Raw genomic sequence first — 57,236 nt, 5'->3', positions numbered from 1 at the left:
ACGATGGCAGCGCCGAGCGGGCTGAAACGACAGCGGCCGCGGCAACTCACGCCCCAGCGGCCGAGCAGCCCGCGGTTGCCGCGGAAGGCTGGCGCGCAGCTGACGACAGCGCTTCCGCAAGCACGGCATCCGGCGACCAGCACCACGATGGCTGGTATTTCAGCGACGACGATCCGAAAAACCACACCCCAGCAGTTGCCGAATCGGCTGAGTCCGCGGCGACGGCCAAGCCGGCAGTCAACCGCAATGCCGCGCCGGTGCGTTTCGTGTGGCGTACCGATGAGGCCGGTCGCTTCAGCGCGATTTCACCGGAATTCGCAGCCGTTGTCGGCGACGCCGCCGCCGATGTCATCGGCCGCCGCTTCAAGGATGTCGCCACCACTTTCGGTTTCGACCCCTCCGGCGAGATCGCGGGGCTTCTGGACCGGCGCGACACCTGGTCGGGCCGTTCGGTTGCCTGGCCGATCGCCGGCAGCAGCCTGAAGGTGCCGGTCGATCTCGCCGCCCTTCCCGTCTACGACCGCAACCGCAATTTCGAGGGCTTCCGCGGCTTCGGCGTCGCGCGGGTGGCAGACGCCACCGAAGATCACGAAAAAGTCGGTGAAGCGCTGACGCCCGATTGGACGCCGTCGGAACCGGCACCATCGCCTGTCGTCGCACAGCCCGCTCCGGCTGCACCCGAAGCCGAGCAACCGGCCGCGGACACAAGCCGTCACCATCCATTCCAGGGCGAGACGCCGGCACTGGCCATCGCGCCGACACCGGAGCGCCGTTTCACCGACAAGGTCATCCGACTGGCCGAACACCGGGCGCCGGCCAATGACAAGGGCCTGTCGAGCCTGGAACGCACCGCCTTCCGCGAGATCGGCGAGCGCCTGAAAAAGGACAGCGCCGCGGAAACAGGCAAGGCCGCGCCGGCCGGTGCAGCGCCGAAGGAAACGCCGGCCGCCGCGCCGCATGCGGATATCGCCCTTCCTGTTCCGGAGACGGCGACCGCCGAACCGGCAGCGCCATCCGCCAAGGATGCTGAGTGGGCGAAACCTGCTGACACGGTTCCCGTCGCCGACCAAGAGCCGGAAGCCGCGGTTCAGCCTCTCCTCGGCGAAGAGCAGACCGACAATCTCGGCGCGGAAGAACCCGAGACGGCCGTTACGCCGGACGAAATCGATTCGCGAGACGATACGGTTGCCGCCGAAGATGACGGTGCGGCACTGATCGAAGCACAGGAAGCCGAGGACATCGAAGACCTCGCCCGGCTCGACGGCGCGGACGCTGAGGCGATTTCCGAGATCGAACCGCACTTCACGAGTTCCGAAGAGGTCGTGGTCGCATCCGGCGAACAGGCCGAAGCTCCCGAAGCGGATGGCATCGAACCGGAAAGCATTGCACAGTCGGACGTCCAGCTTCCGGCCAAGCCGCGTTCATTGCTGGCCTTTGCCACGTCAGACGAAAACGAGGCTGACGACAAGCCGGTACTGGACGATGTCGGCGACGTCAGGGCAGCGGCCGCCAAAGCGACACAGAGCCGCCGCGGCGCGCTTCACGAAGAAACGCCCGCCGAGGACGTGCAGGCCGCGGATGAAGAAGCCGATCTGGCGCGTCTGGAGGATGACGGCGACTTCACGCATCCGCGTGATGAAGATGAAGCTCCTGCTGCCGCAGAGCCAGTGCCTCCAACGCCAGCCGTGCGCATAGCGCCACCACCGCTGCAGGCCGGCGGCTTCGTGCCGGCCGCCTTTGCCACCCGCGAAGCCGCGCCGGACACCTCGCTTGTGGCGCGCCTGCCGGTGCCGCTGCTGATCCATTCGGGCGACAGGCTGCACTACGCCAATGCGGAGTTCCTGGCGCTGACCGGGTACAGCGATCTTGCCGCGCTGGAAGCCGCCGGCGGCCTGGATGCGCTGTTTGCAGATGCTTACGCCAGCGACGATGCGCCCGACCATTCGGACCACAAGCTGAGGTTGAAAAAGGCTGACGGCGAGGAAGTGCCGGTCGATGCGGTGCTGCGTTCGGTGCCCTGGGGCAAGGGCAAGGCCTTGATGCTGGTGCTGAACGGCACGACGGAGAACCGGTCGGCGCAGGTCGTGCCGTTTCCGGCGGCCGAGACGACGCAGCCCGACAATGCCGAGCTCAAGGCGCGCATCGCGGAAATGCGCACCATCATCGATACCGCCACCGACGGCGTGGTGCTGATCAACCGCGACGGCACCATCCGCTCGATCAGCCGGCCGGCGGAGGCCCTGTTCGGCTTCGACAGCGATGACGTCGCCGGCAAGCCGTTCGCGTCCCTGTTCGCCATCGAAAGCCAGAAATCAGCGCGCGACTATCTGGCCGGGCTTTCCGACAATGGCGTTGCCAGCGTGCTCAACGACGGGCGCGAGGTCATCGGCCGCGAGGCCGAGGGCCGCTTCATCCCGCTGTTCATGACCATCGGCCGCCTGCCCGGCGACAGCGGCTATTGCGCCGTGGTGCGTGACATCACCCAGTGGAAGCGGGCCGAGGAAGAGCTCACCCAGGCGCGTGCCGTGGCCGAGCGCGCTTCCTCGCAGAAGACCGATTTCCTGGCCCGCATCAGCCATGAGATCCGCACGCCGCTCAACGCCATCATCGGCTTTTCCGAGCTGATGGTGGATGAGAAGTTCGGCGCGATCGCCAATGAGCGCTATCGCGACTATCTGCGCGACATCAATCGCTCCGGAAACCATGTGCTCGACCTGGTCAACGACCTGCTCGACATCTCCAAGATCGAAGCCGGCCAGCAGGAAATGGACTACGAGGCCGTGTCGCTCAACGACACGCTGGCCGAATCCGTTGCGTTGATGCAGCCGCAGGCCAACCGCGAACGCGTCATCATCCGCTCGTCCTTCGCCTCGAGCCTGCCGGAAGTGGTGGCCGACCTGCGTTCGATCCGCCAGATCGCGCTCAACATCCTGTCCAATGCCGTGCGCTACACGCAGGCCGGCGGCCAGGTGATCGTCTCGACCGCCTACGAAACCTCGGGTGATGTGGTCATGCGGGTGCGCGACACTGGCGTCGGCATGACCCAGGCCGAGATCGAACACGCACTGAAGCCGTTCAAGCAGGTCAATGCCCTGAAGCGTGGCCGCGGCGACGGCACCGGCCTCGGCCTGCCGCTGACCAAGGCCATGGTCGAGGCCAACCGCGCCCGGTTCACCATCAACTCGACGCCCGGCGAAGGCACACTTGTGGAAATCGCCTTCCCGTCGACGCGTGTGCTGGCAGATTGAAATAGAAAAAAGGCGCCCAGCGGGCGCCTGAAGTAGAATTTGTCACAACGGGCTTGAGCGATACTGTTCCCGCCGAACGGGAAAGGGATTTCTCCCTCAAGTTACCCATGACTATCAGGGTCGGGTCGTAAACAAATTCTTACCTGACCCCGTAAAAATTTACGAAACTGTACCACTCGTGAAAACGCGGTAAATTTTAAGCGTTACGCCTTGTTTACCCTGTTCTCTCATCAACTCCGCAATTCCGGCCGGTCGCGGAACAGGTCGAGCGCTTCGGGATTGGCAAGCGCCTCCTTGTTCTTGACCGCGCGACCGTGGACGACGTCGCGCACGGCAAGCTCGGTGATCTTGCCCGACTTGGTGCGCGGGATATCGGTGACGGCCACGATCCTGGCCGGCACATGGCGCGGGCTGGCGCCGGTGCGGATCTTGGCCTTGATCTTCTTCTCAAGCGCCTCGTCGAGGGCGATGCCTGGAGCCAGCCGCACGAACAGCACCACGCGCACATCGTCGTCGAAATCCTGGCCGATGCAGATCGCCTCGAGGATTTCCGGCATCTGCTCGACCTGGTTGTAGATCTCGGCAGTGCCGATGCGTACCCCGCCCGGGTTCAGCGTCGCGTCCGAACGACCATGGATGATCATGCCGCCATGGCTGGTCCATTCGGCGAAATCGCCATGGCACCAGACATTGTCGAAGCGCTCGAAATAAGCGCCGTGATATTTCTTGCCGTCGGGATCGTTCCAGAAGCCGATCGGCGTTGCCGGGAATGCCTTGGCACAGACGAGTTCACCCTTTTCCTGTCGCACCGGCTGGCCGTCATCGTTCCAGACGTCGACGGCAAGCCCGAGCCCCGGGCCCTGGATCTCGCCTTCCCAGACCGGTTCGGTGGGCACGCCCAGCACGAAGCAGGAGACGATGTCGGTACCACCCGAGATCGAAGCAAGATGGATATCGTGCTTGATGCCTTCGTAGACGAACCGGAAGCCTTCCGGCGACAGCGGCGAGCCGGTCGAGGAAATGGTGCGCACGGTGGAGAGGTCATGCGTGGTGATGGGCTTCAGTTCGGCCTTGCGCACGGAATCGATGAATTTCGCCGAGGTGCCGAAATAGGTCATCTTTTCGGCATCGGCGTAGTCGAACAGCACATTGCCCGAGGGATGGAAGGGCGAGCCATCATAAAGCAGCAGCGTGGCGCCACAGGACAGGCCCGAAACCAGCCAGTTCCACATCATCCAGCCGCAGGTGGTGAAGTAGAAGAAGCGATCGCCTTCGATGAGGCCGGCATGCAGGCGCAGTTCCTTGACATGCTGGATCAACGTGCCGCCGGCCGAATGCACGATGCATTTCGGAATGCCGGTCGTACCGGAAGAGAACAGGATGTAGAGCGGATGCGCGAAAGGCAGCCGTTCGAAGGTGACGGCCCTGGCCGCGAAAGGCTGCAGCGCCGACTCGAGCGCCTCGGCACCCTCGATGGCGGCGGCGACATCCTGCGCGGTTCCGAGATAGTCGACCACCAGCACCTTGCGCAGGCTCTTCAGTTTGGAGACGACGGCGGCAACCTTGTCGGCGACCTCGATGGCCTTGCCCGCATACCAATAGCCGTCCGGCACAATGAAGACGACCGGCTCGATCTGGCCGAAACGGTCGAGCACGCCCTGTTCACCGAAATCGGGCGAGCAGGAAGACCACACCGCACCGATCGAGGTGGCAGCAAGCATGGCGGCAACCGTTTCGGGCATGTTCGGCATCATGGCGGCAATGCGATCGCCTTGCTTGACGCCGAGCTTCACGAACAGTTGCTGCAGCTGTGAAACCTTGGCGCGCAGCTCATCCCAGGACAGGCGCCGCTCGACCTGGTCCTCGCCGCGAAAAACGATTGCGTTGGAAGAACCGTTCTTCTTGAGAAGATTTTCGGCGAAGTTCAGCCTGGCGTCCGGGAAGAAATGCGCGCCCGGCATCTTGTCGCCGTCGACCAGCACGCTGTCGCCCTTGTCGCCTGTGATATCACAGAAGTCCCAAACCAGGTCCCAGAACGCTTCGCGCTCAGCGACCGACCAGGCATGCAGATCACGGTAACTGGCGAAGGTCTGCCCACTCACCCGCTCGGCGGCGCGCGTGAATTCCGTCAGCGGCGCCTCGGCGATCCGTGCCTCCGATGGGCTCCAAAGGGGGGTATCTGCGGCCATCAACGTTCCTCCCGTGGCGTCACCCGTTAAGCATACTGCAACGCAACAACGCAAGGTCAGCCTATTGCGACAACATGTGTGCTATCGCCATCGCATGGTCACAAAGACTTGAAATGCAGCCTCCTAAAGCGTTTCCGTTTTTCGCGGAAACGCGGAAGCGCTCTAACTTTTTGTTTTCACGCAATTCCGGACGGAAAACCGTTACACACTTTTCCTGGAGTTGCTCTCGGTCTACACCCCTTCATGCGGTGGAATTGAAACGCTAAGGACCAAATGCCATCACCCCTGATCTGGCGGGCCATTTGGGCTGTATCGATCGCGGTCATCGTCGCCGTCCTGGCGTTCGTGGCCGTGCCCTATTTTGCGTCGAATCGCATCGTGCGCGACCGCATTGCCTGGGAAATGAGCGCCTGGAGCGGTTTTCGCGTCACCATTGAAGGCACGCCCGAGATTTCGATCTGGCCGCAGTTCCGGGCCACGCTGTCGGGCGTCACGCTGTCGAAATGGAGCGACGACAAGGCTCCGCCGGTGATGCAGGCAGAACGGGTCGATATCGACCTGTCAGCGATGGCGGCTTTGCGCGGCGATGTCGTGTTCTCCGGCGTGCAGTTGACCAAACCGGTCTTCCGCATCGAGCCCGCCGAACACGGGCTGCTTTTGCCGTCGGCACCATCGGGCGGTCGTGTCGCACGTGCCATCGACGCCGCCAAGGAGACGGTCAAGGCCAATCCGGGCAAGCCGGACGCCGTCAAGCTGCCGAAGGAAGGTTTCGGCAGCATCGAATTCCGCGACGGCCGTGTCGTCGCCAGCATTGACGGTGCGGAAGAAGATGTCGTCACCGGCCTGTCGGGCATGGTGGACTGGGAAGCCCTCAATGCCTCCGGCTCGCTGACGGCCAACGGCACCTGGCGCGGCGAGACCGTGTCCGTCGAAGCCAATTCGCCCCAGCCCATGCTGTTGCTGGCGGGCGGTGCCGCACCCTTCACGGTGTCGCTGAAGGCGCCACCGGCCAATCTCTCGTTCGAAGGCAACGGCAATTTCTCCGCCAAGTCGTTTTTCGACGGCCAGGCCAAATTCTCGGCGCCGTCGCTGCGGCGCGCGCTCTACTGGCTGCGCGCCGGCATTGCGCCCGGCGCCACCACTGGGCCGGTCTCGGTCAGCAGCAAAGTCAGCGGCAATGGTGACCGCGTGAAGTTCGACAATGCCGAGATCACCGTGGACAAGAACCCCGGCACCGGCGCGCTCGACCTTTCCTTCACCGACGCACTGCCGGTGATTTCCGGCACCATGGCCTTCGACACCGTCAACCTGGCTGCATTCCTGGCCGCCTTCACCACGACGGCATCAGCACCCGGCGACCTCGACGCCATCGACACGTCCTTCGCCGATCGTTTCAACCTGGATTTGCGCCTGTCGGCGGCGCACGCCACCGCAGGCCCTATCCAGCTCGCCGACATGGCCGGCACCGCGCAGGTCAAGAACGGCCTTGCCGTGTTCGACATTTCCGATGCCGGTGCCTTCGGCGGCAATATCCAGGCCAGCCTGCGCTTCGACCTGCGTCCCGAAGGTACCCAAGTCGAGATGAAGTTGCTGGCCTCCGACATCAACGGCGCCGAATTCACCTCCGCTGCAGGCATGACCCGGCTGATGCCGACCGGTACCGGCACCGTGTCGCTGATCCTGAAAGGTCCCGGAAAATCCTGGAACTCGATCCTGCAGAACGCCGACGGCTCGGTTTCCGCCACCTTCGGCCCCGGCAACCTCACCGCGCTCAACCTGCCCTCCTTCCTGAAACACGCCGAGGACGGTGGCTTCTTCGCGCTCGATGAAGTGGCCGACGGCACACTGCCGATCGACGGCGCCGAGCTCAAGGCCAGCATCGCCAAGGGTGTCGCCCGCATCGATCGGGCCGAAGCGAAGTCGGGCCAGACAAAGATCTGGCTGTCTGGCATCGTGCCTTATGCGGGCCGCGGCCTGGCGCTCTCCGGCGGTGTGATCCAGCCTGCAACCAAGCCGGCGCCAGCGCCCCAGCCGACGCCTGCCCCGGCGCAGCCAGGCACTATCCCGGACGGCCAGGCCGCTGCCAACCAGACCACGGGCGCCACGCCACCTGCTCCCGCCACGCCAAGCAACAGCGGCAACGAGGCGACCTTTTTCGTCGGCGGCACCTGGACGACGCCGTTTGTGTCGCCGATCGCGCGGCGCAAGACAGTCGAATAAAAAAGGCGGCTTGCGCCGCCTTTTCGTTTCGTGATCCAGTCGAGCCCTATCCGCGCAGTGCCGCCTGTTCGTCGCGCAGGCGTTGAACCTCACGGCGCTTGTTGACGACCGAAGCAATGATGACGCCGGTCGCCACGATCGTGATCAGGATCGTGCAGGCGGCATTGATCTCCGGCGTCACGCCGAGACGAACCTGACTGTAGATCTTCATCGGCAGCGTCGTCGCCCCTGGGCCTGAGGTGAAGGATGACGTCACCAGGTCGTCCAGCGACAGGGTGAAGGCGAGCATCCAGCCAGACACGATGGCGGGCAGGATGACCGGCAATGTCACCTGGAAGAAGGTGGCCACCGGCGAAGCGCCGAGATCCATCGCCGCTTCTTCGAGCGAGCGGTCGAAGGTGACGAGACGCGACTGCACCACGACCGCGACGAAGCACATGGTGAAGGAGATGTGCGCCAGCGTCAGCGTGAAGAAGCCACGGTCGAGACCGATCGCGACGAACAGCAGCAGCAGCGACAAGCCGGTGATGACTTCCGGCATGACCAGCGGCGCAAACACCATGCCCGAAAACAGCACACGGCCGCGGAAGCGCGTGTAGCGGGTCAGTGCCAGGGCAGCCATCGTGCCGAGCACCGTCGCCACGGTCGCCGAGATCAGGCCGACGCGGATGGTGACCCAAGCGGCATCGATCAGCGCCTGGTTCTGGAACAGCGAGACGTACCATTTGGTCGAGAAGCCGCCCCAGACGGTGACGAGCTTGGATTCATTGAAAGAGAAGATCACCAGAAGCACGATGGGCAAATAGAGGAACGCAAAGCCCAGCGTGACCGAGGTGATGTTGAAACGGCTCCAGGTCGTGTTCATGTCAGCGCCCCTGTTCCTGAGCGCGCGCCTGGGCGTGCTGGAAGATGACAATCGGAACGATCAACACCAGAAGCAGCAGCACCGCCACCGCCGACGAGACTGGCCAGTCTCGATTGGCGTTGAACTCATTCCAAAGCGTACGGCCGATCATCAGCGTCTGCGAACCACCGAGCAGGTCGGGGATGACGAACTCGCCGACTGCCGGAATGAAGACCAGCAGGCAGCCGGCCAGCACACCAGCCAGCGACATCGGGAAGGTGATCTTCCAGAAAGCGGTGATCGGCGGGCAGCCAAGGTCCTGGGCTGCCTCGACCAGTGAATAGTCCATCTTTTCCAGCGCCGAATAGAGCGGCAGCACCATGAACGGCAGGTAGGAATAGACGATGCCGATGAAGATCGCCCAATAGGTGTTGAGGATGATCAGCGGCTCGCTGATGATGCCGGTGCTGAGCAGAAGCTGGTTGAGCAGGCCTTCCGGCTTCAGGATGCCGATCCAGGCATAGACGCGGATCAGGAACGACGTCCAGAACGGCAGGATGACCAGCATCAGCAGGGTTGGCCTCAGCGTGGCAGGCGCCCGCGACATGCCGTAGGCGATCGGATAGCCGACAAGCAGGGTCAGCAAGGTCGAGATGCCGGCGACGATGACGCTGGTGAAGTAGGCGTTGATGTAGAGCGGGTCTTCCGTGAGGAAGACGTAGTTGTCGAAGTTCAGTTCCTTCAACTGGCCGAGGATGCCGGAGATGCCGCCGCTGAAATCGAACGCCGGCGTGTAGGGCGGCATCGCGATCGCCGTCTGCGACAGCGATATCTTGAAGACGATGAAGAAGGGAATGAGGAAGAAGACCAGCAGGAAGGCGTAAGGAATGATGATGACCAGCTTGCTGACGAAACTGTTGGCAAGCTGGGGAGCCGCCTGCGCCGGCGCGGCGCCGGCCGTGGTGGCTGAAAAGGTAGCACCCGCCATGATCGCCCCCTATCGCGTCAGCACGACGCCGGCGTCGGGCCGGAAGGAGACCCAGGCGCGGTCGTTCCAGGTGAGCGGATCGTCCGAGATACGGGCCGAATTCATGCTCTGTGCGCGCACGATCTGCCCGTCGCTCAGCTTGACGTGGTAGACGGTCATGTCGCCGAGATAGGCGATGTCGTAGACCTCGCCTTCCAGCGCGTTGCTCGATCCTTCCGGCTTGGCCGAGGAGATGCGGATCTTCTCAGGCCGGATGGCGAAGGCGACATTGGCGCCAGCGGTGGCGTCGCCAGCGTTCTCAACCAGGATCTGGGCGCCGGTGGCTCCGGTGATGGTGGCGTTCTTTTCCGTGCGCTCGGCGACCTTGCCTTCGAACATGTTCACGTTGCCGACGAAATTGGCGACGAAACGCGAGCTTGGCGCCTCGTAGACTTCCGCAGGCGTCGCCACCTGCATGACCTCGCCCTTGTCCATGATGGCGATGCGGTCGGCCATGGTCATGGCCTCTTCCTGGTCGTGGGTAACGACGACGAAGGTCAGGCCGAGCTCCTGCTGCAGGTCCATGAGTTCGAACTGGGTTTCCTCGCGCAGCTTCTTGTCGAGCGCCCCGAGCGGCTCGTCGAGCAGCAGCACCTTCGGGCGCTTGGCGACGGAGCGGGCAAGCGCGACACGCTGGCGCTGGCCACCGGAAAGCTGGTGCGGCTTGCGCTTGGCGAAGGGCTCGAGCTTGACCAGCTTCAGCATCTCGGCGACGCGCTTTTCGACATCGGCCTTGGGCATGCCTTCCTGCTTGAGGCCGAAGGCGATGTTCTTTTCCACCGTCATATGCGGGAACAGCGCATAGGACTGGAACATCATGTTGACCGGGCGCCGGTACGGCGGCGTGCCGGCGAGGTTCTCGCCGTCCAGCAGGATGCGGCCTGACGTCGGCTGTTCGAAGCCGGCCAGCATGCGCAGCAGCGTGGACTTGCCGCAGCCCGACGCACCGAGCAAAGCGAAGAATTCGCGCTCGTAAATGGTCAGCGACAGATTGTTGACGGCCGTGAAATCACCGAACCGCTTGGTGACATTTTCGAACTGGATGTAAGGCTTTGCGTTCGGATCGTTCCACGGCGCGAAGTCCCTGCGGATGCTGCCAAGCGATTTCATTGTCCCACTCCCGTTGCCAGGGCAATCCCGCCGTTCTCCGAAGCGGAAATGCTCTTTCCGTTTGTTTTCGTGCAATTCCGAGCGGAAAACCGCCACGCTTTGGAACTGCTTCAGTCCCCGAAAGAACCCCGGCAGCCAGGCTGCCGGGGTTTTCCATGATGCTTATTGTCCCGTGATGACCTTGGTCCAGATGCGCGTGATGACGCGCTGGGTCTTGGGATCGTATGGCTTGACCGTGAAGAGCTTCTTCATCACGTCTTCGGTCGGGTAGATCGTGGGATCGCCGGTGATCTCCTTGTTGACCAGCGGCTGCGAAGCCTTGTTGCCATTGGCGTAGAAGACGTAGTCCGACGACTTGGCGATCACTTCCGGCTTCATCATGTAGTTGATGAATTCCAGCGCCTCGGCCGGATGCTTGGCGTCAGCCGGGATGGCCATCTGGTCAAACCACATCTCGGCGCCTTCCTTCGGGATCGTATAGGCGATCTCGACGCCGGCTTTGGCCTCCTGGGCGCGGTTGCGGGCCTGGAACAGGTCACCCGAGAAACCGACGGCCAGGCAGATGTCGCCATTGGCGAGCGCGTTGATGTATTCGGAGGAGTGGAACTTGCGCACCGACGGACGGATGCTCAGCATCAGCTCCTCCGCCTTGGCGAGGTCCTCTGCCTTGTTCGAGCTCGGATCGATCTTCAGGTAGTTGAGGGCAGTCGGCAGGATGTCGGTCGGCGAATCCAGCATCATCACGCCGCAGTCCTTCAGCTTGGCGAGATTTTCCGGCTTGAACACCGTGTCCCAGCTGTCGATGGTGTCAACGCCAAGCGCTTCCTTGATCTTCTTGGTGTTGTAGCCGATGCCGGTGGTGCCCCACATGTAGTTGACCGAGTACTCGTTGCCCGGATCGAAGGCCGCAACGCGCTCCTGCACGACGTCCCACATGTTGGCCAGGTTCGGCAGCTTCGACTTGTCGAGCTTCTGGTAGACGCCGGCTGCGATCTGGCGCACCAGGAATGGCGTCGCGGTCGGCACGACGACGTCGTAACCCGAACCGCCGGCCAGGAGCTTGGTCTCCAGGATCTCGTTGGAATCATAGACGTCGTAGACGACCTTGATGCCGGTTTCCTTGGTGAAGTCGGCGATGATCGACTGGTCGATGTAGTCGGACCAGTTGTAGACGTTGACGACACGCTCCTGTGCCTGCGCGCCCAGCGTCGGCAACGTCAACGCCACGGCCGTCGCCGCCAGCAAAATCGCTTTGCGGATCATTTTCTTCACACTCCCTTTGTCAGTATTCTCTTGCCGGAAGACGGCATCATGACCATCGCCCGGCATGCGTCGTTGAACGGTATCGCGGCAACGCACGACGATAACGCCTGGACAGCGTTCCGGAGGATGCGTGCGATGGAATGAGGCGCCGCTGTGCGGGGCTTGCCTAGAGAGATTACCGCCTGTTGCTGCCCGATTGGCAGCGCATGGCAGTGAGGCTCGGTCCTGGTTTGGCCGGCTGTATCACGTGGCAAGATGCGCCTGTTTTGTTGTTGCCGTATTCACAGCCTGCCCGTCGCGCAGCAGGCTTGTCAATGGGCAAAGATGTTCCAATCGCTCCTGACAATCAAAACGTGTCGTGTCGCAACTTCAAAGCAGCGCCCGCAGCGTTTTTCGCCGGAGCCGGCGATATGCGGAAAGACGGCTGTCGTCCAGATGACGGGATCCGGGGTCACAAGACAGCAGGAGGAATGACTTTGCCCGTGGCATCATCCTCGTCCGCCGGCCTGCGCAGCTGCAGCAGGGTCACCGCCACGATTGTAACGACCGCCCCCAGGGCCTGCAGCAAACTCAACCGTTCGTCGAGAACGAGATATGCAATGCCCAAACCAAACACCGGCGTGAGGTTCAGGAAACTTCCGGCGAGGTTCGCCGAAATTCGGGACAAGGCAAACATGTAGGCCGAAAAGGCAATGGCGTACTGAACGACCCCTGAAATGATGGCAATTGCCCATGCGCTCGCCGTCGTCGGCAACACGATCCCACCACCGGATGCGAGGGCTTCGAAAGGCAACGCACATGTCGCGAGAGCCAGCGCCGAAAGCTGCTGCAGTCCCACCGCGGCCACCGGATCATGATCCCCGATCGCCTGGGAGCTCAGAACGACGTACACCGCGGCAGTGGCGGTCGCGACGAAAACAAGACCGATCCCCATCGGCGAACTCGTTTCGCTTCGAACGTCGAAGAAACCGAGCGCCATCGAGAGACCAACCAGAGCGATACATGAAAGCAGTACGAAACCAGCGCTCGGGCGATCCTTCAGAAACGCCGCGCTGATGATCACGATCATGATGGCTTCGGTCGCCTGGATCAGCGTCGCATCGCCTGCCCGCACCGTTGCCAGACCGATGAGGCCGAGCAGATAGGCACCGCCTGGCTCCAGAAGCCCGAGCAGGAACAACCTCATGGCCGGCCTGGCTTCGGGTACCTTTCGACGGATCAGGTACACGAATGCCCAGACAACGACGACGCTAGCCGCAAGCTGGACGAAAAGCAGCGCAACAGGGCTCACTTCATCGAGGACGGCCTTCGACATGACCGTTGCGGAACCCCAGCAGAACGCCGCAAACGCGGCGGCGAAGATGCCGCTGTTTTTGTTGACCCCCATCGCAGGCTCCAGGCGGGACGTGATGAACCAGAAAAGCTAAGGCAGTCAGACTAGGCTTCTCCCATCGCGCGCTGGACCAGCATGTTGAAATGCGCCAGCGGCTCTTCCGTGATCGCATGATTGACGCTGTCGATCACGAAAAGCCCATGCGGAACCGCGCCGGAACGCATTCCCCTATGAGCCGATACGATGAGCTCGTTGTCTTCTTTCTCGAGAACGTTGCCCTCCCAATCCATCAGAGCCTGCGCTTCCGCATCGACCTTTCCATCGAGAAAGAAATAGTCGCAGTAACCGACGGAGCGCTCCGCCGAGATCGGCAACATATGGAAGACCAGGAGGTTCTGTTGTCCGGGGAAGATGTTGAACGTCAGATTGGGCCATAAGCCCCAACCCGAAAACTCGGTCTGCATGCCCTCATGCGGCGTATAGTTGAAGGCCGAATTTTCCGCATTCCGCGCCGGGGCGCTGGTCGTCACATAGTAGGCATGCTGCTTGATCTTGAATTCAGGGATGCACATCAGTTCGGCAAGCGCCTGATGGGTCGGCGAACAGTGGTAACATTCGAGATAATTCTCGACCATGATCTTCCAGTTGCCGTCGACCTCGGCGACAAAGCGCCGGGCAAAGCGCAGCCGGGAAAGAAGCGAGAGTTTTGCGTTCAATTCCTTGAAGAAACCGTCGAACTGGTCATCGAAGCGGTCTTCGCCCGGTTCGAGCCGAACGAAGACGAAACCATCGCGCACTTTCACATCAATGGATTTCAGTGACTGGTTGCAGTCGGGAAGATCCCCCACCTTCAATCCTGGGGCGCCACGAAGCTTGCCATCCGACTGGTAAGTCCAGGCATGATAAGGACAGGTGAAAGCATTGGCCTTGCCCTCCCCCTGGACAAGGATATGCCCGCGGTGGACGCAGACATTATAGAATGCCCGGATTTTTTCGTCCTGCCCGCGAACAATCAGTATCGGAACATCGCCGATTTCGAACGTGCTATAGGACCCGGCGTCTGGAATTTGCGAAGCGTGAACGACGTAAAGCCATTCACGGCGAAATATCCGTTCAAATTCTATATTGTGCCGCCCGGTATCGAAATAGGCGCTCGCCGGCAGCGTTGGAACAAATGTTTTTACTACAGGTAAATTCACTTAATTCTCCTGTATTATTCATTTGAAATAATCCTTCACATACAAGTAAGACCCGTGTGTAAAAACCGATAGACAAAATAATCTCTTATTGCGCGGCAACATGAAACTCCATGTCACGGCGCAATAAACTCCCAACAATGTTTCCCTGGCTGCCTCCGCACGGGGCAATGGCCGCACCCGACAACGGGGCCTTTTTTCAGTTCGGTGACGGGATGCCGGTGGTGCCGGGGCGTGCCGGGCGCGACTGACGCCGCAGTTCGAGGCCGATATGGACGAGCAGCGCGGCAACAACGACGACGCCGCCGACCATGGTGCGGACTGAAGGCACCTCGCCATGCACCAGCCAGACCCAGATCGGCCCCAGGATCGGTTCAAAGGTGCCGAGCAGCGCCGCCACGGCGGCCGGCACCAGTCTGGCTCCGGTGGCGAAGAAGGCCAGGCCGACGCCGAGATTGATGACGCCAAAGGCGAACAGGAAACCCATGTCGCGCGGTGAAACCGCGAACTGACTGGCCTGCGATACAGCAAAAAGCGCGGCGAAGATCGTGCCGAGGCAGGTGGCGGGTGTCATGCGCACCTGGGCAAAACGGCGGGTGATGACGGTGGCGACCGAAAACATGAAGGCAATCAGTAGCGCCAGCCCATCGCCGATCGGCGACACCGCGCCACCGAGCGATTCCGAGACCATGATGGCAACGCCGACGATCACGCCGGCGATCGCCGCCCAGGTGGCGGCCGAGACCTTTTCGCGAAACAGCAGCCAGCTCAGCAGCGCCGCCAGCAAGGGTACCCCGGCCTGCATGAGCAGGATGTTGGCAACCTTGGTATAGGAGAGCGCGACGACGAAACAGGTGGAAGCGGTGGCGAAACAGACGGCGACCGCAAGGCCGGGCAGGCCCATGTCGCGGAACAGTTTCAGGGTTCCGCGCGGGCCGTCCCGCCACACCATGAAAGCAATCAGAAAGGCGGCCGCCCAGACCGAACGCCAGAACACCACCGTCCAGCTGTCATCGATCGCGATGAAGCGCGCGATGGTGCCGCCCAGGCTCCACATCAACGCCGACAGGAACACCAGCAGGTAGCCGATGCGTTCTTCTCTCAATGCCGATGGTTGAGCGATGGCGTTCATGGCCTACTATTGCCCTTTCGGCCGCGGAGCATTGTGTGGAGCACGACAGAATCTGCCGGTTTCCAGTAACGTGCAAAGGGTGAAAGAGATGACTTCCTGCCGCAAGAACCGGGCGGCCGGGATTGCTTAAGCCAGCCTCAAGCAAGACTTGACGGATAGACGAGTGCCGTGGCGCACAGCAGCTTCCGCCGGCCATTCACCATGCCATGGGCAGGCGAGCTTCATTGAACTGACAGAGCTATCCGGTAGACTGTCCAACAGGCAACAAGACCCCAGACCAGAAGCCATGCAGTATTACACTTCCACCGTGAATCCCAAGGAGATCAAGGAGCTTTGCATCCTTCAGCCCTGGAAAGCGCTGCTGGCCATCGGCTTTGACTGGGGCGTCATCGCAGCCTCGATCGCCGTCAGCGAATATGTCGGCGGCTTCTGGATCTATCTGCTGGCGATCCTGCTGATCGCCGGCCGTATGCACGGGCTTGGCGTGATGATGCATGACGGTGCGCATTTCCGCATCTTCAAGAACAAACGCCTCAACGACTGGGTAACCGACCTGCTAGTCGCCTGGCCGGTGCTGTCGACCGCGCAGTCCTACCGCAACAACCATCTCACCCATCACCAGCACCTGAACACCGAGCGCGACCCGGACTGGATTACCAAGATCAGTGACGAAGCCTTCCAGTTTCCGCAGACGGTGCTGCGGCTGACGGTGCGATTCCTGGGCTATCTGGTTGCCGTCAACACCTTCCGCGACCTGAAGCAGGCGTTTCCCCGCCTCAACCGCAACGACCAGTCGACCAGAACTTACAAGGCGCTGCGGCTCGGCTTCTATGTGCTGGTGATCGCGGCCTGCACCTGGTTCGGCGTCCTGTGGCAGTTCTTCATCTACTGGGTGGTGCCTTATTTCACGGTGCTGTTCTTCATGTTCTATGTGCGCAACATCTCGGAGCATTTCGGCGGCATGAACTATGAAGAGGAACTCGGCAGCACCCGCACCGTGCTGCCGTACTGGTGGGAACGGCTTTTCTTCGCACCGCACAATGTGAACTATCACATCGAGCATCACCTCTATCCCGGCGTGCCCTTCTACAACCTGCCCAGGCTGCATGCGGCGCTGATGCGTGATGAGACCTATCGTTCGCAGGCACATCTGACGCGCGGCTATTCCACCGGGCTGCTGCATGAGTGCCTGACCGCAGCCGCCTAAGATAGGTCATCAACCGCGACCATGACTGCCGTCACTCCGGCAAGGGTGCCGCCTGTCCCGGCGATTTTGCATAGCCCAGCGCCTCGACGATCAGGCCGTCCCTCACGCGCATCAGGTTGACGCCGCGCACCGAGCCGCCATCGCCGAAATTGAAGCGCCAGCGGATCACAGCGCTGTCGCCCATCGCCGCGACATCCTCGAGCTCAAAATACGAAACACGGTCCGCGGCAACGGCATGCCAGAAGGCAAGGCAGGCTTCGCGGCCCTCATAACGCGTGCCGTTCGGTGCCGGCTGGATCGATTCCATGACGCAGTCCTCGGCGATCAGATCGTCGAGAAGCTCAGGCTGGTGTTCCTGGAACGCCCGGTTGAAGCGCTGCATGATGTCAAACGTGTCGGTCGGGTACATATATTCCTCCTTAATAAGACAGACAGGTCTGTCTACAATTGAAATAGACAGACCTGTCTGCTAGTGTCAATGCCATGCAAAAGACTGCTGACATGACCGATGTCTCTCCCGCCCGCCGTCGCCTGCTCGATACGGCAAGCCGGCTCTTTTACGCCGAAGGCATTCATGCCGTCGGCATCGACCGCATCATCGCCGAGGCAGGCGTTGCCAAGGCGACGTTCTACAAACACTTCCCCTCGAAGGATGATCTCGTCGTCGCTCATATCGAGGAGCAGGACCGGCTCGGACGCGCGTATATCGCCGCCCTGCCCGCGCAGCGGCCGCGCGAAACGATCGCCGCGATCCTGGGACGCATCGGCGATGCGGGGATCGACGCCGACTATCGCGGCTGTGTGTTCCTCAATGCGGCGGCGGAATATCCTGATCCCGCCAGCCCGGTACGCCGCGCCATTGACGCGCGCCGGCAATGGTATCGTGACCGCCTGCAAGAGCTCTGTGCCGCCAGCGGCGATCCGTCTCCCGCGACGACAGCGGGACTGTTCGTCGCCTTGTCGGACGGCCTGCTCGAAGGCGCCTACCTGGACGACCCCGCCAGGATTCCTTCTCTGATCGGCGAAGCAGTCGCCAAGTTGCTGCCACAGGCCTGACGAGCCAGCGATGGCTGTGTCACTCAGGCAATGGAGAGACGATGGCTACTTCGCTTGCTTCAGGGCCTCGGACAAAACCGCATCCTCGCCGGCAGCGTAACTTGCGAATGTCGGCGCGACAGGCACGGCGGGCGCCAGCGATCCGGACGGCGTGCCATAGATATAGTTGAGAAAGAAGCACGTCATGACCTGCGCCAGGCTGCAGCCATCTTCCCAATCATGATAGGCGGTGGTGTAGCGGACGTTCAGCCTGGAATTCGGCAAGGTGACCGTGCCGCCCTCGCCCCAGAATTTTGACCTGTCGCCCATCGGCTCACCCACAAGGATGCCGCGCGCGCCGGCATGATACTTCAACATCGCCGCCGTGCTCAGTGCCGCCGAAAAAGTCGTCCCGCTGGTGAGAATGAAGACCTTGCCGTCCTGCGGCACCAGCCCAGGCAATTGTTTCGAAAAATCCGCGCTTTGCGTGTAGTCGCCGCCGGGGTTGAAGCGCAGGTCCACGACCGCATCCTTGACCTGCCGCGTCTTCGCTTCAGCCAACGCATCGGCGAGATAGCCATGCAGCGACTTGCCGTCCTGGTCGCGCACCCGGTTGATCTGGACGTAGAGGACGCTGCCGTCGGCCAGGTAGTCATGCCAGAAGAACTGATCGGGCCGCGTCAGTGCCTGCGGGATCTGGGCGCCCTGCAGCACGTGAATCCATGGGCCGTTGTCGTCCGGCACCGGAACGGTGCTCAGGTAGCGCTTCGGCCAGAACGTCCTGGCCAACGGCTCCGGCGTGCCCGGTTCCGCGGCAAGCGCATGTGACGCCTGCGTTCCGTCACGCAGGCGCAGGACCAAGGCAGCCGCGTCCGCCTTGTCGGCAAGGCCGGCGGCATGAAGCAGTTCCGGCGAGGCGATCAGGTTCGGCGAGAGCTCGCGCGCCAGATTGGCAGGTCCGCCGACATAGGCACGAAGCCCTTCCAGCAGTTGCTGCGGCGAGCGGCCGTCAAAGGTGACGAGTTGGGAACCCAGCAGGTTGCGCTGGTCAGCGCGCGCTTCCACCACGAATAGTCCGTCGGCAAACCAGCCGAAGCGCACCGGCAGGGCGTTGAAACCGTGGCCGGCGACCAGCGCCATGACGTTGGTATGGCCATTGTCGGCCAGCGCCACGGCACGCGCGGTACCCATGGCAAAGCCGGCGCGGTCAAGATCGGGCGCGCGGGCGACAAGTTCGGCCATAGCGGTGTTGAACGCCGCGCGGCTCTCCTTGGTGAAGCTGCGCTCGACTTCGGGCAAACGCTGCAGCAGATCGAGGTCCTGCTTGTTCCTCTCGGCCTGAGAAGCAGCCTGCGGAAATTGGATTGCCGGATAGGACTTGAAGGTCGGATAAAGGATCAGGACGGCTGGCGCGACCACAAGGATCAGCACCGCGGCCAAAGCGATGGCGATGCGCTTCAGCCAGCGCCGCACGGGACGAACGGTACCAGCCATGGGGCGCCTCACCGGTTACGCAGCGAGGCGCGAAAATGCAGACAGAGGCCGTGAGCGTCAATGTCAGCGACGGCTAATATGCCATCTCTGCTGAAGCAATCCTGACAAACTGACAGGATACGACAACTGACATTGCCGATGCCTTGTCGAACGATCCCTCAGCGATCGCGGCAGGCTTTTACTGGAAATCGAAGGCGCTCAGCCCGGTCACCATCTCGTCGAGGCCGAGCGGACGTGTCACCGGTGGCTCGGCGCGCGACAGGCAGCCGGAGCGTTCACAAAGCCGGCAGGCGGGACCGACCGGCGTTGCCTTCACGGCCCCCGTCTTGCCGCTTACGGCCAATGCCGGAAGCGCCGCGCCATAGACGATCTCATCACGAAAGGCGATGTCGCAGCCGAGCAGGATTGCCGTGCGGCGGGGCCGCTCCGAGAAGGCGCCCTGCGGCCCTTCCAGCGTGCGCGCCACGGTGAGGAACTCGGCGCCATCCGGCATTTCGACCGCCTCAACAAAGATCTGGCCGGGCTGGGTGAAGGCAGCATGCACCGGCAGTTTTGGGCAGCCGCCGCCGAAACGGCTGTGCGGAAACCCTTGCGCGCCGGCACGTCGGAAACGATTGCCGGCGTTGTCGACCTCCAGCATGAAGAACGGCACGCCGGAGGCACCAGCGCGCTGCAGCATGGTCAGCCGGTTGGCGGCCTGCTCAAAGGAAACGCCGAAGCGCGAACGCAACACATCGACATCGTAGCGGGCACGCTGGGCGGCGGAGAGGAACGCCTGATACGGCATCATCAGCGCATGCGCGGCATAGCGGCCGAGCTCGAAGCGGGCGAGCCGCCTGGCTTCGTCGGACGACAGCTTCAGCGCCGCGATCTCCGCCGCCACCGCGACCTGCATGCGGATGAGACTTGCCTCCATCGCCACCTCGCGCAGCTGATCGAAGGGCGACAGCCGTTCCGACAGGAAAAGGCGCTGTGAATGGCGGTCATAGCGGCGGCGCCAGTTGGGCATGGTGGCGACCGGCAGGACCTTGACGACGATACCATGCTCGCGCCGCAGCCACTCCTTCAACGCGCCGAACAGGTCGTCGCCCGGACTCAGCAACGTCGTGAAGGCCTCAGCCTCTTCTTCAAGCGTCGGAAAATGATTGGGCCTGCGCTCGAAAACCTCATGCACCTCATCGATGGGTAAGCGCGCACCGGAAAGCGCGGTGGTGTGGCCTTCTCGCGCGAGCAGTTCGGTGAGGTCGGATAGGCGTTCTGCCTGCTCGCGGTAGGCGCGAAACAGCTTGATGACGGCTGCGGCCGCATTGGGTGCGGCTTCGGCGATCTCGACCAGTTCCTGATCGCCCGGCAATTCGCCGGCCAGAAGCGGATCGGTGAAAACCTCGCGCAGGGCAGAGATCGATCCGCGCGCCTCGCCCTGCAGCTCATCCGGCTCGACCTTGTAGACGGAAGCAAGCTTGAGGATGAGCTGGACCGTCAGCGGGCGCTGGTTGCGCTCGATCAGGTTGAGATAGGAAGGAGAAATGCCCAACCCCTCGGCCATGGCCGTCTGGGTTAGCCCTTTCTGGTTGCGGATGCGACGGATGCGCGGCCCGGCGAAGATCTTCTGCTCAGCCATGTCGACTTGACCATTTTACAAAAATTGACACCGATATCGGGCGATTTCGGCCTTCTCCGTCTTTTACAGTTTTTACAAATTTACAGCGCGACGCTGTCAAACACAACACAGATTTTCCCTTATCTTTCAGGCAAAATCGCGAATTCTCTGGGCCGATTTCGCAACGCAATGTAAATCAAGTCACAGGGAGATCGCCACCAAACGAAGACATCAGGCGGTTTCGCGAAACGCAATTTGTGAAGCGGAGCAGACAATGACCGATTTTTACAACCTTGTTCCTTCGGCCGCTGAAGGCCGGTTCGACGGCATCGAACGGCCCTATTCGCCGGAGGATGTGAAGCGGCTGCGTGGCTCCGTACAGATCAAGTACAGCCTTGCCGAAATGGGCGCGAACCGCCTGTGGAAGCTCATCCACGAGGAAGACTTCGTCAACGCGCTTGGCGCGCTCTCCGGCAACCAGGCCATGCAGATGGTCCGCGCCGGGCTTAAGGCAATCTACCTGTCCGGCTGGCAGGTCGCGGCGGATGCCAACACGGCTTCCGCCATGTATCCGGACCAGTCGCTCTATCCGGCCAACGCTGCGCCGGAGCTCGCCAAGCGAATCAACCGCACGCTGCAGCGCGCCGACCAGATCGAGACCTCCGAAGGCAAGGGCCTTTCGGTCGACACCTGGTTCGCGCCGATCGTCGCCGACGCGGAAGCCGGTTTCGGCGGACCGTTGAATGCCTTCGAGATCATGAAGGCCTTCATCGAAGCCGGCGCCGCGGGCGTTCACTTCGAAGACCAGCTGGCATCGGAAAAGAAGTGCGGCCATCTCGGCGGCAAGGTGCTGATCCCGACCGCGGCGCATATCCGCAATCTCAACGCAGCCCGTCTTGCGGCTGACGTGATGGGCGTGCCGACGCTGATCGTCGCCCGCACGGACGCCGAGGCTGCCAAGCTGCTCACCTCCGACGTCGACGAGCGCGACCAGCCCTTCGTCGACAAGGATGCGGGCCGCACGGTGGAAGGCTTCTACCAGGTGAAGAACGGCATCGAGCCCTGCATCGCCCGCGCGATTGCCTACGCACCGCATTGCGACCTGATCTGGATGGAGACCGGCAAGCCGGACCTCGCCCAGGCCAAGAAGTTCGCCGAAGCCGTGCACAAGGCGCATCCGGGCAAGAAGCTGGCCTACAACTGCTCGCCGTCGTTCAACTGGAAAAAGAACCTCGACGACGCAACGATCGCCAAGTTCCAGCGCGAGCTGGGCGCGATGGGCTACAAGTTCCAGTTCATCACGCTGGCTGGCTTCCACCAGCTTAATTTCGGCATGTTCGAACTGGCCCGCGGCTACAAGGATCGCCAGATGGCGGCCTATTCGGAGCTGCAGGAAGCGGAGTTCGCCGCAGAAGCCAACGGCTACACCGCAACCAAGCACCAACGCGAAGTCGGCACCGGCTACTTCGACGCCGTTTCGATGGCGATCACCGGCGGCAAGTCGTCGACCACCGCCATGCACGACTCGACCGAACACGAACAGTTCCGCCCGGCCGCCGAATAGGCCGGACCGCGCATCACCCCCGGCGCCCCGGCGCCGGGGCGGCAACAGAGGAACCGCCCCAGAAGGCGAAGGAACATTCGAGGAGAAGAACGATGGCACCGCGTACCCGTGTCAAGGAAAGAGCCGAGGAACAGGCCACCACCATGAGCGCCGACCAGCAGGCGGTGATCCGCATCGTCGCCAACGACCTGCACCGCCTCAACCAGTCGGTCATGAAGGCCGTCGAAGCCGGCGTCTCGGTCGAGCTGGTTCGCTCGGCCCGTCACCATGGCGGCGACGGCAATTGGGGTGATCTTTTGATCCCAGTTATCGTCACGCAACAAAGTCACGGCTGAAGAAAGTCACCACTTACCAAAACAAAGAAAAAACCCGCCCGATGGTCAACCATCGGGCGGGTTTTTTCTTGTTGCGTTCTTTGTTCGACGGGCCTGCGACTTTATTTGCGGAAGCGCCATTTAATTTATTGTGATTGATGAATATCAGGGCTAGGACGTCGGCACGCTTGACACAGGCGGCTGCCTCGACCAATGGTCCAACAAGAAGTACAACCCAGCATTGAATCAGCGGGGGCAGCGCGGCCCCATCACCCTCGAGGCTTGGCGAGGACGACATGACGATTGTTGACGAATCCGCCGAAGAGAGCGGCGGACCTACGCTGGATTTCAGCAAGGTACTCGTCGTAAGCCGTTCGCAGATCAACCGCATCGTGGTGACCAGGATCATCGAACAGAGCGGGCTGAAAGCCATTGCGGAATCGCCGGAAACCGCCCCGTCGGCCTTGACCGATATCGTGCCAGGCACCGTGGTGCTCGATGGGGGGCCGGAAAACAGCGACTGCGATGCCGTGCTCTCGGGCATTGCAGCAATCCGCGGCATGGCCCGCAGATCGGTGCCCTGCGTGATCTTCCTGTCCAATCGCAGCGGCACCGCCGAAAGCCTCGCCTTGCCGCGCGCGGTGGATTTCGTGGTGGCCAAGCCGATCACACCCGACCGGCTGCACCAGATCATCGACAAGCTGAAAAGCGGCTCGAAGCAGCCGCGCTAGACCAATTCCCAGAAAGTGCGCAGCCGCTTTCCGCTCGGAATTGCATAAGAACACAAAGAGTTACAGCGCTTCAGTGTTTCCGTGAAAACGGAAACGCTCTAGTCGTCGTTCCCGATCTCGGTCAGCAGTCCGGGCAATTCGCCAAGATGACCGATCTCGCGGAACCGCGGCTCGCTTTTCGGCGCCTCGACATGTTCGATCACCCAGGTCAGCTCATGCGGTACAAAGACGCCCCAGCTGCCGGCTTCGATTGCCGGAACGACATCCGACTTCAGCGAGTTGCCAACCATCATGGCATGCTCGGCGCCGTCGCCATGGCGGGCAAAGATGCGCTCATAGGTCGGCCGCGACTTGTCGGAGACGATCTCCACAGCCTGGAAGAAATCGCCGAGGCCTGACTGGGCAAGCTTGCGCTCCTGATCAAACAGATCACCCTTGGTGATCAGCACAAGGCGGTAGCGCCCGGCCAGCGCTTCCAGCGCATCATGCACGTGCGGCAGCGTTTCGATCGGGTGGCTCAGCATCTCGCGGCCGGCCGCCAGGATCTTGCCGATGACGTGGCTGGGCACCTTGCCGTCCGTGACGTCGATTGCCGTCTCGATCATCGACAGGGTGAAGCCCTTGATGCCGAATCCATAAGTGCCGAGGTTGCGCCTTTCGGCCTCGAGCAGCCGCTCCAGAAGATGCTCTTTTTCGGCGTGATCGGAGAGCAATTCGGCGAAATGACGCTCGGTCAGCCGGAAGAACTGCTCGTTCTGCCAGAGTGTGTCGTCGGCATCGAATCCGATGGTGGTAAGACTGGTCATGAGGTTGATTTAAAGCATGTCGCGCCATGTGTGCAGTGGTTTTGCGCACGAGGGATGCGCCCGATCAGAGCCGGGCGTGCAAAGCGGCGGACCGGGCCAAAAACGGCCCGAAACCAGCCATTTGAAACGCTTATGCCAGCAAAACCGGCATCAGCCCCCCTTTTCTTCCCTTCGGGGCCACGGCTATACTCGGCAATCTGCAACCACATCTGGTGATTGATGCCGTCTGCCAAGAAGGAAGTCCGTCCGTCGAGCCGGGGGACGCGAACCCGTGCGCCTGCCTTTCTGAAAAATCTCAGAGGAGTGAAGAGCTTCAAGGAGGCGAGCGTCTGGCTTGAATCGCGCGGCATCGAGGACATCGAATGCATCACGCCCGACCAGGCCGGCGTCGCCCGCGGCAAGATGATGCCGTCTTCCAAGTTCACCTCCAACACCTCGCTGGCGCTGCCCTCAGCCCCTTTCATGATGACGATTTCCGGGCAATATCCGGAGAACGGCAATGGTTTCGAATATCCGGAAGACGATGGCGACCTGAAGCTGGTGCCCGATCTTTCGACGCTGACGGTGGTGCCATGGGAAGAGGACCCGACCGCCGCCGTCATTTGCGATCTCGTCCACCAGGACGGCCGCGCCGTCGAATTCACGCCGCGCAACGTGCTGAAGCGCGTGGTCGCCGCTTATGACCGGCATGGCTTGCGGCCCGTCGTCGCGCCGGAGATCGAATTCTATCTGGTCCGCAAGAATCCGGATCCGGACTATCCGCTGACCCCGCCGGTCGGCCGCTCAGGCCGGCCGATCGCCGGCGGCTCAGGCTATTCGATCGCCGGCGTCAACGAATATGATGAACTGATCGACGACATCTATCATTTCTCGGAAGCACAGGGTCTCGAGATCGACACGCTGATCCATGAAGAAGGCGCTGGCCAACTCGAGATCAACCTGCGCCATGGCGACCCGATCGAACTGGCCGACCAGGTCTTCCTGTTCAAGCGGACCCTGCGCGAAGCAGCGCTGAAGCACGATGTCTACGCCACCTTCATGGCCAAGCCGATCCAGGGCCAGCCGGGTTCGGCAATGCACATCCACCAGTCGATCGTCGACAAGAAGACCGGCAAGAACATCTTCTCGGCGGAAGACGGTACCGAGACGGAAGCCTTCTTCCACTTCATCGGCGGCATGCAGAAACATGTGCCGAATGCGCTGGTGATGTTCGCTCCTTATGTGAACTCCTACCGCCGCCTGACCCAGGCGGCGTCGGCCCCGGTCAACAACAAATGGGGTTACGACAACCGCACCACCGCCTTCCGCGTGCCGCGCTCGGACCCCAATGCGCGCCGCGTGGAAAACCGCATCCCGTCGTCGGACGCCAACCCCTATCTGGCGCTCGCGGCATCGCTGGCCTGCGGTCTGATCGGCATCAACAACAAGCTGCAGGCGGAACCGCCAGTGCTGACCACCGCCAATGAGGACGAGATCGATCTTCCGCGTGGCCTGCTCGAAGCCGTTGACCTGTTCGAGGGCGACGAAGAACTGGCCGGCATGCTCGGCCGTACCTTCGCCGCGACCTACGCAGCGATCAAGCGCGCGGAATTCGAGACCTTCATGGAAGTGATCAGTCCGTGGGAGCGGGAGTATCTGCTGCTGAATGTGTGAGGTGACAGGCAGTCGGGAGTAGGCAGTCGGCAGTCGGGAACAGCAAGCGTGGCTAGCCCCACGAAATTGTTCAACCGACCTCCAATGTGCCAAGCCAATCCCGACTGCCGACTGCCTACTCCCGACTGCCTCACTTCCCGAAAGCCATCATGCCCTACCAATCCCCCATCTCCCCCGGCCGCTCCTGGTATGAGGACACCGCTGGACCACGTCCTGAATATCCCTCGCTGGACGGCGACCGGCAGGCCGATGTCGTCATCGTCGGTGGCGGCTTCACCGGGCTTTCCGCAGCCGTGCACCTGGCCAAGGCCGGCACCAATGTCGTGCTGCTCGAGAGCCATCGTTTCGGCGACGGCGCCTCAGGCCGCAATGGCGGCCAGCTGGGCACCGGCCAGCGCGCCTGGGCGGAGGAGATGGAGAGCGAATACGGCTTCACCCGCGCCAAGGCACTGTTCGACCTTGCCGAGGAAGCCAAGACGCATCTGATCGAATTCTCCGCGACCAACGGCATCGAGATCGACTACATGCCCGGCCAGTTGTCGGTGGCACACAAGCCGCGCTACGTCGACGACTACAAGGCGCATGCCGAGATCATGGCAACGCGTTTCGACTATCCGCACATCGCATTCATGAATGCCAGGGAGACCGCCGAACGGCTGGGCTCAAACCAGTATTACGGCGGCAGCCGCGACAGCGGTACCGGTCATATCCATCCGTTGAAACTGGTGATCGGCACGGCGCGCGTCGCCGCGGCTGCCGGCGCTCACATGTTCGAGAACACGCCGGCGACCGCCATCACCGCGCAAGGCGGCAAGGTAAAGGTGGCGACGGCACGCGGCACGATCACCGCCGACAAGTGCCTGATCGCCGCCAACGCCTATGGCGGCAATCTGGAACCGGTGAGCGCGGCGCATATCATGCCGATCGGTTCCTTCATCGGCGCCACTGTTCCGCTTGGCGACGAACTGAAGGTGTTGCCCGGCGGCGAGTCGGTCGATGATTCCCGCTTCGTGGTGCGTTATTTCCGCAAATCGAAGGACAACCGGCTGCTGTTCGGCGGACGCGAGATCTATGCGGTCAACGACCCGAAGGACATCCACATCCACATCCGCAAGCAGATCACCGAGATTTATCCGGCGCTGAAGGATGTCGAGATCACGCATGGCTGGGGCGGCTATGTCGGTATCACCGTGCCGCGCAAGCCTTTCGCCCGCGAGGTGATGCCGAACGTCATCTCGGTCGGAGGTTATTCCGGCCACGGCGTCATGCTGTCGAACTTCTTCGGCAAGCTGTACGCCGAGACGGTGTCGGGCAATCGCGACCGCCTCAAGCTGATCGAGGATTTGAAGATACCGCCTTTCCCGGGCGGCCGCCGCTTCCGAGCGCCGCTGCTGTTCCTGGCCCTCAACTGGTTCGCGCTGCGCGACCGGATTTGATTGCAGCCTTGACAGGCTCTGCCAGCGGCAGTTGCAGTCGGATGTGCGTGCCTTTCCAGGCGCCATCGAGGATTTCGATGGCGCCGCCATGCAGACGCGCGATCTCGCGGGCGAGGTTCAGGCCGAGGCCGGCGCCGGTCGAGCGCGGGCGCAGGCGGTAGAACGGGTCGAAGACACGCTCACGCTCCTGGGGTGGGATGCCCGGCCCTTCGTCGTGGATCTCCAATCCGCCCCTGTCGTCGACGAAAACGGTGATGTTGCCCGAACCGCCGCCATGCTCGATGGCGTTGCGCAAGAGATTGGCGACGGCCCGTTCGATCTGCTGCTGCCGAATTTTGACCGGCACCTTGCCTTCTGGCGGCTCGAAAGACAGTTCATAACCAGCCTCCAGCGTCAGCGGCGCAAAATCGGCAGCCAGATTCCTCGCCAGATCGACGAGGTCTACCGTCTCGCGCTGACCTGACGACTGGTCGATGACCTGGCTGTCGAGCAATTGCTGCGCCAGATGCGACAGGCGCTCGATATCCTTGAGCAGCTTGCGGCTCTCCGGATCTTCGCGCAGCAATTCTGCGCGGGTGCGCATGATGGCGATGGGTGTGCGCAGTTCATGCGCCGCATCCGTAAGAAAACGGTTACGCTTCTCATACCCTTCGCCAAGCCGGGCAAGCGCGCGGTTGAACGCCTGTACCAGTGGCGCCACCTCCTGCGGCACGCGCTCGGTCGGCAGTTGCACGGCACGATTGTCGATGTCGATGGCGCTGGCTTCCTCGGCAGTGGCGACAAGCCCCGCCAGCGAGCGGCGCACCACCGCCGGTGTCGTCACCAGCGTGGTGAAGCCCATGACGATGATGATCGGCAGCAGCATGACGATGGTGAGGATCACCAGGATCGGCCCGACCCGCAGCCAGTTGGTGGTTCCGTCCGGATGGCGGGCCAGTTCGATCTGCAGGTCGATGTTGACCTCGACGCCATCGTTCTCGGAGCGCGATGACAAGGTGGAGGCGAGCACGCCGACGCGCCCGGCCGGCGTATCCAGATTGGCATAGGTGGCGGCCGGGCGCAGATCGTTCTGCGCGAAGGTCAGCGCGGCACGGTCAACGCTCTTGAGCAAGCCGTTGCCACCGCCGGCATAGACCGCAGGCACATTGCCCTGGCGCAATTCCTGGCCGTTCTGATCGCGCACGAGGAACCAGAGATATGGAAAACTCTGGCGAAACTTCCTGAGATCTTCGGTCTCCGTGACCACCAGCTTTCCATCGGCGTCGCGGTTCAGTGCCTCACCGACAATGACCGCAGCCTCTTCATTGTCGACCAGGAGGCGCGGCTGGGCGATGAAAAGCACCAGGGTGAGCAGGCCGAGGAAGACGAGCAGCATGGCAGCCTGCAGCAGGATCAGCCTGCGCACCAGCACCCATTGCAGTGAACGTGGACGCTGCTTCTTGCTCATGTCACGGCGCGCAGGAGATAGCCGAGATTGCGGATCGCCCGGATCTCGACGCCGGCATCGACTTCGTCGAGCTTGCGCCGCAGCCGCGAGAGATGGGAATCCAGGGCGTTGGAGCCGATCTCGTCATCCATGGCATAGACCGATTCCTCCAGCGTCGAGCGCAGCACCGCCCGGCCAGGCCGGCGGACCAGCGCCTCCAGCGCCAGTTGCTCGCGACGCAGCAATTCGAGCGGCTTGTTGTTCACCATCGCTTCGCGATGATGGAAATCATAGGTCAGGCGCCCCACCACGGTAAGCTCGGAGCGCAGGGTCGCTGGCCGGCGCTGCAAGGCGCGCAGGCGCGCCATCAGCTCCTCAACGGCGAAGGGCTTGGCCAGATAGTCGTCGGCGCCGCCGTCAAGACCGGCGACCCGGTCGTCCAGCCCACCGAGCGCCGTCAGCATCAGGATCGGCGCATCGACGCGGCTCGCCCGCAGCTTCGGGATCAGGTCGAGCCCCTCACCGTCTGGCAAGCGCCGGTCGAGGACCAGCGCATCATAGGGACCGAAGGCGGCCGCGGCTTCGGCGTCGGCGATGGTCGCGACATGATCGACGATGACATGCCGGCGCTCCAGCGCCGTCTTCAGCACGGAAGCCATCTCCGGCTCGTCTTCGAGCAGCAGGATACGCATTGTCCCTTTCACCCCTTCTCAGGGTTCGCACCGCCAGTGGCCGAAGCCATCGGGCGGCGCTTCTCCGACAATTCGGAAACTCACTCACATTCCAGCTTCGGCTTGCGGAAACTGGTCACATACCAGCCCTTGCCCCAGCGGCGCGCGTAAAATGTATAGAAACATTCCTGTTCCTCGACATAACCCGGCGTCACTGTCTCTTCGTAACGTGTGCCGCGTCTCGTATCCTTGATCTCGCCGCTCGTGGAACCGGCCACGACATTGGTCGAAACCTTTCGCCATTGATAGGCGCGCTCGTCACGCCCCAGTTCGAGCACCGTGGATGGCGGACCGTAGTCGATGATGGCTTCCTCAATCGGCCGGCCGACATAATTCTTCATGATGTCGGAAGCGCAGCCGACCAGAAAGGTAGTCGCGACGAGCGCAGCCGCGGTGCATGCAGCACGGATGGTGTTCAAAGGCATGATGAATCCCGTTTGGCGTCCCTGTCCGGCTGCTACCCCGGCTAGATTACATGGACATTGCAGGAAGTTCCGGACGATCGGTGGCCGCCGCCAGCGCGATTTCCGCCCTCAGACCGATTCGCGAGGAGCATTCCAGATAGTAAGCATTTACTTACTCATATTGCGCGGAAGACGTCTGAACGGGCGTTCTCGACAAAATATGCATATAAGTTTGAGGGGAATGGTTGTCGTTTAAGCTTGAAAGGCGCATAGATGCCACAATCGTCTGCCAGATGATCCAGGCTGGGTATTGCGAAATCGGAGCAACGCCTGGAGGGATTTCGGGACCGACGCTGATCACGGCGCTGCCCTTGATCGAAGAACGTCGGCCGTGTTCAGGGGTAACCAGAACCTCAGATGCTCAAATTGGTTCAGTTCTGTTTCGCTGACCGCGGGACTGTCGACACTACAGGCCATCAAGCCCCAAACAGCCAGCGGAGGCTGTTTTGAAACGGCCGCTCGGTTTCGGGGCGTCCAAACGGCATCGCATTTCGATGCAGTTCGGCTACAACACAAAGCCGTCCTTCTGGCAGAAAGTCGGAGCGCATTCCCATCTGGTGATCGCGGCAGTCGGCACCATGGCGCTGCTCAGCGTCGCCGGTACCGCACTTTGGCTGGCGCTGCCTTCGGGTGAACGGCAGGCTTTCGCCAAACATCCGGTTGCTTCCGAGGCCGCGGCCTCCGAGCAGAGCGCTGAAGCCCAGGTTGTGGAACAGAAGCTCGCCAATCCGGCACCGGCTGCCACCACGGCCAAGGGTGCACAAGTCAAGCCGACGGCCGTGCAGACGGCAGCGGCAAGCGCCACGCTTTCCAACACATCCAAGCCGCAGACAGCTGCCGCGATCCAAGAAGCCGCCAAATCCGTCGTCGTCGCCAAACCCGGCCAGGACGACGCGGACGACGAAGACGACGAGACCACCGAACAGGCCTTTGCCGAGCCGGAAAAAAGCTCACCCGCCGAAGCTGTGCTGGCCAAGGCAGCGCCGTTGCCGCAGGCAAAGCCTGAGAAGACAAAGTCGGAAGCGACCGCCGGCATTCCTGCGGCGGAAGAACCGCAACAGGACGCGGAACCCGCCGCGGCAAGCGGCAACGGCACGATCCTGCGCTCGGTGACGATGCGTTCAGGCCCGAAGAAAGGCGCTGGCGTCATCGCCACGGTACCGGCCAAGGCCAGCGTCGACGTGATCTCGTGCGGCAAGCACAGATGGTGCGAGATCGTCTACCAGAACAAGCGTGGCTGGATCTATCAGGGTTTCCTGAACCGCGGCTAAGCGCTCCTTCCCTTCTCCCCTTGGGAGAGAAGGAGAATCGCAGCGAACTCAAATACACCGCCCTCCATCCACTTCCAGCGCCACGCCGGTGATGAACTCGGCTTCATCCGAAGCCAGCCACAATGCGGCATTGGCGATGTCGAGCGGCGTCGACAGGCGTCCAAGCGGAATGGAAGCACGGAATTTCGCGCGCAGTTCGGGCGTATCCTCGCCCATGAACTGGGCAAGCATCCCGGTTTCGCCCGCAACTGGGCAGAGACAGTTGACGCGGATGTTCTTGGGCGCCAGTTCCACCGCCATCGATTTGGTGGCGGTGATCGCCCACCCTTTGGAGGCATTGTACCAAGTCAACCCTGGACGCGGGCGAAGCCCGGCGGTCGAGGCGGTGGTCAGGATGACGCCGCCACCCTGCCGCTCCATGATCGGCACCACCGCGACGGTGGCGTGATAGATCGCCTTCATGTTGACGGCGGTGATCAGGTCGAAAGTGGCCTCGTCTACCGCCAGCATGTCACCGTTGCGATGGGTGTAGCCGGCATTGTTCACCATGATGTCGACGCGGCCGAAGGTGTTCTTGGCGGCATAGACCATCTCGTCGACTTCCGAGCGGCTGGAGACGTCGCTGGCGACGGCGATCGCCGCGGAACCGATCTCGGCGGCGACGCGCTCGGCGCCCTTGCCGTTCAGGTCGGCCACCACCACCTTGGCCCCTTCCTCGGCAAAGCGCCTGGCCATGCCTTCGCCAAAGCCGGAAGCAGCGCCGGTGATGATCGCAACCTTATCCTTCAAACGCATCTTTTGTCCTTGTGCAGAAATTCCCGTCAGCGGGAGCTGGCTGCCCCCCGCAGCGCCAGGCGCTAAACGCTTTAGAGCGGAATGCGATTACGTTGAACGGCATCCCGCTCTATCTCTTTGTTGGAGCATGATCTTTTCCGAAAACCGGTCCCCACTTTTTGGGATCATGCTCTAGCCGTGATTGAACACGACCGTCTTTGTCGCCGACATGTCGTACAGCGCCTCGAACCCCTTCTCGCGGCCGTGGCCGGAACGCTTGAAGCCGCCGAAAGGCAGTTCGATGCCGCCGCCGGCACCGTAACCGTTGACGAAGACCTGGCCCGAGCGCACGCGCTTGGCCAGCCGGTGCTGGCGCGCGCCATCCCTGGTCCAGATGCCGGCGACGAGTCCGAACTCGGTACCGTTGGCCAGCTTCACCGCCTCTTCCTCGCCGTCGAAGGCGAACAAGGTCAGCACCGGGCCGAACACCTCTTCCTGCGCGATGGTGGAAGCAGGGTCGACCGAACCGAACAGAACCGGCGCGAAATAGTAGCCGCTGGCCGGTGCATCCTTGGCGACAGAACCACGCGCCAGCACCGGAATGCCGGCCTTCTCGGCGTCAGCGACCATGCCGGCAACACGCGCCTGCTGGCGCGGGTTGATCAGTGCGCCGAGATCGAGATCGGCATCGTGCGGGCCGGCAACCAGCTTCGAGAAGCGTTCGGCAAGCGCCTTGGCGACCTCCTCATAGACCGGCCGCTCGACCAGCACGCGGCTGCCGGCCGAACAGGTCTGCCCGCCGTTCTGGATGATGGCGTTGACCAGCACCGGCACGGCCTTTTCCAGGTCGGCATCGGCAAAAACCAGTTGCGGCGACTTGCCGCCGAGCTCCATTGTGACGCCACGGTTGTGCACCGCCGCTGCCTGCTGGATCGCGGTGCCGGTGACGGGCGAGCCGGTGAAGGTGACGTAGTCGACATCGGCGTGGCCGGACAGAAGCGCGCCCGCTTCGCGGCCATAGCCGGTGATGACGTTGAAAACGCCCGCCGGGATTCCCGCTTCCAGCGCCAGTTCCGCCATGCGGATGGTAGTGAGCGAGGCATCTTCGGCCGGCTTCACCACCAGCGTGTTGCCCATGGCGAGAGCCGCACCGGCGACGCGCGCCAGGATCTGCAAGGGATAGTTCCACGGAATGATGCCGGCGACGACACCATGCGGCTCGCGCAATGTCAGCGCGGTGTAGCCGTCCAGGAAGGGAATGGTGTCGCCATGGATCTTGTCGGCAGCGCCGCCGTAGAATTCATAATAGCGCATGGTGGCGGCGACATCGGCCTTGCCCTGCCGCGCCGGCTTGCCGGTGTCGCGCGATTCCAGTGCCGCGAGTTCCGCACCATGCTTTTCGACGAGCTGGAACAGCCTGGTCAGGCAACGGCCACGCTCGACCGCCGGCATCTTTGCCCAGGGACCGTCCTCGAAGGCGCTGCGCGCGCTGGCAACCGCCAGGTCGACATCGGCCTGCCCGGAAGCCGGGATCGAGGCGAACAGCTGGCCGTCCGAGGGAGCGGCGACGTCGATGCGCAGGCCGGAAACGGCATCGACCGCCTTGCCGCCGATGATCTGGCGAAAGCTGCGGCCTTCCGCAACCGAGCTCGAAAGATGTCCGTCCATTGCAAAGTCTCCCGTGGCCTTCCGGCAAATGCGCCCTATCTCGGCAGGGCGTGATAGTGACGGCACTATTGCGCAATGAACAGTACCCGTGCTGGACCAGTCTCCGACACGATGCTGTGACACCATAACGCTAGTCAAATTAAATCGATTAGATTATATGGACATCCGTCGCATGGCGGCAGTGTTGTTAGCGCATCATGACCAACGGCCCGACCCAGCCGGGTGACGGGCGAAGGTAGCGCGAGATCGGACGAAGCATGACCAGCCAGATCATTCCCGTCGACCCGTTCGACTTCATCATTTTCGGCGGCACCGGCGATTTGTCGGAACGCAAGCTGCTGCCGGCGCTGTATTATCGCCAGCGCGACCACCAGTTCTCCGAGCCGACCCGGATCATCGGCACATCGCGAACCAAGATGAACGACGACGAGTTCCGGGCCTTTGCCAAGAAGGCGATCGAAAGCCATGTCGCGGCGGCCGATGTCGACGCCAAGGAGCTGGATATCTTCCTGGCACGCCTCTCCTATGTCCCGGCCGATGCCACCAGCGGTACCGGCTTCGACGAGCTGAAGCAGGCGATCGGCGATTCCAAGGCAATCCGCGCCTTCTACATGGCGGTCTCGCCGTCGCTGTTCGGCCTGATCTCGGACCAGCTCAAGCAGCACAAGCTGATCACGCCAACTTCGCGCATCGTGGTGGAAAAGCCGATCGGGCGCGACCTCGCCTCGGCCAAGGCGCTGAACGACCTGGTCGGCGACGATTTCGACGAAAGCCAGATCTTCCGCATCGACCACTATCTCGGCAAGGAGACGGTGCAGAACCTGATGGCGCTGCGCTTCGCCAACGCGCTCTACGAGCCGTTGTGGAACTCGGCCCATATCGACCACGTGCAGATCACGGTTGCCGAAACCGTCGGCCTGGAAGACCGCGTCACCTATTACGACAAGGCAGGCGCGCTGCGCGACATGGTGCAGAATCACATGCTGCAGCTGCTTTGCCTTGTCGCCATGGAAGTGCCGTCCTCGATGGACGCGGACGCCGTGCGCGACGAGAAGCTGAAAGTGCTGCGCGCACTGAAGCGCATCAACGGCACCGAAGCGCCGAAACAGACGGTGCGCGGCCAGTACCGCGCCGGCGCATCCGCCGGCGGGCCGGTGAAGGGCTATGTCGAGGAACTCGGCGCCGAGAGCAACACCGAGACCTTCGTCGCCATCAAAGCCGAGATCGCCAACTGGCGCTGGGCCGGCGTGCCGTTCTACCTGCGCACCGGCAAGCGGCTCGCCTCGCGCGTTTCCGAGATCGTCATCGAATTCAAGCCGATCCCGCATTCGATCTTCAATGGCGACAGCGCCGGGCCGATCTTCGCCAACCAGTTGGTCATCCGCCTGCAGCCGAACGAAGGCGTCAAGCAGTACATCATGATCAAGGATCCAGGCCCGGGCGGCATGCGCCTGCGCCAGATCTCGCTCGACATGAGCTTCGCGCAGCAGTTCCAGGGCCGCGCGCCGGATGCCTATGAACGGCTGATCATGGATGTGATCCGCGGCAACCAGACGCTGTTCATGCGCCGCGACGAGGTCGAGGCGGCCTGGAAGTGGATCGACCCGATCCAGAACGCCTGGGAAAACTCCCGCCAGGACGCGCAGGGCTACACGGCCGGAACCTGGGGCCCATCCGCCTCGATTGCACTGATCGAGCGCGATGGCCGCACCTGGCACGAGAGCAATTGAGATGGCAGCAAACTATCGCCGCAACGACTTCGCCGACCGGGAAAGCCTGGCCGCCGCTCTTGCCGAAAGCGTCACCGGCAGGCTGTCGGCCGAAATCAAGGCGACACAGGCGGCAAGCCTCGCCGTTTCCGGCGGCTCGACGCCGGCGCGCTTCTTCGAGGTGCTGTCGAACACCGACATCGCCTGGGACAGCGTCAACCTGACGCTGATCGACGAACGCTACGTGCCCGATACCTCGCCGCGCTCCAATGCCGGCCTGGTCAAGACCAAGCTGATGCAGAACAAGGCCGCCGACGCCCGTTTCCTGCCGCTTTATCGCAGCGGCGAGCTGGATGCGGATCTGAAGGAGGCCGAGCATTTCCTGACCACCTTCTTCAACCCTCCGGATGTCGCCATCCTCGGCATGGGCAATGACGGCCACACCGCCTCGTTCTTCCCGGACGCAAAGGAGCTGGAGCACCTGCTCGACCCGGCGTCGCGCGACGAGATTGCCGCCGTCCATGCCGACAGCGCCGGCGAACCGCGGCTGACGCTGACGCTTTCGCTGATCCGCCGGGCGCGCTTCCTTGCCCTGCACATCGAAGGTGCGGAAAAGCTGGCGACACTCGAAAAGGCGCTGGCGCCGGAATCGACGCTGCCGATACGCCGCGTCATCGACGCGGCGACAAGCCCGGTCGAAATCTTCTGGGCCCCCTGATTGTGAATAGCGAAGGCCGGACCGTCTGAGGCCTTCGCGAAAGGACGATAGCCATGACAGCGAGCCTGCATTTCTCACACTCGATGCGGCCTGCGCCGGTTCAAGAAGCCGACAGGGCAGGAACCGCGTGCAGACGCGATGCGGGGCATCGCGCAAGCGCGGTGACGCATCCTGTCGGTTTCTTCAACCGGCCCTTCGGGTTGCCTTTCGGCGGACGCCTACTGCGCCGGGCGGCTCAACCGTATGTCTCTATACGCTTTTCGCCGCCCGGCGCAGTATCCGCCTCGCCCAAAGCGCAACGCAGGCCGCATGGAGTGTGAGAAATGCAGGCTAGATCCGATATCGAAGCCATCACCAGCCGCATCCGCGAGCGCTCCCGCGCCAGCCGCGAGACCTATCTCGGCCGCATCGGCGAAGCATCGGGACGCGCCGCCAACCGCGGCGTGCTGTCCTGCGGCAACCTTGCCCACGGCTTTGCCGTCTGCAGCCCTTCGGAGAAGATCGCGCTCGGCGCTGACCGCGTGCCGAACCTCGGCATCATCACCTCCTACAACGACATGCTGTCGGCACATCAGCCGTTCGAAAACTATCCGCAGCTCATCAAGCAGGCAGCAACGGAAGCCGGCGGCATCGCGCAAGTCGCCGGCGGCGTGCCGGCGATGTGCGATGGCGTGACCCAGGGCCAGCCGGGCATGGAACTGTCGCTGTTCTCACGCGACGTGATCGCCATGGCCGCAGCGATCGGGCTTTCGCACAACATGTTCGACGCCGCCGTCTATCTCGGCGTCTGCGACAAGATCGTGCCGGGCCTGGTGATCGCAGCCCTCACCTTCGGCCATCTGCCTGCCGTGTTCATTCCGGCAGGACCGATGACGTCCGGCATCCCCAATGACGAGAAGGCGCGCGTGCGCCAGCTTTATGCCGAAGGCAAATGCGGCCGCGCCGAACTGCTGGAGGCGGAGTCCAAGTCCTATCACGGCCCCGGCACCTGCACCTTCTACGGTACCGCCAATTCCAACCAGATGCTGATGGAGATCATGGGCCTGCACACGCCGGGCGCTTCTTTCGTCAATCCGGGCACGCCGCTGCGCGATGCGCTGACCCGCGAAGCCACCAAGCGGGCGCTGAGCCTGACGGCGATGGGCAATGCCTACACGCCGGTTGGCCGCATGATCGACGAGCGCTCCTTCGTCAACGGCATCGTCGGCCTGCATGCCACCGGCGGCTCGACCAACCACACCATCCACCTGATCGCGATGGCGGCAGCGGCCGGCATCAAGCTGACCTGGCAGGACATTTCGGATCTGTCCGAAGCGGTGCCGCTGCTGGCGCGGGTCTATCCGAACGGCCTTTCCGACGTGAACCATTTCCACGCCGCTGGTGGCCTCGGCTTCATGATCCGCGAACTTCTCGACGCCGGCCTGCTGCATGAGGACGTGCAGACGGTGTGGGGCGAAGGCCTGCGCCCCTATGCGGTCGAAGCGAAGCTCGGCGCCGACGGCGCCGTCGTGCGCGAGGCGGCACCCGCGGTGAGCGGCGACGAAAAGGTGCTGGTGCCGGTCAAACAGGCGTTCCAGGCAACCGGCGGCCTCAAGGTGCTCGCCGGCAATCTCGGCCATGCCATCATCAAGACCTCGGCCGTGAAGCCGGAGCGGCGCGTGATCGAAGCGCCAGCGAAGGTGTTCCACAGCCAGCAGGGACTGAACGACGCCTTCAAGGCCGGCGAGCTGACCGGCGATTTCGTCGCCGTAATCCGCTTCCAGGGCCCCAAGGCCAATGGCATGCCGGAACTGCACAAGCTGACCACGGTGCTCGGCATCCTGCAGGATCGCGGCCAGCGCGTGGCGCTGGTGACGGACGGGCGCATGTCGGGTGCTTCCGGCAAGGTACCGGCGGCGATCCATGTCACCCCCGAAGCCCTGGAAGACGGCCCGATCGCCCGCGTGCATGACGGCGACATCGTCAGGCTCGACGGCGACGCCGGTACGCTGGAAGTCCTGGTTCCAGCAAATGAATTCGCGGTGCGGCCATCGGCCTCGGCCGACTTGTCCGAACACGAATTCGGGCTCGGCCGCGAACTGTTCGCAGGATTCCGCCAGATGGCCGGCCGTGCCGACCACGGCGCCAGCGCGTTCGGGTGAACTGCTTTCCTTCTCCCCCTTGTGGGAGAAGGAGGATCGGCGCGCCAGCGCCGAGACGGATCAAGGTGCTGGAAGCACGTGAAACGGCAAAAGCTGAGTCTAGCCTCATCTGGGCAGCACTCTGTCCAGCACCCCTCATCCGCCTTCGCTCCGCTCTGGCACCTTCTCCCACAAGGGGAGAAAGGGTTAGGCCCGAATACTTACGGCACCGTCACCTCGGCCCGCTCGCCGGCTTTCACCGTCACCGGGGCTTCCGTCTTGACGTTGTCGTCGCCGCGGATCGCCACCACGACGTAGTCGCCGGCAGGCAGCGTCGACTGGTGTGTCTCGCCATAATTGTTGCCGAAAGGCTGACGCTTGCCTTCGATGTCCTTCTTGGCGCCGTAGACCTCGATTTCCTTGGCACCCTTCGCATCGGCAGACAGTACGCCAGCGTTGAGCACGACGTTGACGTCGGTCTTTTCGCCGACCTTCACCGTGAAGGGGGTTTCGGCGCTCGCCTCGTCCATCTTGGCCACCACGACATAGTTGCCGGGCGGCAGGTCGAACTTCTGGTCCGGTCCATAGGACGTCGAGATATCCTCGCGCTGGCCGTCGAGGTTCTTCTCTGCCCTGAAGACACGCACGACGAGGCCGCCGGAATCCACCTTCTTGCCCTCGACATAGAAGGCATTGGTCACGGCCTTGCCGACGCCGACGGCGATGTCCTTCTCGACCGTCTCGCCGGCCTTGAGGGTGACCTTCTCGGTGGCAGTGCCTTCGCCGACCTTCACGGTAATTTCCTGCTCGCCTGCCGGGAAGACGGCTTTCATCTGGCCATAATAGGTGGTCGTGCCGTCGCCGGGATATCTGACCTGGATGGCGGCGCCGTCGGCGATCTCCGAACCTTCGCTGGCATGAGCCCGCACGATCAGCGTGCCGGCATCCAGCACATAACGTGGCGCGGCAACCTTATCGGCCTCGATCGTGACCGTCTGATCGCGCTCGACATGACCGACCTTGGCGACGAGCACATATTTGCCGGGCTGGGCGTTGCCTTTCCAGGCGCCGTATTCGGTCGAGACATAGTCGCCGCGGCTGCCATCGGCATCCGCCTTGTAGAGCACCCAGGACTGGCCGATGTCGGTGGTGATGTCGGCATCGCCTTCGGCCAGGGTCAGTGTCGGAACCAGATTGAACTCGACCTTGGCTGGTTCAGGCGCCGGTGCTGGTTTGGGCTCCGGCGCCGGTTTCTCGACAACGGTCTTTTTGAGCGCCTCTTCGAGGCCGGCGGCATCGGTCGCCTGGATGTATTTGCCGCCGGTGTTCTCAGCCAGGCATGCCACCTGCCTGCCCTCGTCCGCCGTCAGGCCGAAACCGACGACGTGGGCGGTGAAGTCGACACCTGCCGCCTTGAGTTCCTTGCCGAGCGCGCAGGGGTCGGCATTACAGGTTTCAAGCCCGTCGGTGATCAGGATGACGGTCGCTTTTTCCTCGGTGTATTTCAGTGCCTCGGCAGCCTGGCGGACGGCAGCGGTCAACGGTGTCTTACCGAGGAACTTCATGGAATCGGCGGCAGCCGTGATGGCGCCAGCCGTGCCCGCAGCCGGCGGGACCACCAATTCGATATCCTCGCAGCTGCCTTTCTGGCGATGGCCATAGGCCATCAGGCCGAGTTCCCTGTCGGCAGGCAGCGATTGCAGCACGGTGCGCAGCGACTGGCGAGCGATCTCGAGCTTCGGCTTGCCATCGATCTGTCCCCACATCGAGCCGGAGGCATCGAGAACGATGATGGTGCGGTCTGCTGCCAGCGCGGGCGCCGCAAAAAGCAGCGCCGTCGCGACGGTCACGATCCATCTTGCAAAAATCGACATGATATCCCCCTTGCGAGACTGGCTCGATCCGACGAAGCGGCGAAGATAGCGGGTTGGAGGACGGATGGGAATCGGGCTTGGAATTATCCTGGCCGACGCATGTGAGCCGGGCCGCTCCTAGTAAGTCGTGCGCCGCTCTTCGCTCGGCGGGCGGCTGAACTGCAGGCGGTAGCTTTGCGCGAAATAGGAATGCGAGGTGAACCCGGTGGCGATCGCCACGTCGAGAATCGGCATGTTGGTCTGGCGCAGCAGTTCGCGGGCGCGCTCCAGCCGCAGCCGCATGTAGTAGCGCCCCGGCGTGACCGTCAGGTGCCGGAGGAACAGCCGCTCCACCTGGCGCACCGAAAGCCCCGCCGACTTGGCGAGCTGCACTGCCGACAAGGGTTCGTCGAGATGGTCGGCCATCAGCTCGACGATCTTGCGCAGCTTCTCCGACTTGCCGGTCAGGTCGCGCTCCGGCCCGACACGCTGGCGATCGCCGGCCGATCGGATGCGCTCGTGCTGGAACTGGTTGGCAACGGCATTGGCCAGGTTGGCACCGAAATCGGTGCGCACGATCTCCAGCATCAGGTCGATCGAGGTGGTGCCGCCGGCGCTGGTGTAACGCTTGCGGTCGATCTCGAAGACGTTTCCGGTGCATTCGATGTCCGGGAAACGCTCCATGAAGCCGGCTCGGTTCTCCCAATGGATGGTGCAACGATGCCCTTCGAGCTGGCCGGCCTCGGCCAGCACGTAGGAGCCGACCGACAGCGCGCCCAGCACGCCGCCGCGTCGCCCCCAGGCACGCAGCGCGCCCAGCACCTTCGACTTGCCGGGGAATTCCAGGTTGAGCGCGGCGCAGACGAACAGGATATCGACCGGCGGCACGTCGGCCACGGCATAGTCGACCTTCAGCGGCAGATCGTTGGAAGCCGTGACCGCATCGCCGTCCGGCGAAACGGTGGTCCAGGAATAGAAATCACGGCCGAGCAGGCGGTTGGCCGAGCGCACCACGTCGATCGCGGCGGCCACGGAAAACATCGGAAACTTGTCGACCAACAGGAAGGCGAAGCGCCTGCCGCCTTGAACGGCGTCCGTCACGATGGGCCGTTCTATGGGAACAGGAGGCGTCGGCAAAGCTGAGCTCTCAAATGGCGGCGATCAAAAGGATGGTCGGTCGAGTCCGACGGCAAGATAGGCGGAAATCACTGTGTTGGCCATCAGCATGGCTATGGTCATCGGTCCGACGCCGCCAGGGACCGGTGTGATGGCGCCGGCAACCGCCGCAGCCTCGGCATAGGCGACATCGCCGACCAGGCGTGTCTTGCCCTCGCCCTTCTCAGGCGCGGGAATGCGATTGATGCCGACGTCGATGACGGTGGCACCCGGCTTGACCCAGTCGCCCTTGACCATTTCCGGGCGGCCGACGGCGGCCACGAGAATGTCGGCGGTGCGGCAGATTGCCGGCAAATCGCCCGTGCGCGAATGCGCCATGGTTACGGTGGCGTTGGCCGCCAGCAGCAACTGGCCCATCGGCTTACCGAAAAGATTGGACCGACCGATGACGACGGCATTGAGACCGGAGAGGTCCTTCCCCCGCACCCGCTCGACCAGAACCATCGAACCGGCCGGCGTGCAGGAAATCAGGCCGGTTTCCAGATCGCCTGTGGCAAGCTTGCCGGCATTGACGACATGCAACCCGTCGACGTCCTTTTCAGGAAGAATCGACTGCAAGATCGGCTCGGATTTCAGATGCTTAGGCAGCGGCAATTGCACGAGAATACCGTGAAGAGTGGGATCGGCATTGAGTTCGGCCACCAGCGCCAGCAGCTCTTCCTGCGTCGTGTTTTCCGGCAGCGAATGTTGCACCGACTTGAAACCGCACTCCTTCGCCATTTTTGACTTTGAGGCAACATAGACGTGGCTGGCTGGATCTTCGCCGACAATCACCACCGCGAGGCCGGGCTTGGTACCGGTTAACGCCGCTGTCAACGCCTTGACCTTGCCGACCACATCCTCGGCCACTTTCTTTCCGTCGATCACATCAGCCATGCCATCACCCAAGGTCAAATCAGTCCGTGCCATATCGGTGCGCGACATTCTCACGAAAAACCGCCAATGCAATCCCGTCAAAACGCCGTTGCATGCCGTAAACTCGAAACCCTGTTCAGCCGGATCGCTGTTACGGCGGTGACACGAAAGATCCGAAGCTGTGGCACTGCCCGCCATCCACCCTTCCCCCACACCACCCGACCGTTTATGGAGAGGCTTTCGGGAGGCTTTTCATGATCATCAAGCTTGTTCTCGCCGGTTGCGGCAATATGGGTTACGCCATGCTCGCCGGCTGGGTGAAATCCGGCAAGCTGAAGGCTACCGAAGTTCTGGTCGTGGAGCCCGCCGATACCTTGCGCGCCCGCGCGGAAGCGCTGGGCTGCCCGGCAGTGGCGGACGCAGCGGGCATTCCGGCGGGCACAAAGCCCGACCTTGTCGTGCTGGCCGTCAAGCCGCAAGTGATCCGTGAGGTCACCGCCGACTACGAGACCTTCGGCAATGGCGAGACGACTTTCGTCAGCGTCGCCGCCGGTACGCCGGTCGCCACCTTCGCCGGCATTCTCGGCGAACGCACACCGATCGTGCGCTGCATGCCGAACACGCCGGCAGCGATCGGCAAGGGCATGATGGTGGTGTTTTCCAACAGCCTGGTCTCCGAGGCAGCGAAGGACGTCGTGGCCGACCTGCTCTCCTCAAGCGGCGCCGTTGCGACGATCGATGATGAAGCGCTGATGGATGCCGTGACGGCGGTTTCAGGCTCGGGCCCGGCCTACATATTCCACTTCATCGAGTGCCTGACCGCCGCCGGCGAGCAGGCCGGCCTGCCGGCCGAGACGGCGAAGCTGCTTGCCATGCAGACAGTTTATGGCGCCGCCACGCTGGCAGCCGAAAGCGGTGAGGAACCCGGCCTGTTGCGCCAGCAGGTGACCAGCCCGAACGGCACCACGGCAGCGGCGCTCGGCGTGCTGATGGGCGATGGCCGCTTGAAGAGCCTTGTCGCCGAAGCCGTCGAAGCGGCACGGGCGCGCTCGGTGGAACTCGGGAAGTAAGCTCACCCCGACTGTGCCGGATCGATCGCGATGCGCATCGCGATCGATGCGCTATGATGCATCGCTCCTTCGGGAAGGATGGCCATGACAGGAAGCGAGCCGCTGAAGATCGGCGATCGGGTTACGATCCGTGCCGGCGGCATGGAAAGATCGGGATGCGTCCTGGCGCTCTCAGACTGGCAGTGGATTCTGGCGCGGGCCGATGACGGCCGCCTGTGGCTGGACGTGGTGATGACCATGTCCGCCGTTTCCTGGTCGCGGCTCGTGTTGCTGGAGCGCAGTGTCAGAGCGGACGATCTGGGCGCAATCGACGGGATTGCGCGTGCCTTGGCATGGAACCCGCACCGCGCGGATGTGGCGGATGTTCCTGGAGCCGAACAACTGTGCGGGCCGGGCGAACAGCTTAACCGGCCATGAGCGGTGCTCAGCCCGCGCCGTAGAGCATCTCGTCCTGCTGCCGGCGTAACGCGTAAAGCCGCGTCGAGGTGTCCGGTGTCGCATTGTCGGCGGTTATCAGTTCACCCTTCTTCACCGCCTTAAGCACCTTGCCTCCCTCAAGCAGACCGACCGGCAAGGCATGCTGCGCGCGCGCTTCCCCGACCGTCATCGTCCAGGAGCGGTAGCAGGTCTCGCCGATGGCATCGAAGGTCTCGCCGGCGGCGAGGTCGCGCTTGGCCACCGCACAGACTTCGGCGACGGGACGCGGCAGCGGCACCATGTCGGGCTTGCCGTAAAGCATGATGCGGGCCGCCGTCAGCGGCACTTCCAGCGACGTCAGGTGGTAGGGCCGGAACAGGCCGTAATACGGACCCTTGCCGACATGGAGGTCGTCGAGACGTTCGATGACGCGAGGATGCGTGGCCTCGACGATGACGAAGACGCCGGGAGCCACTCCCTTGCCGATGGTGTAGTCGACCACGCCCTTCTTCGACAGCACGCCGCCGTCGGCGCGCGGGATCAGCACCTTGGCCAGTTCGTCGCGGTTGGCGGCGGGGCCATGCATGCCCGGCCTGTCCGGCACCAGGCCGGTGGCATTGGCGATGGCGCACATCTCGACCATGGTCTTGGAGCCGTCGACGAACTCGACCAGCATGCGCGGGTTCATGTTGCGGCGTTCGGCCTCGGCACGGTAGTCGTCCGGCACGGCATCATGATTGAGCGGATTGTTCTTGCCCTTGCCGGCCGCGACGACGGTGCAGCCGAGCGCGGAGACAAATTCGATCAGCTCCATGCAGGACGATGGTTCGTCGCCGGCGCCGAGCGAATAGACGACGCCGAGCCGGTCAGCCTCCTTCTTCAGCAGGCAGCCGATGGTGACGTCGGCCTCGACATTCATCATCACCAGATGTTTGCCGTGCTCCATCGCCGACAGGCAGAAGTCGGCGGCGACGCCGGGTTTGCCGGTGGCGTCGATCACCACATCGACCAGCGGGTTGGTGACCAGCATGTCGTTGGAGGTGATGGCGATCCTGCCGGCCTCGATCGCCGCAGTGACCTGTGCCTGGTTCTCGGCCTCGCGCGCCATCGCCTCGTCGCCATAGGCGATACGGATCGCCTCGCGCGCCGTACGCGGGCGTCGGGTGGAAATGGCACAGACCTCGATGCCCGGCATCAGCATGCCCTGGGTGACGAGGTCGGTGCCCATTTCGCCGGAACCGATGACACCGATGCGCACCGGCCTGCCCTCGTCGGCGCGCCGGGCGAGATCACGGGCAAGTCCGGTCAGGGCGACATTGGTCATGAGCAGGTTCCGATGGATCAGAGGGCTCTTGCCGGATAGGGCCGGACCTTGTCAACAAACCGTCATGGCGCTGGCTGAACCTTGAATCTGGATCATTGGGGAACCAACGCCGCCCGTCTATGAAATAATCCCACCTTGGGTGATCTTGGGGAGCGGCCCGTGCGCATTCTCGTCTTCCAGCATGTCGACGTCGAACATCCCGGCATTTTCCGCGACCTGTGGGCCGAACAGGGGCATGAATGGGTGCCCGTCGAGCTGGACGTTGGCGAACCGATCCCCGCCTTCGACGGTTTCGACCTGCTTGCCGTTTTCGGCGGGCCGATGGATGTATGGCAGGAAGAGGCGCATCCCTGGCTGGTGCCCGAGAAGGCGGCGATCCGCCGCTGGGTCAGCGAGCTCGGTCGACCCTATCTCGGCATCTGCCTCGGCCACCAACTGCTGGGTGCCGCACTCGGCGGCACGGTCGGGCTGATGGGCAGGCCGGAAGTCGGACTTGCATCGGTCGACCTGACGGCAGCCGGTCGCAACGATCCGATCTTTGCCGGGCTGGGGCCTACGGTAGACTGCCTGCAATGGCACGGCGCGGAAATCTCCCGCCTGCCGGAAGGCGCCGACATCTTGGCCAGCAATGCCGCCTGCGCGACGCAGGCGATCCGATGGGGCCGGCACGCCTACGGTTTCCAGTACCATCTCGAGGCCATGGAAACGACGGTGGCCGACTGGGCGGCGATTCCGGAATACAAGGAGAGCCTGGAGCGGGTCATGGGTGCCGGCGCCGCAACAGCGCTCGAAGCAGCTATGGCGCCGCGGCTCGCCGATTTCCGCAAGGCAGCCAAGCGGCTCAACGACAATTTGATGGCAATCGTCGCCAATTCGTAAGAAATAACTAACGGAAAAGACCATTGAGGCTTGTCCGCTGAAGACCGCGAAGCGGTCGAGACCTGCCGAGGAAGCGCTCGGCAGCCATTCCAGCCGCCTTATGAAATCCTTATTTTTTGCGGCTGCCTTCTCTCTCGAACCCTTATGCCGGGACTCCTAACTTCCCGGCTGCACGCGCTCCAAGGCGCAGTGCGAAAGGAACGAGACATGTACAGCTATTACATCCCTGATGACGACGGTCGCATCCCCCATGTAGCCGCGCGCAGTCTGCAGTCCCGGCCGGATGAGCCGCTGATGTTCGTGCGGCTTTTCCTGGTGGTGGCGATCTTCTTCACCGCTATTGCCTGCTTCCATCAGTTCGTCGGGTGAACGGTTATGCGTAACTCCCTGATTTCGGAGCCTCCTTCTGCCAGGCACCGTTTCCTGGTCGGACGCGATGGCGACGGGCGCTGGATCGCCCGCGATGAATTGGGCCTCACCGGCGGCGTCTTCGCCGACAGAGCGTCGGCCATTCATTTCGCCCAGACCGAAAGCGATCATAGAGCCGGCTGCGTCAGCCTGGCCCCGGACAGCGCGCGGCTTTCGCTCTTCAATTGACCTGGAGCGTTTCCGTTTTTTCGGAAACGCGGAAACGCTCCAAGTTTTTGTTTTGACGCAATTCCGGACGCAAAATCACTACGCACTTTTGCTGGAATTGCTCCAACCTTTCGGACCGGCCGGCGACGCTGCGCCATGCCCCCAATTCCAAGGCGCGCGACAGGCCGGTCCGGCTCCCGGAAAAGAGAGACATCCCATGCACATCGACAAAACCCGCTTCAAGGGCGCCATCGCGGCGCTGCCGACCCCGTTCCGCAAGGGCGCGGTCGATATGGCCGCCTTCGATTTCCTGATCCGCTGGCAACTCGACCAGGGCATAGACGGCCTCGTCGTCTGCGGCACCACCGGTGAGGCGCCGACGCTGACGCATGACGAGCGCCTCTCCGTGACGCGCCGCTGCGTCGCCGCTGTCGCCGGCCAGGTTCCGGTCATCGCCGGCACCGGCTCGAACAACACCGAAGAGACGATTACCGCAACGCTTGCCGCCGCTGCCTGTGGCGCCGACGCTGCCCTTGTCGTGACGCCTTATTACAACAAGCCGAGCCAGGAGGGTCTCTATCGCCATTTCGCAGCGATCGCGCAGGCGACGACCATCCCGCTCATCCTCTACAACGTGCCGTCGCGCACCGGCGTCGACCTGTTGCCGGATACGGTGCGCAGGCTGGCTGCGTTTCCGGCGATCATCGGCATCAAGGATGCCACCGGCGATCTCGACCGACCGGAGCGCACCGCCAAGCTCGCCGGCGCGGATTTCCTGCAGTTCTCTGGGCACGACGCCACGGCGCTTGCCTTCAACACGATCTGCGGCGGCGGCACGATTTCGGTGGTCGCCAATGTGGCGCCCGGATTGTGCGCCGAGATGCATCGCGCCTGCCGCAATGGTGACCTCCTTTCGGCACGGACGATCCGGCACCGGCTGGAGCCATTGCTTGCCGCGCTGGAGCGCGAAACCAACCCAGTGCCGGTGAAATACGCCCTGCACCGCCTGCTTGGGCTGAGCCCGGAAGTGCGCCTACCCTTGACGCCGGCACGGCCGGAAACCGAAGCGGCCATCGAACAGGCGATCACGGCCTTGTTCCCGTTCGATTTCGACCAGCCTAAGCGGGTCGCCGCGCGGCGGTAAAGGCGATACAGCAGGTCGATACCGGTAGTTTTGAACCAGCAAGGATAGGGTTTATAAACCCTTTTGCTGGTCCAGACGCCAACGCGCCTTTAGGCGATTGCGTTCATTAGAGGTTGCTTTTACTCCTCCTGCCGTAAGGTAAGTTGGGATCGACGGTTGATTCTCTCAACTTTATTTATCTGACTAACAAAGGCGTTTCGGGGTGGCAGCCCCGCGGCAAGAGGGGCTCCAACCTATGTCGACCGTTCGGTATTCGAAACGGAATGCGCCTTACGCTGGTGTGTCGATCGCGGCATTGCTGGTCGTCGGCCTATGCAGCGTACCTGCCTTCGCCGACGGGGGCTCCGGGGGCAATCCGAATGCAGGGGCGGGCGGCGTCGACGGCTCCCCCGTCGACGCGCGCGGAAAGAATGGCGCCGATAAAACGGCGGGGGCGGGCGGAGGCGGCGGCGTCGACCTCACTACCGGCAATGGGGCGGGCGGAGGATCGGGAGCATCGGCCACATCCAGCGGCAGTCCGAATGGCCCTCCCGGTGCCACCGGCAGCACCGGACGAACGATTTCGTCGGTGACCGCTATTTCCACGGCTGAAGTAGGTGGCAATGGCGCACCCGGTCCAGCCGAAGGGCCAGGCGTCAGGGCGGGCGGCGGCGGCGGCGGCGGCGTTGGCGTCAGCGCCACTGCGGATCTTGTTGTGACAGAGACCGGTTCGGTGAAAGGCGGCAATGGTGGCGTCCCATCGTCGGCGCCTGCCGGCGGCGGCGGTGGCGGGGTCGGCATCTTTTCGTCGGCAAACGTCACGGTCGATGGCGGCGCCCAGATAACGGGCGGCTCGGGCGGAAACAACAGAGGGGTTCTCGGCGGCGGCGGCGGCGGCGCCGCGGCCATTGTTTTGACCGGTGGCGACACCGTCCGCAACAGCGGCATCGTGCTTGGCGGCAACGGCGGGAGAAGTACACTGCAAGGTGGCGGCGGCGACGGCGGCGCTGGCGTCCTGCTGCTTTCGGGCGGAACGGTCATCAATGACGGCGGCACGATAACCGGCGGCAATGGCGGCGCGGGTCGCAATCTGCCTTTGGCCAATCCTCCGATACGACCGGGTAATGGCGGCGCGGGCATCAAGGGCGCGAACATCACCGTCGTCAATGCCGGCACGATCGCCGGCGGAACCGGAGGGCCGGGCAACAGCGGCGGTGCCGCAGGCACCAATGGCCAAGCCATCCAATTCACCGGCGGCGTCAACGCGCTGGAGATCCAGGTCGGTTCGAACATCGCCGGTAATGTGAGGGCCTTCAGCGCGGCTGACACCTTCCGGCTTGGCGGCATTGTCAGCGGCACCTTCGATGTTTCCGAAATCGATGCCGGCGGAAAGTATGACGGGTTCGGGCACTTCGAGAAGACCGGCATCGGCACCTGGACACTGACCGGCACCATCGGCACCGTCACGCCGTGGAAGCTCCGCCAGGGCGTGCTTTCCGTCGCGTCCGACGCCAGCCTGGGCGCGACCGCCGGAGACCTGACCCTCAACGGTGGCGTGCTGCAGGTGAGCGGAAACAGCTTTTCATCGACCGCGCGCGCCATCATCCTGGGTGCCAATGGCGGCGGCTTCGACATCCTCGATGCCGGCAACAATTTCACGGTTTCGCAGGCACTTAACGGCACCGGCGGCCTGAGCAAGTCAGGCGCCGGCATACTGACGCTGACCGGTACAAACAGCTACAGCGGCGACACGACGATCAACCAGGGAACATTGCTGATCGGCAATGGCAGCACGTCCGGCTCCATCATCGGCAATGTCGTCAACAATTCCGGCCTCACTTTCAATCGTTCCGACGTGGTCACCTTCGCTGGTATCATCTCGGGCACTGGCAGCGTGTTGCAGACCGCCGGCGGCACCACCATTTTGACCGGCGCCAACAGCTACAAGGGCGGGACCGCGGTGGGCAGCACACTGATTGTCAACGGCGACCAGACGGCGGCAACCGGCGCGACCCTCGTCTTCCCCAATGCCACGCTCGGCGGCAGCGGCATCATCGGTGGCGATGTGACCATCCTCGACCTCGCCACGCTGGCGCCCGGCAACGCCGGTGGCCCCCCCGGCACGCTGACCGTCAACGGCAACTTGCTCCTCAGCGAGGCCAGCAGGCTCGCTTACGGTTTCGGCCAGGCCAATGTCGTCGGCGGTGCGCTGAACGACCTCGTCAAGGTCGGCGGCAACCTGACACTCGACGGCAAGCTGAACGTGACCCTGGCGCCGGGCGGCGCCTTCGATGCCGGTATCTATCGTATCGCAGGCTATGGCGGCACGCTGACCGACAACGGGTTGGACATCGCCAGCCTGCCCGCCGGCACGCCGGCGGGAACGGTGTTCGTGCAGACCGCGGTCGACAGGCAGGTCAATCTGGTCAACACCACCGGGCTCAAACTCAATTTCTGGGATCCGATCAATCCACCGTCCAACCCCGGCAACAATGGTCGGGTCGCGGGCGGGACTGGCATCTGGCGCAACGCAGTCGGCAACAACAACTGGACGACACAGGACGGCACCGTCAACGCTGCATGGGCCGACGGCAATTTCGCCGTCTTCCAGGGCGCAGCCGGCACCGTGACGGTGGACAATTCCGGCGCAGCAGCGGTGACAGTCGGCGGCATGCAGTTCGCCGACAACGGCTATGTCATCGCGGGCGACGCGCTGACGCTGGCCGGTTCATCCGGCACCGTCATCCGCGTCGGCGACGGCACCAGCGAAGGCACCGGCTACACTGCGACCATCAGCGCGACGCTGCGGGGCAATTCCCAGTTGATCAAGACTGATCTCGGCACGCTGAAGCTGACCGGCGACAGTTCGGGCTTCACCGGCGGTGCTTCGGTCAGGCAGGGCATGCTGTCCGTCGACGGCAGGCTCGGCGGCACGGCCGAGGTGCTGAAAGGCGGCCGTTTGCAAGGCAACGGTACAATCGGTGGCCTGAGTGTCGCCAATGGCGGCGTGGTGGCACCGGGCAATTCGATCGGCACACTGAATGTGGCGGGCGATGTCTCCTTCGCCGCCGGCTCGACCTACGATGTCGAGATCGCCGGCAACGGCAACGGCGACCGTATTGCAGCGACCGGTAAAGCGGCACTCCATGGCGGCACGGTCGCGGTGACCGCACTGGACGCGCAAACCAGTTACAAGGCCGGCCAGACCTATACGATCCTGACGGCGACCGGCGGCGTGACCGGCGGTTTCGATCCGGCGGTACTGACCCGTTCGGCTTTCCTCGATGCCAGTCTTATCCAGAGTGAGAATGCCGTCGACCTGAAAATCGGCATCAAAGGCACGACGCCGGAAGAGCCTGGAAAACCGGAGGAGCCAGGCCGCGGAAAGCCGGTGTTCGGAACGGTCGCCAACACCTACAATCAAAGGCAGACGGCGGGTGCGCTCGACACGCTGCAGCAGAGCGGTGCGCCGCTGGCGCTCTACAACACGCTGCTGGTGCTTTCCGCCGACGAAGCCCGCGCTGCCTTCGATGGCCTGTCGGGTGAAGTCAACGCCTCGACGGTGACCGGCTTGCTCGAGGACAGCCGCTTCGTGCGCGAGGCCGCCAACGACCGCCTGCGTTCGGCCTTCGAGACGGTCGGTGCAGAGCCGCTGCCGCTGATGGGATACGGCGACGATGCCAAGGCGATCACGACGGCTTCGGTTGCTTCCGAGCACTATTATGGTGCCTGGGGTTCGGTGTTCGGCTCCTGGGGACATTTCGGTGGCGACGGCAACGCCGCGAAACTGTCGCGTTCGACCGGCGGCTTCGTCGCCGGCGTCGACGGCCTTGTCACCGATGACGTCCGCTTCGGCTTCCTTACCGGCTACAGCCATTCCTCATTCAAGGTCGATGATCGCAGGTCATCGGCTTCGAGCAACAACTACCATCTCGGTATCTATGGCGGTACGCGATGGAGTGCACTCGCGCTGCGCTCCGGCCTTGCCTACACGTGGAGCGAGATCGACAGCAATCGCCAGGTCGCATTCCCCGGCTTCAGCGACAGCCTGACCGGTTCCTACCGCGCCGGCACCACGCAGGTGTTCGGGGAACTCGGCTACAGTCTAAAGGCCGGCTCTGTCGCCTTCGAGCCCTTCGCCAACCTCGCCTATGTCAACGTCCACAGCAATGGCTTTGCCGAGCAAGGTGGCGCATCGGCGCTGACCGCCCGCAGCGGTTCCAACGACAACACCTTCACTACGCTTGGACTTCGCGCCGCGACCGCTTTCGACATCGCATCCGTCAAGGCAACAGCGCGCGGCACAATCGGCTGGCGCCATGCCTATGGCGATGTCACGCCTCAGATCAGCCAGGCCTTCACCGGCAGCAGCGCCTTTACGATCGCCGGTGCGCCGATCGCAAGGGATGCCGCCGTGATCGAAGCCGGGCTCGACTTCGCCATCGCACCGCAGGCGACGCTTGGCATCTCCTATCACGGCCAGGTCGGCTCCAAGGCCAGCGACCACGGCGTGCGGGCCGATCTGAACGTCAAGTTCTGACAGCAAGGCATCATCGCCCTATCCGCTTCCCCGAAGCGGGCGCTTTGCGTTTACGGCCGGTAGCAAAGTCCTCACAGGTGATAAGGACGCCTCCCAACTGCGGCAAGCCTCCATCACCAACAGGAAACGAAGTTGCCTGCTTGTGGCGCATCGGATATTCGAATGGTGGGCACTTCGCCCACAAATCCAATCGGGAGAGGCTCATCGTGACACGCAAGACGCTTATTAAGTTCGGCAAGGTGGAGAACGCCGATTCCAGCGACCTGCCGGGCTGGGTGGTGGTTGACGGAAAGCCGACGATGAAGACCGCCGTCCAGCACACCACCGAGGACGGCAAGGTTCTGTCGGGCACATGGCAAGCGACCCCGGGCACCTATCACGCAACCTACACCGATTATGAATTCGTCCACATGATCGCCGGCCGCATCATCATTACGCCGGACGGCGGCGATCCGGTTGAAGTTGGTCCGGGCGACGCGTTCGTCGTGGAAGGCGACTTCAAGGGAACCTGGAAGATCGTCGAGCCGGTGACGAAACACTTTGTGGTCACTGTCGGATCATAACGACGCGGCAGGCATCCTTCGCAGCGCTATTTGCGCCCCAGACAGCACCCGGCTTTGCCCGAGCGCTCCTGGCCGGCTACGCAATGCACCGGCCTGAGAGCTCAAATTTCAGAAAAATTTCAGAATCCGCACCTTGCCTCATCAGGCCATTGGCCTGATGGAACATGCGGGTCGCCGAGGCGATTGCCCCGGCCGCTCGATGTCACATTCCGGCCCCAACGGCCGCCCGCTCAGTTCAGGCTGAGCGGGCCCTTTTTATGCCAGTGCGTACATGACCATATCGACCATGTCGCGCCGTACCATTCCCCAATCCTCAAAGCCACACGCCTCGATCGTCCGCGTTTCGATCTCCGTCACGGTGTGGTGACGCTGGTCGTTGCGGATGGAAATGAACAGCCGCTCGACATCTTGCTTGGCGCCTTCAAGAATCTGGCAGACGCGCTGGTTGTCGATGGCCAGGACGCCGGTGATGCTGTGGCTCTTGTTGAAGGTGGCGGCCCTGGTGACGAGATCGTCGATATCGGCGTTCGAGATTTCGGGCTGAAGGGTTGAAACGTAGGTCAGTCGAATAAGGTTTTGTGCCAAACCATGCTCCTCGTTTGCATAGGGATATAAGTCCCCTTCATTCCCGAGAAAACCCTTGCGCACCCTACACCTGGCTTGCCTCGAACAGCGGACGGTGTTTCGCCAGCGCCTGGCCAGCAAATTCAGTGAAGGCACTGACGCGGGCGGTACGGCGCAGGTCCTCGTGGGTGAGGACCCACAGCGCCGTTGCCATTTCCGCGACCGGCCGACCGATGCGGACAAGGCCAGGTGTCCTATCGCCGAGATAACAAGGCAGACCGGCAAGGCCGAGGCCGGCAACGGATGCCTCACGAGCCGCGACAAGGGAGTCGCAACGCAGGACCGAGGCTGAACCCGGCAAAGAGGCGCGCATCCACCGGGCGACACTGGAGCTGGCCAGCGCATCGCTGAGGCCGATCCAGCGTTCGTCGGTTAGCGCCAGGTCGGTGGTCGGTTCGAGGCCGCGTTCCTGGAGATAGGCCGGTGCGGCATAGATGGCGAAAGCGATGCCTGAAATGCGGCGGCCGACCAAGGTCTCGGGCGGATCCATGGCCGGGCGCACCGCGACATCGGCGTCGCGATGGGTGAGATTGGCGAAAGCATTCGCCGTAGCGACCTCAAGCAGGACGCCGGGGTGGCGTTCGCGGAAGGCAGCTAGCACCGACGGCAGCACGGACGCCATCAGCGTGTCGGTGGTGGTGATGCGCAGGCTGCCTTCGAGACGCAGGTCCTGTCCGGTCAGGCGGCGTTCCAGCTCGGTCACGGTTTCCGCCATCTGCCGTGATACGGCGAGCAGTTCCTCGCCGCCGGCCGTCAGCGTGTAGCCTGTCGGCAAGCGATCGAACAGGCGCACGCCAAGCTTCTGTTCGAAGGCGCCGACCCGGCGCAGCACCGTGGTGTGGTTGACGCCGAGCGAGCGGGCTGCGGCAGCGAGCGAACTCGTCTCGGCCACTGCCAGGACGAAGCGCAGGTCTTCCCAGTCGATGCGGTAGTTGCTGTGCATGATTGCACGAAACTATCCGAGGTTCGTGCGTCAGGCGAGCGTTTCTGCAGTGCGCTTTCAGCAATCCAAACACGTTGCCAGCTGAGGCTCCACATCGCAGCAATCCCCCCCGCGCGGTCCATTCCTCAGTGGTCTGTGCATTTTTGCAGATCGCAACGGCAAACTGACAGATCGATCTGCGCAAGAGCACAGTCTACCTACACTCCAACGATCGGACGGACCGGTCGAAGGAGACCGCAAGATGACCCCTATCCAGCTCTACACCTTCCAGACGCCGAACGGGCACAAGGCCTCGATCATGCTCGAGGAGACCGGGCTGCCCTACGAGGTCCAGATCGTCGACATCGAGGCCGGCGAACAGAGGACGCCAGAGTTCCTGGCGCTCAATCCCAACAACAAGATCCCGGTCATCGTCGACCCGGACAAGGGCCGCACCGTCTTCGAATCCGGCGCGATCCTGCACTATCTCGCCGAACGCTCCGGCGTGCTTGTGCCGGGCTCCGAAGCCGAACGGTTCCAGGTGCAGAGCTGGACGCTGTTCCAGGCCGCGCATGTCGGCCCGACGCTTGGCCAGCTCTGGAATTACAAGATCTTCGCACCGGAGAAGATCCCCTATGTCATCGGCCGCTTCGAGGCCGAGGCAAACCGGGTCCTGCGCGTGCTGGAAAGCCAGTTGTCGCGCCACGCCCATATCGTCGGCGAAGCCTATTCGATCGCCGATGTGATGACCTGGCCGTGGATCCATGCCGGGCTCACCAAGCTCGGGCTTTCGCTCGACGCCACGCCCAGCCTCGCGCGCTGGTACATGGCCATCGGCGCACGACCCGCCGTGCTGCGCGGCCTCGTCGTGCCGCGGCTGCCGGCTCACGCCTGATCCCCAACCTCATTCGTCATTCTTTTCAAAGGAGGCTCCGATGGAGACCTTGTTCGTACCCTTGTCCCTGTTTGCCGGTGGCCTGCTCGCCGTCCAGGCCGGCGCCAATGCGCAGCTCTCGAAAGCCATCGGCTCGCCGTTTGCCGCTACGACGCTGCAGCTCACCGTCGGTACCGCATTGCTGCTTCTGATTGCCCTGTTCACCGGCACGCTGGCCGCGCTTGGCGCCTTGCCCCGGGCGGAATGGTGGCACCTCATTGGCGGCACAGCTTCGGCGATCTATGTCGTTTCGACCATCGTCCTGTTCCCCCGCCTCGGCGCCGTCGTCTCGGTCGGGCTGTTCATCGCCGGACAGATGCTTGCCTCGCTTGCCCTCGACAGCTTCGGCCTGCTCGGCGTGATGCAGACCGGCCTGCAGATGGGAGCTGCCATCGGCACGCTGATCGTGCTGGCCGGCGTCGCCATGATCGTCTTCGGCCAGGGCGGCAAGGACAATCTCAAGGCCGACAAGCTCGGCTGGATCGCGCTGGCGCTGGTTGCCGGAGCGGTGCTTCCGGTCCAGGGCGCGGTCAACGCGCTGCTGCGGCACGATCTCGGCGGCGCGCCTTTCGCGGTCGGCGCCATCTCCTTCTTCGTCGCGACACTGGCGATGGCGGCGGTGATGCTGGTGGTGCTGGCCCTGCGCAAGACGCCGAGCCCCAACATCGGCGGCGTGCAGACCATGCCCTGGTGGGGCTGGCTCGGCGGTGTCGCCGGAGCAACCTATGTCACCACCGTTTTCACTGCCATCCCAGTCATCGGCGCCGCCGCCGCCGTCGGCTTCACCGTCGCCGGCCAGCAGGTCGCCAGCGTGTTCGTCGACCGCTATGGCTGGTTCCGCCTGCCGCAGCGGCCAGTGTCGGGCCTGCGCCTGGTTGGTGTGGTGCTGCTGCTCGCCGGTGTCGCTGTCATCAAGCTGGTCTGAACCGTCAGGTTTGTGGTGCGTCCTTCGAGGCTCGCCCGCCCAGGATGTGCAATCCAGCCAACGCGTGTGCGGGCTCGCACCTCAGGATGAGGACGGTTGTGCAACGCCACCCAAGTTCTGAAACCCCTCAGAATGTGGCCTCCATTGCACAACCGTCCTCATCCTGAGGTGCGAGCCCGCAAGGCATTGGAAGATACGCACAACCATTGCGGGCGAGCCTCGAAGGACGCACCAAATCACCGCCATACGATCGATGCCTAGTGTTCCGCCAGATAGAGACGGATCATCCTGACCAACTCGTCGCGGACCTGCGCTTCACGCAACATGCCGCGACGCGCCGCGTTGTGGATGACACCATCGATGGCATCCGACAGCACGAGGCCGACCACGGTCGGATCCTTGTCCTTCGGCCGGTAGGCAGCCGCCGCCTCGGTGTAGAAGGCAAGGTATTGCCGTTCGATCTGGCTGTTCTGGTCGCGATAGGCTTCGAGGCCAGGCGCTTCATCGAGCAGCACGCGATGCAGGCCGGGATGGATGCTGTGGGCCTCGACGATGTTGGCGACCAGCGTTGCGGCGAAATCGGCGAGAGGCTGGCGCTTCGCCAAAGCGGTCCTGACGGCGGCGAGACTGTCATCCAGATGATGGCGACGGATCGCTCCCACCAGCGAGACCTTGTCGGGGAAATACTGGTAGAGCGAACCGACGCTGACGCCAGCCGCCTCGGCCACCCTGTTGGTGGTGAAACCCGTCCAGCCCTGTTCGCTCAGAATGCGAGCCCCGGCTTCGACGATGGCATCCACCGTCGCCCGCGACCGCGCCTGTCGCGGCTGCTTGCGCATCGACGGCTGCCGCTTTGCAATGCGAGTAGACAATTTCGTACCCTCGCCAAGAATATAGAGACATTACTCACATTTTCGCGGCAGGGACAGGTTTCGGTTATGCAGGAAATGCTTCGCACCCTTTACGGCTACCAGGCCTGGGCAAACAACGAGCTGTTCGACCGGCTGGTCCTGCTCGATCCGCAGGCCCAGGCCGCGGAACTTCACACCGCGCTGCGGCTGGTCAGCCACCATCACGTGGTGGCCGAGATCTTCGCCGCGCATCTCGGTGGCACCCGTCACCACCACACATCGGACAACACGGTGGAGACGCCGACGCTCGATGCCCTGCGC

Annotated in this window: 48 protein-coding genes and 1 pseudogene (2 of these 49 running past the window's edge); 24 read left to right on the top strand and 25 right to left on the bottom strand. The window is 63.1% G+C overall.

The genetic code is table 11. The features are described from left to right. A protein-coding gene (locus AC3WTO_RS25900; protein ID WP_492463817.1) for a PAS domain-containing sensor histidine kinase crosses the window boundary here: on the top strand, positions 1-3,248 show its 3' portion. 655 nt of this gene lie to the left of the window's left edge; the window shows 3,248 of its 3,903 coding nt (coding positions 656-3,903); the start codon falls outside the window, past its left edge; the stop codon is at positions 3,246-3,248. A gap of 230 nt (positions 3,249-3,478) precedes the next feature. On the opposite strand, the gene AC3WTO_RS25895 is transcribed toward AC3WTO_RS25900, so the two are convergent. Then, positions 3,479-5,437 carry an acetoacetate--CoA ligase gene (locus AC3WTO_RS25895; protein WP_492463816.1) on the bottom strand — a complete coding sequence of 653 codons (1,959 nt, stop codon included), beginning with the start codon at positions 5,435-5,437 and terminating at the stop codon, positions 3,479-3,481. Between the two features lie 273 nt (positions 5,438-5,710). On the opposite strand from AC3WTO_RS25895, the gene AC3WTO_RS25890 reads away from it, so the two are divergent. Further along, positions 5,711-7,657 (top strand): AsmA family protein, encoded by a 1,947-nt coding sequence (locus AC3WTO_RS25890; protein ID WP_492463815.1) that lies wholly within the window; start codon positions 5,711-5,713, stop codon positions 7,655-7,657. A 46-nt stretch (positions 7,658-7,703) separates the two neighbouring features. Here the strand turns inward: AC3WTO_RS25890 and AC3WTO_RS25885 are convergent, their stop codons facing one another. From AC3WTO_RS25885 to AC3WTO_RS25850, 8 genes and pseudogenes are all read right to left on the bottom strand, one after another. Beyond that, entirely contained in the window at positions 7,704-8,522 is an 819-nt protein-coding gene (locus AC3WTO_RS25885; RefSeq protein ID WP_492463814.1) for an ABC transporter permease, read from the bottom strand. Position 8,523: 1 nt separating this feature from the next. Beyond that, complete coding sequence (locus AC3WTO_RS25880) at positions 8,524-9,489, bottom strand: ABC transporter permease subunit (RefSeq protein WP_492463813.1); 966 nt, start codon at positions 9,487-9,489, stop codon at positions 8,524-8,526. 9 nt (positions 9,490-9,498) lie between these two features. Beyond that, positions 9,499-10,638: an ABC transporter ATP-binding protein gene (locus tag AC3WTO_RS25875; RefSeq protein WP_492463812.1), complete on the bottom strand. Its 1,140-nt coding sequence runs from the start codon at positions 10,636-10,638 to the stop codon at positions 9,499-9,501. A gap of 162 nt (positions 10,639-10,800) precedes the next feature. Continuing rightward, the gene (locus tag AC3WTO_RS25870) at positions 10,801-11,901 is read right to left on the bottom strand and encodes a polyamine ABC transporter substrate-binding protein (protein WP_492463811.1); all 1,101 of its coding nucleotides are present in this window, start codon (positions 11,899-11,901) and stop codon (positions 10,801-10,803) included. A gap of 451 nt (positions 11,902-12,352) precedes the next feature. Next, a complete protein-coding gene (locus tag AC3WTO_RS25865) occupies positions 12,353-13,288 on the bottom strand; it encodes a DMT family transporter (RefSeq protein WP_492463810.1) in 936 nt (311 codons plus the stop codon). Positions 13,289-13,338: 50 nt separating this feature from the next. Next, positions 13,339-14,082, bottom strand: coding sequence for an SRPBCC family protein (locus AC3WTO_RS25860; RefSeq protein ID WP_492463922.1), 744 nt, complete (start codon positions 14,080-14,082; stop codon positions 13,339-13,341). A gap of 12 nt (positions 14,083-14,094) precedes the next feature. Beyond that, a pseudogene (locus AC3WTO_RS25855) lies at positions 14,095-14,433 on the bottom strand (aromatic ring-hydroxylating oxygenase subunit alpha); the annotation flags it as partial. A 196-nt stretch (positions 14,434-14,629) separates the two neighbouring features. Further along, positions 14,630-15,562, bottom strand: coding sequence for a DMT family transporter (locus AC3WTO_RS25850; protein ID WP_492463809.1), 933 nt, complete (start codon positions 15,560-15,562; stop codon positions 14,630-14,632). A gap of 286 nt (positions 15,563-15,848) precedes the next feature. Between AC3WTO_RS25850 and AC3WTO_RS25845 the strand changes: the two genes are divergently transcribed. Then, positions 15,849-16,769 carry a fatty acid desaturase family protein gene (locus AC3WTO_RS25845; protein ID WP_492463808.1) on the top strand — a complete coding sequence of 307 codons (921 nt, stop codon included), beginning with the start codon at positions 15,849-15,851 and terminating at the stop codon, positions 16,767-16,769. Between the two features lie 31 nt (positions 16,770-16,800). Here AC3WTO_RS25845 and AC3WTO_RS25840 read toward each other — a convergent pair whose 3' ends face one another. After that, entirely contained in the window at positions 16,801-17,178 is a 378-nt protein-coding gene (locus AC3WTO_RS25840) for a nuclear transport factor 2 family protein (protein ID WP_492463807.1), read from the bottom strand. A 92-nt stretch (positions 17,179-17,270) separates the two neighbouring features. Here AC3WTO_RS25840 and AC3WTO_RS25835 point away from each other — a divergent pair, with 92 nt between their 5' ends. Then, positions 17,271-17,825, top strand: coding sequence for a TetR/AcrR family transcriptional regulator (locus tag AC3WTO_RS25835; protein ID WP_492558443.1), 555 nt, complete (start codon positions 17,271-17,273; stop codon positions 17,823-17,825). A 45-nt stretch (positions 17,826-17,870) separates the two neighbouring features. Here AC3WTO_RS25835 and AC3WTO_RS25830 read toward each other — a convergent pair whose 3' ends face one another. Both AC3WTO_RS25830 and AC3WTO_RS25825 read right to left on the bottom strand, forming a co-directional pair. After that, positions 17,871-19,298, bottom strand: a complete 1,428-nt coding sequence (locus tag AC3WTO_RS25830) for a S41 family peptidase (protein WP_492463805.1) — start codon at positions 19,296-19,298, stop codon at positions 17,871-17,873. Between the two features lie 178 nt (positions 19,299-19,476). Continuing rightward, positions 19,477-20,919 carry a helix-turn-helix domain-containing protein gene (locus AC3WTO_RS25825; RefSeq protein WP_492463804.1) on the bottom strand — a complete coding sequence of 481 codons (1,443 nt, stop codon included), beginning with the start codon at positions 20,917-20,919 and terminating at the stop codon, positions 19,477-19,479. Between the two features lie 253 nt (positions 20,920-21,172). Here AC3WTO_RS25825 and aceA point away from each other — a divergent pair, with 253 nt between their 5' ends. The 3 genes from aceA (at position 21,173) to AC3WTO_RS25810 (ending at position 23,507) form a co-directional block, all read left to right on the top strand. Beyond that, a complete protein-coding gene (aceA, locus tag AC3WTO_RS25820) occupies positions 21,173-22,462 on the top strand; it encodes an isocitrate lyase (RefSeq protein ID WP_492463803.1) in 1,290 nt (429 codons plus the stop codon). Between the two features lie 92 nt (positions 22,463-22,554). After that, positions 22,555-22,797, top strand: a complete 243-nt coding sequence (locus AC3WTO_RS25815) for an SMc00767 family acetate metabolism repressor (protein ID WP_024926069.1) — start codon at positions 22,555-22,557, stop codon at positions 22,795-22,797. A gap of 275 nt (positions 22,798-23,072) precedes the next feature. After that, positions 23,073-23,507, top strand: a complete 435-nt coding sequence (locus tag AC3WTO_RS25810; RefSeq protein WP_492463802.1) for a response regulator — start codon at positions 23,073-23,075, stop codon at positions 23,505-23,507. 98 nt (positions 23,508-23,605) lie between these two features. Here AC3WTO_RS25810 and AC3WTO_RS25805 read toward each other — a convergent pair whose 3' ends face one another. Beyond that, positions 23,606-24,313, bottom strand: coding sequence for an HAD family hydrolase (locus AC3WTO_RS25805; protein ID WP_492463801.1), 708 nt, complete (start codon positions 24,311-24,313; stop codon positions 23,606-23,608). Between the two features lie 219 nt (positions 24,314-24,532). Between AC3WTO_RS25805 and AC3WTO_RS25800 the strand changes: the two genes are divergently transcribed. Both AC3WTO_RS25800 and AC3WTO_RS25795 read left to right on the top strand, forming a co-directional pair. Further along, positions 24,533-25,966 (top strand): glutamine synthetase family protein, encoded by a 1,434-nt coding sequence (locus AC3WTO_RS25800; protein ID WP_492463800.1) that lies wholly within the window; start codon positions 24,533-24,535, stop codon positions 25,964-25,966. Between the two features lie 149 nt (positions 25,967-26,115). Continuing rightward, positions 26,116-27,402, top strand: coding sequence for an NAD(P)/FAD-dependent oxidoreductase (locus AC3WTO_RS25795; protein WP_492463799.1), 1,287 nt, complete (start codon positions 26,116-26,118; stop codon positions 27,400-27,402). Here AC3WTO_RS25795 and AC3WTO_RS25790 read toward each other — a convergent pair. The 3 genes from AC3WTO_RS25790 to AC3WTO_RS25780 all read right to left on the bottom strand — a co-directional run bounded on the left by AC3WTO_RS25790 (position 27,371) and on the right by AC3WTO_RS25780 (position 29,984). After that, positions 27,371-28,849 (bottom strand): sensor histidine kinase, encoded by a 1,479-nt coding sequence (locus AC3WTO_RS25790; RefSeq protein WP_492463798.1) that lies wholly within the window; start codon positions 28,847-28,849, stop codon positions 27,371-27,373. The genes AC3WTO_RS25795 and AC3WTO_RS25790 overlap by 32 nt on opposite strands. Then, complete coding sequence (locus AC3WTO_RS25785; RefSeq protein ID WP_492463797.1) at positions 28,846-29,520, bottom strand: response regulator transcription factor; 675 nt, start codon at positions 29,518-29,520, stop codon at positions 28,846-28,848. The genes AC3WTO_RS25790 and AC3WTO_RS25785 overlap by 4 nt, the downstream gene beginning before the upstream one ends. Before the next feature lie 80 nt (positions 29,521-29,600). Beyond that, complete coding sequence (locus AC3WTO_RS25780; protein WP_492463796.1) at positions 29,601-29,984, bottom strand: hypothetical protein; 384 nt, start codon at positions 29,982-29,984, stop codon at positions 29,601-29,603. A 485-nt stretch (positions 29,985-30,469) separates the two neighbouring features. On the opposite strand from AC3WTO_RS25780, the gene AC3WTO_RS25775 reads away from it, so the two are divergent. Next, positions 30,470-31,294 carry an SH3 domain-containing protein gene (locus AC3WTO_RS25775; RefSeq protein ID WP_492463795.1) on the top strand — a complete coding sequence of 275 codons (825 nt, stop codon included), beginning with the start codon at positions 30,470-30,472 and terminating at the stop codon, positions 31,292-31,294. A gap of 48 nt (positions 31,295-31,342) precedes the next feature. Here AC3WTO_RS25775 and AC3WTO_RS25770 read toward each other — a convergent pair whose 3' ends face one another. Continuing rightward, positions 31,343-32,089 (bottom strand): SDR family oxidoreductase, encoded by a 747-nt coding sequence (locus AC3WTO_RS25770; RefSeq protein ID WP_492463794.1) that lies wholly within the window; start codon positions 32,087-32,089, stop codon positions 31,343-31,345. Between the two features lie 171 nt (positions 32,090-32,260). After that, on the bottom strand, positions 32,261-33,736 hold the full coding sequence (locus AC3WTO_RS25765) for an aldehyde dehydrogenase family protein (RefSeq protein WP_492463793.1): 1,476 nt from the start codon (positions 33,734-33,736) through the stop codon (positions 32,261-32,263). Positions 33,737-33,993: 257 nt separating this feature from the next. Here AC3WTO_RS25765 and zwf point away from each other — a divergent pair, with 257 nt between their 5' ends. The 3 genes from zwf (at position 33,994) to edd (ending at position 38,304) form a co-directional block, all read left to right on the top strand. Next, complete coding sequence (zwf, locus tag AC3WTO_RS25760; protein ID WP_492463792.1) at positions 33,994-35,466, top strand: glucose-6-phosphate dehydrogenase; 1,473 nt, start codon at positions 33,994-33,996, stop codon at positions 35,464-35,466. 1 nt (position 35,467) lies between these two features. Beyond that, on the top strand, positions 35,468-36,163 hold the full coding sequence (gene pgl / locus AC3WTO_RS25755) for a 6-phosphogluconolactonase (RefSeq protein WP_492463791.1): 696 nt from the start codon (positions 35,468-35,470) through the stop codon (positions 36,161-36,163). 323 nt (positions 36,164-36,486) lie between these two features. Next, positions 36,487-38,304, top strand: a complete 1,818-nt coding sequence (gene edd, locus AC3WTO_RS25750) for a phosphogluconate dehydratase (RefSeq protein WP_492463790.1) — start codon at positions 36,487-36,489, stop codon at positions 38,302-38,304. A gap of 200 nt (positions 38,305-38,504) precedes the next feature. Here edd and AC3WTO_RS25745 read toward each other — a convergent pair whose 3' ends face one another. The 3 genes from AC3WTO_RS25745 to folD form a co-directional block, all read right to left on the bottom strand. After that, entirely contained in the window at positions 38,505-40,157 is a 1,653-nt protein-coding gene (locus tag AC3WTO_RS25745) for a vWA domain-containing protein (protein ID WP_492463789.1), read from the bottom strand. A gap of 117 nt (positions 40,158-40,274) precedes the next feature. Then, complete coding sequence (locus AC3WTO_RS25740) at positions 40,275-41,273, bottom strand: GlxA family transcriptional regulator (RefSeq protein WP_492463788.1); 999 nt, start codon at positions 41,271-41,273, stop codon at positions 40,275-40,277. A gap of 24 nt (positions 41,274-41,297) precedes the next feature. Next, positions 41,298-42,188, bottom strand: coding sequence for a bifunctional methylenetetrahydrofolate dehydrogenase/methenyltetrahydrofolate cyclohydrolase FolD (folD, locus tag AC3WTO_RS25735; protein ID WP_492463787.1), 891 nt, complete (start codon positions 42,186-42,188; stop codon positions 41,298-41,300). A 233-nt stretch (positions 42,189-42,421) separates the two neighbouring features. Between folD and proC the strand changes: the two genes are divergently transcribed. Further along, positions 42,422-43,237, top strand: coding sequence for a pyrroline-5-carboxylate reductase (gene proC, locus AC3WTO_RS25730; protein WP_492463786.1), 816 nt, complete (start codon positions 42,422-42,424; stop codon positions 43,235-43,237). Positions 43,238-43,321: 84 nt separating this feature from the next. Then, positions 43,322-43,654 carry a hypothetical protein gene (locus tag AC3WTO_RS25725; RefSeq protein WP_492463785.1) on the top strand — a complete coding sequence of 111 codons (333 nt, stop codon included), beginning with the start codon at positions 43,322-43,324 and terminating at the stop codon, positions 43,652-43,654. 7 nt (positions 43,655-43,661) lie between these two features. On the opposite strand, the gene AC3WTO_RS25720 is transcribed toward AC3WTO_RS25725, so the two are convergent. Further along, complete coding sequence (locus tag AC3WTO_RS25720; RefSeq protein ID WP_492463784.1) at positions 43,662-44,978, bottom strand: NAD(P)H-dependent oxidoreductase; 1,317 nt, start codon at positions 44,976-44,978, stop codon at positions 43,662-43,664. 159 nt (positions 44,979-45,137) lie between these two features. Between AC3WTO_RS25720 and AC3WTO_RS25715 the strand changes: the two genes are divergently transcribed. The 6 genes from AC3WTO_RS25715 to AC3WTO_RS25690 all read left to right on the top strand — a co-directional run bounded on the left by AC3WTO_RS25715 (position 45,138) and on the right by AC3WTO_RS25690 (position 52,659). Next, positions 45,138-45,857, top strand: coding sequence for a type 1 glutamine amidotransferase (locus tag AC3WTO_RS25715; protein ID WP_492463783.1), 720 nt, complete (start codon positions 45,138-45,140; stop codon positions 45,855-45,857). A gap of 207 nt (positions 45,858-46,064) precedes the next feature. Next, entirely contained in the window at positions 46,065-46,226 is a 162-nt protein-coding gene (locus tag AC3WTO_RS25710) for a hypothetical protein (RefSeq protein WP_492463782.1), read from the top strand. Positions 46,227-46,232: 6 nt separating this feature from the next. Continuing rightward, positions 46,233-46,454 (top strand): hypothetical protein, encoded by a 222-nt coding sequence (locus tag AC3WTO_RS25705; protein WP_492463781.1) that lies wholly within the window; start codon positions 46,233-46,235, stop codon positions 46,452-46,454. 196 nt (positions 46,455-46,650) lie between these two features. After that, a complete protein-coding gene (gene dapA / locus AC3WTO_RS25700; protein ID WP_492463780.1) occupies positions 46,651-47,577 on the top strand; it encodes a 4-hydroxy-tetrahydrodipicolinate synthase in 927 nt (308 codons plus the stop codon). Between the two features lie 235 nt (positions 47,578-47,812). Beyond that, entirely contained in the window at positions 47,813-52,096 is a 4,284-nt protein-coding gene (locus tag AC3WTO_RS25695; RefSeq protein ID WP_492463779.1) for an autotransporter domain-containing protein, read from the top strand. A 206-nt stretch (positions 52,097-52,302) separates the two neighbouring features. Beyond that, complete coding sequence (locus AC3WTO_RS25690) at positions 52,303-52,659, top strand: cupin domain-containing protein (RefSeq protein ID WP_492463778.1); 357 nt, start codon at positions 52,303-52,305, stop codon at positions 52,657-52,659. A gap of 255 nt (positions 52,660-52,914) precedes the next feature. Here the strand turns inward: AC3WTO_RS25690 and AC3WTO_RS25685 are convergent, their stop codons facing one another. Together AC3WTO_RS25685 and AC3WTO_RS25680 are read right to left on the bottom strand one after the other, a co-directional pair. Beyond that, the gene (locus AC3WTO_RS25685) at positions 52,915-53,244 is read right to left on the bottom strand and encodes a BLUF domain-containing protein (protein WP_492463777.1); all 330 of its coding nucleotides are present in this window, start codon (positions 53,242-53,244) and stop codon (positions 52,915-52,917) included. A gap of 64 nt (positions 53,245-53,308) precedes the next feature. After that, the gene (locus AC3WTO_RS25680) at positions 53,309-54,226 is read right to left on the bottom strand and encodes a LysR family transcriptional regulator (protein ID WP_492463776.1); all 918 of its coding nucleotides are present in this window, start codon (positions 54,224-54,226) and stop codon (positions 53,309-53,311) included. A gap of 241 nt (positions 54,227-54,467) precedes the next feature. On the opposite strand from AC3WTO_RS25680, the gene AC3WTO_RS25675 reads away from it, so the two are divergent. Both AC3WTO_RS25675 and AC3WTO_RS25670 read left to right on the top strand, forming a co-directional pair. Continuing rightward, positions 54,468-55,100 (top strand): glutathione S-transferase family protein, encoded by a 633-nt coding sequence (locus AC3WTO_RS25675; protein ID WP_492463775.1) that lies wholly within the window; start codon positions 54,468-54,470, stop codon positions 55,098-55,100. A 40-nt stretch (positions 55,101-55,140) separates the two neighbouring features. Then, on the top strand, positions 55,141-56,064 hold the full coding sequence (locus AC3WTO_RS25670) for a DMT family transporter (RefSeq protein ID WP_492463774.1): 924 nt from the start codon (positions 55,141-55,143) through the stop codon (positions 56,062-56,064). A gap of 257 nt (positions 56,065-56,321) precedes the next feature. Here the strand turns inward: AC3WTO_RS25670 and AC3WTO_RS25665 are convergent, their stop codons facing one another. Further along, positions 56,322-56,903 carry a TetR/AcrR family transcriptional regulator gene (locus AC3WTO_RS25665; RefSeq protein WP_492463773.1) on the bottom strand — a complete coding sequence of 194 codons (582 nt, stop codon included), beginning with the start codon at positions 56,901-56,903 and terminating at the stop codon, positions 56,322-56,324. Positions 56,904-57,011: 108 nt separating this feature from the next. On the opposite strand from AC3WTO_RS25665, the gene AC3WTO_RS25660 reads away from it, so the two are divergent. Further along, positions 57,012-57,236, top strand: partial view of a DinB family protein gene (locus tag AC3WTO_RS25660; RefSeq protein WP_492463772.1) — the beginning only. 285 nt of this gene lie beyond the right edge of the window; only the first 225 of its 510 coding nucleotides appear in the window; the start codon lies at positions 57,012-57,014; the stop codon falls past the right edge of the window.

It is taken from the genome of Mesorhizobium sp. EU05-FHT14A09 (assembly GCF_058790995.1).
Note: the sequence above shows the minus strand (reverse complement) of the source record. Positions and strands in the feature narration are given on the sequence as shown.

Bases quoted from the DNA above. Each gene is read 5' to 3' on its own strand.
- aceA (WP_492463803.1), top strand. From the start codon at position 21,173: ATGACCGATTTTTACAACCTTGTTCCTTCGGCCGCTGAAGGCCGGTTC.
- AC3WTO_RS25875 (WP_492463812.1), bottom strand. From the start codon at position 10,638: ATGAAATCGCTTGGCAGCATCCGCAGGGACTTCGCGCCGTGGAACGAT.
- AC3WTO_RS25675 (WP_492463775.1), top strand. From the start codon at position 54,468: ATGACCCCTATCCAGCTCTACACCTTCCAGACGCCGAACGGGCACAAG.
- AC3WTO_RS25850 (WP_492463809.1), bottom strand. From the start codon at position 15,562: ATGAACGCCATCGCTCAACCATCGGCATTGAGAGAAGAACGCATCGGC.
- AC3WTO_RS25840 (WP_492463807.1), bottom strand. From the start codon at position 17,178: ATGTACCCGACCGACACGTTTGACATCATGCAGCGCTTCAACCGGGCG.
- AC3WTO_RS25665 (WP_492463773.1), bottom strand. From the start codon at position 56,903: ATGCGCAAGCAGCCGCGACAGGCGCGGTCGCGGGCGACGGTGGATGCC.
- AC3WTO_RS25745 (WP_492463789.1), bottom strand. From the start codon at position 40,157: ATGTCGATTTTTGCAAGATGGATCGTGACCGTCGCGACGGCGCTGCTT.
- AC3WTO_RS25785 (WP_492463797.1), bottom strand. From the start codon at position 29,520: ATGCGTATCCTGCTGCTCGAAGACGAGCCGGAGATGGCTTCCGTGCTG.
- AC3WTO_RS25800 (WP_492463800.1), top strand. From the start codon at position 24,533: ATGCCGTCTGCCAAGAAGGAAGTCCGTCCGTCGAGCCGGGGGACGCGA.
- AC3WTO_RS25770 (WP_492463794.1), bottom strand. From the start codon at position 32,089: ATGCGTTTGAAGGATAAGGTTGCGATCATCACCGGCGCTGCTTCCGGC.
- AC3WTO_RS25710 (WP_492463782.1), top strand. From the start codon at position 46,065: ATGTACAGCTATTACATCCCTGATGACGACGGTCGCATCCCCCATGTA.
- AC3WTO_RS25725 (WP_492463785.1), top strand. From the start codon at position 43,322: ATGACAGGAAGCGAGCCGCTGAAGATCGGCGATCGGGTTACGATCCGT.
- AC3WTO_RS25880 (WP_492463813.1), bottom strand. From the start codon at position 9,489: ATGGCGGGTGCTACCTTTTCAGCCACCACGGCCGGCGCCGCGCCGGCG.
- AC3WTO_RS25780 (WP_492463796.1), bottom strand. From the start codon at position 29,984: ATGCCTTTGAACACCATCCGTGCTGCATGCACCGCGGCTGCGCTCGTC.
- AC3WTO_RS25845 (WP_492463808.1), top strand. From the start codon at position 15,849: ATGCAGTATTACACTTCCACCGTGAATCCCAAGGAGATCAAGGAGCTT.
- AC3WTO_RS25825 (WP_492463804.1), bottom strand. From the start codon at position 20,919: ATGGCTGAGCAGAAGATCTTCGCCGGGCCGCGCATCCGTCGCATCCGC.
- AC3WTO_RS25795 (WP_492463799.1), top strand. From the start codon at position 26,116: ATGCCCTACCAATCCCCCATCTCCCCCGGCCGCTCCTGGTATGAGGAC.
- AC3WTO_RS25830 (WP_492463805.1), bottom strand. From the start codon at position 19,298: ATGGCTGGTACCGTTCGTCCCGTGCGGCGCTGGCTGAAGCGCATCGCC.
- AC3WTO_RS25790 (WP_492463798.1), bottom strand. From the start codon at position 28,849: ATGAGCAAGAAGCAGCGTCCACGTTCACTGCAATGGGTGCTGGTGCGC.
- zwf (WP_492463792.1), top strand. From the start codon at position 33,994: ATGACCAGCCAGATCATTCCCGTCGACCCGTTCGACTTCATCATTTTC.
- edd (WP_492463790.1), top strand. From the start codon at position 36,487: ATGCAGGCTAGATCCGATATCGAAGCCATCACCAGCCGCATCCGCGAG.
- AC3WTO_RS25695 (WP_492463779.1), top strand. From the start codon at position 47,813: ATGTCGACCGTTCGGTATTCGAAACGGAATGCGCCTTACGCTGGTGTG.
- AC3WTO_RS25895 (WP_492463816.1), bottom strand. From the start codon at position 5,437: ATGGCCGCAGATACCCCCCTTTGGAGCCCATCGGAGGCACGGATCGCC.
- AC3WTO_RS25805 (WP_492463801.1), bottom strand. From the start codon at position 24,313: ATGACCAGTCTTACCACCATCGGATTCGATGCCGACGACACACTCTGG.
- pgl (WP_492463791.1), top strand. From the start codon at position 35,468: ATGGCAGCAAACTATCGCCGCAACGACTTCGCCGACCGGGAAAGCCTG.
- proC (WP_492463786.1), top strand. From the start codon at position 42,422: ATGATCATCAAGCTTGTTCTCGCCGGTTGCGGCAATATGGGTTACGCC.
- AC3WTO_RS25870 (WP_492463811.1), bottom strand. From the start codon at position 11,901: ATGATCCGCAAAGCGATTTTGCTGGCGGCGACGGCCGTGGCGTTGACG.
- AC3WTO_RS25890 (WP_492463815.1), top strand. From the start codon at position 5,711: ATGCCATCACCCCTGATCTGGCGGGCCATTTGGGCTGTATCGATCGCG.
- AC3WTO_RS25865 (WP_492463810.1), bottom strand. From the start codon at position 13,288: ATGGGGGTCAACAAAAACAGCGGCATCTTCGCCGCCGCGTTTGCGGCG.
- AC3WTO_RS25885 (WP_492463814.1), bottom strand. From the start codon at position 8,522: ATGAACACGACCTGGAGCCGTTTCAACATCACCTCGGTCACGCTGGGC.
- AC3WTO_RS25835 (WP_492558443.1), top strand. From the start codon at position 17,271: ATGACCGATGTCTCTCCCGCCCGCCGTCGCCTGCTCGATACGGCAAGC.
- AC3WTO_RS25670 (WP_492463774.1), top strand. From the start codon at position 55,141: ATGGAGACCTTGTTCGTACCCTTGTCCCTGTTTGCCGGTGGCCTGCTC.
- AC3WTO_RS25765 (WP_492463793.1), bottom strand. From the start codon at position 33,736: ATGGACGGACATCTTTCGAGCTCGGTTGCGGAAGGCCGCAGCTTTCGC.
- AC3WTO_RS25680 (WP_492463776.1), bottom strand. From the start codon at position 54,226: ATGCACAGCAACTACCGCATCGACTGGGAAGACCTGCGCTTCGTCCTG.
- AC3WTO_RS25810 (WP_492463802.1), top strand. From the start codon at position 23,073: ATGACGATTGTTGACGAATCCGCCGAAGAGAGCGGCGGACCTACGCTG.
- AC3WTO_RS25705 (WP_492463781.1), top strand. From the start codon at position 46,233: ATGCGTAACTCCCTGATTTCGGAGCCTCCTTCTGCCAGGCACCGTTTC.
- folD (WP_492463787.1), bottom strand. From the start codon at position 42,188: ATGGCTGATGTGATCGACGGAAAGAAAGTGGCCGAGGATGTGGTCGGC.
- AC3WTO_RS25815 (WP_024926069.1), top strand. From the start codon at position 22,555: ATGGCACCGCGTACCCGTGTCAAGGAAAGAGCCGAGGAACAGGCCACC.
- dapA (WP_492463780.1), top strand. From the start codon at position 46,651: ATGCACATCGACAAAACCCGCTTCAAGGGCGCCATCGCGGCGCTGCCG.
- AC3WTO_RS25720 (WP_492463784.1), bottom strand. From the start codon at position 44,978: ATGACCAATGTCGCCCTGACCGGACTTGCCCGTGATCTCGCCCGGCGC.